Here is a 50,313-nt window from a genome sequence, read left to right on the forward strand (position 1 = left end):
TCGCGCGGGGAGAACGACAGGGCGTTCTCGACCAGCTCGGCGAGCAGGTGGATGACGTCGTTGACGGCCTGCCCGGCCACCGACACCCCGTCGGGCACCTGGAGGACGACGCGCTCGTAGTTCTCCACCTCCGACAGCGAGGCGCGGGCGACGTCGACCAGCTTGACCGGTTTGCTCCAGCGGCGGGGCGGCTCCTGGCCGGCCAGCACCAGCAGGTTCTCGCTGTTACGCCGCATGCGGGTGGCCAGGTGGTCCAGCTTGAACAGGTTCCCGAGCCGCTGCTCGTCCTGCTCACCCTGCTCCAGGCCGTCGATCAGGGTGATCTGCCGCTCGACCAGCGTCTGACTGCGCCGCGACAGGTTCACGAACATCGCGTTCACGTTGCTGCGCAGCCGCGCCTCCTCACCCGCCAGCCGCACGGCCTCGCGGTGCACCTCGTCGAAGGCCCGCGCGACCTCACCGATCTCGTCATGGGAGGCGACACCGATGGGCTCCACGTCGACGACGCCTCCGCCCGTTTCCGCCTGGCGCAACTGGCGGACGGTGTCGGGCAGGCGGCGGCCGGCGATGAAGAGGGCTTCCCTGCGCAGCCGGCGCAGAGGCCTGATGAGCGAGCGCGCCATGATGACGGTGACCAGCAGGACGAGGACGAGCAGGAGGACGATGGCGGCCGCGACGATCACGGCGTTCTGCTGCTCCGCGCCTTCCAGGGTGCGGCTGCGCAGCACGATGGCGTCGGCGGACCGCTTCTCGACCTCGCGCATCCCGTCGATGGTCTCGGAGATGGCGTCGTACCAGGTCTCGCCGTCACGGCTGAGGCCGAGCACCCGGTCCACCAGCGGACGGCGGGCGTCCTCAAGGACCAGGGCTCGGGCGGCGAGGATCTCGGCGCGGTCGACGGCCTGTCCGGAGACGGTGTCGTCGTACAGCTGGCGGAGCCCGAGCGGGACCTGCGCCCTGAAGGTGGACAGTTCGCTGTTCTTCTGGGCCCGCGCGGCGTTGAAGGCGTCGAGCTGGTCCTTGCCGAAGGAGCGGGTGGCCAGCGCGGCGACGAGGAGCGCGCGCTGGGTGGAGACGTACTGCTTGGCCCGGGACAGGGCGGCGAAGCCGGCGACGCTCGCCGACAGCTCCTTGTCGACCGCACCCTCGTCGATCTTGTCGTTCAGCGACAGAAGGTCGGAGATGGTCCGGTCGTAGAGGTCGATGACGGAGTTGACGTCGAGCTGGGACTCGATCGCCGTCTTCCGGGACGTGGCCAACTCGTCGAGGCGGTTCTTGATGGGCAGGGCGTCGGCCGCGTGCGGGCCGTTGCTGGTCGAGAGCGACTCGACCCCGCCCCTGACCTCGGCGACGAGCCTGTCGACGCGCTCGTACTGGGCGTTCACGTCAGTCGGACTGCCGCCTACGCGCCCCTGGGCGACGTACCTGGCGCTGAGGTCACGCTCGGTCTCCACCTCGTGGGCCAGGGACGCCAGCTGGCTCGCCAGCACCGCCACCTGGTTGACCTGTGCGTACTCGTTGGCGGTGACGATGGAGGTGGTGACTCGCAGGCCGCCCAGCGCGAGTGCCGCGAGAGTCGGGATGACGACCAGGACCACCAATTTGGAACGCACCCGCCAGTTGCGCAGGGAGAGGCGTGCCCCTGTTTCTCGCTTGCCGTCCTGGGCGTTGCCCGGCGGTGACGCCGGTGGCGTCTGGGGCGCGTGTCGGGAGGCTCCGTCTCCTAAGCCCTGATCCCCGCCCGCAGAGGGGACAACACTCTTCACTTGCCTCCGCAACCTCTCCTCGGATGGTCTGGTGCACGAAGATCACGTCACACCGGTGGTTGCCGAGTGACGGCGATACACCCTTGGGGCGAGAGCTAATTGGAGCACATCAACAGGAGATCGGCCAATAGCGCAAAGATCCCAGTTCACACAAAACCCGACAATCAGCACAACTCACAACAGGCGTTTCGGGATCCTGAAGTCAAGAGGCAGCAGAGGCGAATAATCAGACAAACACCCTATATTGCTATATATATGGATATATATCGTTATTTTTCATTGCATCAGCTGCGGCGAGGAGCACCGCCTGCGCTAGGGTGCGTGCGTCGCAGAACACTCCCGTTCGCACGCCATCCCCTGGTACATAACTTCACCCCCTTGTTCAAAGGAGACCCGCAATGCGGTTCGGTGCATTAGGGCGCACTGCCTTGGTTGGGCTTGTGGCCACCCTCGTCGTCACGGGGTGTTCGAGTTCGGGCGACCAGTCAACGTCGGCCTCGTCTTCCGACATGAAGACGGACCTGCTGATCGGCCAGTACCCCGGCGCGGACTCCGCCCCTCTGTTCATCGCCATGGAGCGCGGTTTCTTCAAGGAAGAGGGTCTCAACGTCAAGCAGGAGCCGATCCAGGCTCCCCAGGCGGTCCTCGGCAAGCTCTCCAACGGCACCATGGACGTCGTCCTCGGCAGCTACGCCACCATCCTGACGATCCAGGAGGCGGGCACCGAGAAGTTCAAGTACATCGCCGACTCCTACCAGGGCGCGGCCGGCGCCTTCGGCGTCATGGTGAAGAAGGACTCCCCCATCAAGGACATCGCCGGCCTGAAGGGCAAGAAGATCGGCGTGAACGCCCTGGCCGGTCTGGGCACGCTCACGATGAACCCGCACCTCAAGATCGCCGGCCTCGACCCCAAGGCGGACATCCAGTACGTCGAGGTTCCGACCACCAACTGGCTCTCCTCCCTCGACAAGGGGGACGTGGACGCCGTCTGGATGACCGACCCGTACGTCAGCCAGGCGAAGAAGGATCTCGGCGCGACGATGCTCCTGGACACGATGTCCGGCCCCACCGACGGCCTGCCGATCACCGGTTGGGCGGCCACGGAGAAGTGGGTGGCGGAGAACCCCAAGACGCTGGCGGCTTTCCAGCGGGCCATGGCCAAGGCGCAGAACATCGCGGCCACGGACCGCAGTGCGGTGACGAAGGTTCTGCCGACCTTCACCAAGATCCCGGCTGAGACCGCCGCCACGATCAACCTCGGTGCCTACCCGACCACGCTGAGCGCCCAGCGCATCCAGCGGGTCGCCGACCTCATGCTCGACGCGGGCATGCTCAAGCAGAAGATGGATGTCAACTCGATGATTTACTCCAGCGCTCAGGGATGATGGGCACAATCATCGCAGTACGGCGCGCGCGGGATCCGCTAGCCCGCGCGCAGCTGATGAAGCTCGCCCGCCACGCCACCGGCGTGGCGGGCTTTCTGCTCGCGTGGCAGGTCCTCGGGGTGTCCGGACTGGTCAAATGGCTGCCGCCGGCCACGGACACGCTGGTGAGGGCCGTGTCGCTCGCCGTCGACCCGGCCTTCCTCGACGACCTGCGGGGAACGCTCACCGCCGCGGCCATCGGACTGCCGCTCGCCGTCCTGGTCGCGGTGCCGATCGGCCTGCTGCTGGGAACGGTCCCGGTGGTCGAGGAGATGACACGGGTGTTCGTGGAGTTCCTGCGGCCCATCCCCTCGGTGGCGCTGATCCCGCTGGCACTGTTCTTCTTCCAGCCGGAGATCAACGCCAAGGTCGCGCTCATCGTCTTCGCCGCCTCCTGGCCGATACTGATCAACACGCTGTACGGCGTGCAGGACGTGGACCCGGTGGCCAAGGAGACGCTGCGCTCGTTCGGATTCGGGCCCGGCGCGGTCATCTGGCGGGTCTCCCTGCCGAGCGCCGCGCCGTTCATCTCCACGGGCGTGCGGCTCGCCGCCTCGATCACGCTGATCCTGGCGATCAGCGTCGAGTACATCGTGGGCGGTTCGAGCGGCATCGGCAGCTTCCTCATCGAGGCGAGCACGGGCATCGGCGCCGACGCCATGATCGACGTCATCGCGGCCCTCCTGTGGGCCGGCATGATCGGGCTCGTCATCAACACCGTTCTCCTGCGGGCCGAACGACGTCTCTTCAAGTGGCGATCGACATGATCCGTACTCTGGTCAAGCGGCTGTGGCTGGTACCCGTCATCCTTGGCGGCTGGGAACTGCTCGCGCAGTCGCTCGGCAACCCCTACCTCCCACCCCCCACCACCATCATGTCCCGGATGTACGAGATGTGGTTCTCCGGGCCTTACATCCTTACCGAAGAAGCCCTCGACAACTTCGTCCCCAGCCTGGTCAGAGTGACCGGCGCCTGGTGTGCGGCCGTGATCGTGGGCGTGGCACTCGGCATCGCGCTCGGCAGGACCACCTGGCTCGCCGACTACATCTCTCCGCTGGTCGAGTTCGGCCGAGCCGTGCCGCCGCCTGCCATGCTGCCCGTCTTCCTCGTGCTCTTCCAGATGGGCACGCAGGTCCAGATCGCGACCATCGTCTTCGGCATCGTCTGGCCGATCCTGCTCAACTCCATCGACGGCGCTCGGCATCTCGACCCTCTGAAGATCGAGACCGCCACCGTCTTCGGCGTGCCGGCGCATCTGCGGTTCACGCGGATCATCCTGCCCGCGGCCTCGCCCAAGATCTTCGCCGGCCTGCGCCTGAGCGTCTCGCTGGCGCTGATCCTGATGGTCATCTCGGAGCTCAAGGGCAGCACCGAGGGGATCGGCTATCTCCTCAACCTGGCCAGCAACAACGCCGACATGCCGGCCATCTGGGCCGGCGTCCTGCTGCTCGGCGTGCTCGGTTTCGCCTTTAACACGCTGTTTCTCATGGTGGAGCGGCGCGTGCTCGCCTGGCACCGCGACGCCCACCGCATTTCTTAGGAGAACTCACTACCGTGACCGATCTGCTGCTGAAGAACGTGAAGGTCGTCACCCCCGATCAGGACGAGCCCATGGACGCGGACATCGCTATCGAGGATGGTCGAATCGTCCGAATCGAACCTGGGTTGTCCACAGCGGGTGAGGTGATCGACGGGGGCGGCAGGCTCGCCTTCCCCGGCGTGGTGGACGCCCACCAGCACTGGGGCATCTACAACCCCCTGCCGGAGGACACCGGGTCAGAGAGCCGGGCCGGCGCGCAGGGCGGGGTCACCACCGCGCTCACGTACATGAGAACCGGGCAGTACTACCTCAACCGGGGCGGTTCCTATGCCGAGTTCTTCCCCGAGGTGCTCAGCCAGGCCGAGGGCCGGGCCTACATCGACTACGGCTTCCACCTGGCGCCCATGTCGAGCGGGCACATCGGCGAACTGCCCGACCTGGTCGAGCGGTTCGGGGTGCCGTCGTTCAAGATCTTCATGTTCTACGGAGGGCACGGACTGCACGGGCGTTCCGATGACCAGCGGGCGTTCCTCATGCTGCCCGAGGGCGAGCGGTACGACTACGCGCACTTCGAGTTCGTGATGCGCGGAGTGCAGGCGGCCAGGGAACGGCTGCCCGAGCTGGCGGACGAGATCTCGCTGTCGTTGCACTGCGAGACGGCCGAGATCATGACCGCCTACACCAAGCTCGTGGAGGAGGCCGGCGACCTCAGCGGGCTGGCCGCCTACAGCGCCTCGCGGCCTCCGCACTCCGAAGGACTGGCCGTCTTCATCGCCTCCTACCTCGCCCACGAGACGGGGCTGGCCAACGTCAACCTGCTCCACCTGTCCTCCCGCAAGGCCATGGACGCGGCCGTCCGGATGGCAGCGACGTTCCCGCACATCGACTTCCGCCGCGAGGTCACGATCGGGCACCTGCTCGCCGACGTCGACACCGCCAGCGGCATCGGCGGCAAGGTGAATCCGCCGATCAGGCCGCGCGAGGATGTCGAGGCGCTCTGGGAGTACGTGCTCGACGGCACGGTCGACTGGGTGGTCAGCGACCATGCCTGCTGCCGTGACGAGCTCAAGTTCGGCGAGCCGCGCGAGAACGTCTTCCTGGCGAAGTCCGGTTTCGGCGGTGCCGAGTACCTGCTGCCCGGCCTGGTCACGGAAGGCCGCCGCAGGGGCCTGTCGTACGGCCGGATCGCCGCGCTGACCTCCTGGAACCCGGCCAGGCGGTTCGGCCTGCGTTCCAAGGGCACGATCGCGCCCGGTTATGACGCCGACATCTGCCTGGTCGATCCCGCGCACACCTGGACAGTGCGGGCGCAGGACTCGGAGTCGACGCAGGAGTACACGCCGTTCGAGGGGTTCGAGCTGACCGCCAAGGTGACCGACACGTTCGTACGCGGCCACCACGTGCTGGACGCCGGTAAGATCGTCGGCCCTCCCGTGGGCCGGTACCTGCACCGCCCGGCCTGAGCCTCCCCACGCGGTAGCGCGGTGCCGCCGCCCGGCGTCCCCGCGCTACCGCTGTGGAAGACGATCATCGCTCGGGTACGCTCCCCTTCAGTTACGTAGGTCGTTCTCCGGAAGTTTCCCCCTGGTAGGAGATCTTCATGACCCACAGATTGTCTCGCCACGCGCTCGTGCTCGGGCTCGCCGCCGCTCTCGGACTCACCGGATGCGGTGCGGGAGGCGAGACCTCCTCGTCCCCGGCGGCCGGCGGCACCGGTCTCGAGAAGACCACGATCAGGGTCGGAGCTCTCCCCGTGCCCGACCCCGTGGCGCTCTACATCGCCCAGGCCAAGGGCTTCTTCGAGGAAGAGGGCCTGACGGTGGAACCGGTCACGATCACCGGCGGCGCGGCCGCGTTGCCCCAGATCGAGAGCGGCGCCCTGGACGTCTCGCAGACGAACTACGTCTCGACGTTCCTGGCGGTGAGCCAGGGCAAGAAGATCAAGCTGGTCGCCGACATGTACCAGGCGGCGCCGAACGCCTTCACCATCATGGTCCCGAAGGATTCCCCCATCAAGACGGTGGCGGACCTGAAGGGGAGGACCATCCTGGTCAACAACCTCAGGAACATCGCCACGCTGGCGGTGACGTCGCAGCTGAAGGCCGTCGGCCTGACCGAGAACGACGTCAAGTTCGCCGAGAAGCCGTTCCCCGAGATGGGCAACGCCATCAACTCCGGCCAGGCGGACGCCGGCTGGTTCACTGAACCGTTCATCACCGCCAACCAGAAGACGCTCGGCTTCCGTACGGTCGCCGACACGATGACGGGGCCGACGGCGGAGCTGCCCATCGCCGGCTGGATGGCCACCCAGGAGTGGGCCCAGAAGCATCCGAAGACGTTGGCCGCCTTCCAGCGGGCCATCGCCAGGGCCCAGCAGCTCGCGTCGGCCGATCGCAAGGAGATCGAGGCGGCGCTTGCGACGTACACGAAGATCGACGCCGGCACCGCGGCGGCGATCACCCTGGGCACCTACCCGAGCACGCTGGACGCGGCCCGGCTGCAGAAGGTGGCTGACCTCATGCTCGAGTACCAGTACATCTCCGCCCCCATCGACGTGAAGTCGGTCATCGCGAGCGCCGCCGGCTGATGGCCGCTGCGCGACTGCTTCGTGGTGTCGCGGGCGTGGCGGGGTTTCTCGTCGCCGGAGAACTGGTCATCCGCTTCGGGCTGAGCGAGGACCTCGTCTTCCCCGCGCCGTCGGCCGTCCTGCGCGAGGCCGTGTGGCTTCCCTCCGACGCGGTCTTCCTGAGGGGGACGGCCGCCACGCTGACGAACTGGGCGCTCGGTCTCCTGATCGCAACCGCCGTCGCCGTGCCCGCGGGCGTGCTCCTCGGCGCGCTGCCTCCAGTGGAGCGAGCCATCAGGCCGGTGCTGGAGTTCATGCGGCCCATCCCGTCCGTGGCGATCATCCCTCTGGCGATCCTGCTGATTCCGGTGGACGAGCTGATGAAGGTCTCAGTCATCGTGTACGCCTCCCTGTGGCCGATCCTGATCAACACCCTGTACGGCATGCACGACGTGGATCCCATGGCCAAGGACACCCTGCGGGCCTTCGGGTTCGGTCGCTCGGCCGTCCTCGCCAGGGTGAGCCTGCCCAGCGCCGCCCCGTTCATCGCCACCGGCGTCAGGATCGCCGCCGGGGTGGCGCTCGTGCTGGCCGTCAGTGCCGAGCTGGTGGCCGGCGGCACCGCCGGGATCGGCGTCTACGTGACCACGGCGGGCAGCGGGAACAGGACGGACCTCATGCTGGCCGCCACGTTCTGGGCCGGGGTCCTCGGCGTGGCCGCTAACCTGGCCCTGCTGGCCGGCGAGCGTCGCCTCTTCCACTGGCATCGGGTGCGGACGGGAGCCGCGGGATGAAGGCCGTCACCAGGCTCCTGGTGATCCCACTCGTGGTCGTGCTCTGGGAACTCCTCTCGCGCGGGCTGGCGGACACCGACTTCCCGCCGCCCACGACGATCGTCTCCCGCATGCATGAGCTGTGGTTCTCCGGCCCCGTCGGCCGGGCGTTCCTCACCGACGGGGCCGTCGCGAACCTGATGCCCAGCCTCGGCCGGATGTTCGGCGGCTGGATCGTGGCCGCCGTGCTCGGGGTCGCGCTGGGGGTGCTGCTCGGACGTTCCAGGACGGCGATCGACTACGTGGATCCGCTGGTCGAGTTCGGCCGTTCCGTCCCGCCCCCGCTGCTGCTGCCGGTCTTCCTCGTGCTGTTCCAGACGGGGCTGGCCACGCAGCTGGCCACGATCGTGTTCGGTGTGATCTGGCCGGTGTTGCTCAACTCCATCGACGGCGCCAGGTCGGTGGACCGCACCTACACGGAGACGGCCGCGGTGTTCAACCTGTCCCGGGTCCAGCGCCTACGCGTGGTCATCCTCCCCGCGGCCTCGCCCAAGATCTTCGCCGGGCTCCGCCTGAGCCTGTCACTGGCCCTGATCCTCATGGTGATCAGCGAGCTCATCGGCGGCACCGACGGCATCGGTTACCAGTTGCTCCAGGCTCAGCGCGGCTTCGACGGCGCCGGGGTGTGGGCGGCGATCGCGCTGCTCGGCGTCCTCGGCTCTGTCGTGAACGCCCTGTTCGTGCTGGCCGAGCGGCGCCTGCTCGGCTGGCACCGCCAGGCGGCCCGCGGCTGAGGGGTCACCCTTCCGATTCGAGCTCCGCCACCCGGCGGAGCAGCCCGCCGACGTCCTCCGCCTCGTCCAGCCGGGCCACCAGGTCGGTCACGGCGTCGGCTGTGGCGCGGGAGAGCCGGCCCTCCGTGTTGTCGCGGAACTTCAGTGCCAGCTCCGCCGTGGAGAGCGGCCGGGCCGGGCCTCCCAGGTTGGCGAGCACTTCCCGGGTCCACTCGCGGCCGTCGAGGTCGCGAGCGTGCAACACCGCGGGGAACTGGTGCGGGAAGATCTTCGTCGCGCGCTCGTCGGCCACCACGTCCACCTTGGCCATGAGTGCGCGCCGGACGGGGTCACGGGCGAGCTCGTCACTGAAGTCGCCCAGTCCCACACCGAGCCCGCCCCCGCCCAGCAGCCCGGCCACGACCGCGTACGGGCCGCTGAACTGCGCCTGGTACCCGGTCTCTGGAGCGCGTTTCGCCTCGATCGGCTGGCCGATGGTCCGGACGACGGGAGCGGGGACGCCCAGCGTCAGGCGCTCCACCCGTGACGGGTCCAGGCCTTGTGCGCGCAGCGCGATGGCGGCGTCGATCGCCGCATGGGTGAAATGGTTCGCGGGATAGGGTTTGAAGAAGATCGCGGGGACGGACCACTCGGTACCGAGATCCCTCGTGACCTCCTCCGCCGCATAGCGGCCGTGCAGAAACGCCTCGAAGAACCCGAACCGTCCCTCCAGCACGGTCGGCGGCCCGGTGAACCCGCGTCCGACCAGGTCCGCCGCCGTGACCGCCGAGTGTGCCGCCCACCCGCAGTGCAGCCGCTTGACCGTGCCGCCCGTTCGGTTGCCCTCGATGATGCCCGCGGCCATGGAGGCGGCCAGGCCGAGGACGTCGAGCACGCCGTCACGGGACTCGCCCAGCAGCAGGGCGGCCGCGACGGCGCCACCCATGGTGCCGCAGATCGACGTGGCGTGCTGCCCGTGCTCGAAGAAGATCGAGTTACCGGCCTCGGGATCGTAACCCGCCATGCCGAGCCGTACGCAGACCTCCAGGCCGACGGCGATCGCCCGGACCGTGTCCCTTCCCGAGGCGCGCGCCAGCTCCGCGGCGGCGAGCGCGGCCGGGACGACCGACGCGCTGGGATGGAGCACCGAAGGCAGGTGGGTGTCGTCGTAGTCGAGCGAGTGCGCGAGAACGCCGTTGGCGAGGGCCGCCAGCGCGGCGGGCACCGCCGCCGGGCCGCCGCCGACGACATGCGCCTGCGACCGGCCGCCCTGGTCGAGGACGTAGTCCAGGATGGCCCTGCTGGTCGGCAACCGGTGCGCGGCCACGCAGAGGCCGAGCACGTCGAGCACGCGCCGGCGCACGCTGTCGACGACGGCCTCCGGCAGGGTCTCGAACGAGGCGTCCACCGCGAAGTCGGCCAGCCGCCCCGCCAGGGTCGTCTCAGCCACGGGGCACCTCTCGTCCACGGGCCGCCACCAGCGCCAGCGGGCGCACCGGCGAGCCGGTGGCGCCGACGAGCGGCAGCGGGGACAGGACGAAGGTGAACTCGTGAACCCCGTCCCGGGCCAGGGCGTCCAGATCCATCGTCTCGATCAGGTAGATGCCCGACTCCACCAGCAGCACCCGGTGGGCGGGCAGCACGCTGTGCCCCTCGCCGGGAGCCAGGCGTTCGAAGGCGATGGTGTCGGCGCCCACCGCGTGCGGGGCCCTCCCGGCCAGCCAGCGAGCGCCGTCCGCGCCCACGCCGGGAACACCAGACGCGCCGCCGATGTAGGCCTCCCGATCAGGGTCGGCGAAGTGGCGGCCCCAACCGCTGCGGACCAGGATCACGTCGCCGGGCGCGGGCTCGACGCCCTGGCGCCGGACGGCCGCGTCCAGATCGGCCGGGGTGATCTCGTAGCCCGCCTCGCAACACTCCACGCCGAGCACGGCCGGAACGTCGAGGAGCACGCCGCGGCGCACCATCGGGGCGACGGTGTGCACGCCGTGCTCGGGATAGCGGCCCCCCACGCACGCCTCGGCCGCGTCGGCGCCCCCGTGCAGCCTGCCGTTGTGCGACACGTGCGCGAGCGCGTCGATGTGGGTGCCGACGTGGGTGCCCATGGAGATCAGGTCGTTGGCGGCGGATCCGCCGTCCGGACGGGTCCTGTCGCCATGCCGGCGCGGGAGGGTGTGGGTGTATGCGGGGTGGTTGGGCGACTGCGGCATGCCGGCGTAGAGCGGCCTGCCCAGGTCGTAGATCGTCACACCGCCGCGTACCGCGTCGAGCATGGGGTCACGCCCGGCGTCCGGCGGTGGCGTGTCGGCAGTCGTGGTCATGTTCTCGTGTCTCCTACAGCTGGCCGGTGGCGTAGCGCACGGTGCGCTCCAGAACGAACCCGTCCCGGGGCAGGGACGCCTCCAGGGCCTCCCGCGCCTCTGCGCGCAGGGACTCCGGAATGCTTTCCAGCGACGCCCGGCGGGCGGCCGACCAGAGCCAGTCCCACACCTGCTCAGCCCCGATGGCGACGTCGAACGTCACGTCCGCGCAGGCGATCCCGCTCAGGCCGCCTTCCTCGAACAATCTGGTCATCTCCTCGGGCCCGCCCAGCGTGTGCTGGAACGGGGCGCTGCCCGCGCCCGACGTGTACGGCCGCAGGGCCTGCTCCACCAGCCCGAGCAACTCGGCCTCGGCCGGACTCGACCTGACCAGCAGGCTGGCCGCCAGCCGCCCACCCGGCTTGAGCAGGCCCGCCAGGGACCGTACGGCGGCGAGCGGGTCGGGCAGGAAATACAGCATCATTCCCGCCAGCACGATGTCGAACCGCTCGCCCGGCAGCAGTTCCTCGGCCTGCTCCGCGTCACCCAGCAGGACGGTCGCCTGGCTCAGGCCGTGGCGATCGATCTCGGCAGCGGCGGCGGCCACCATCCCCGGTGCGAGGTCCAGTCCCACGACGCGGCCGGTGGGGCCGACCGCCTGCGCCGCCGGCACGAGCGAGGCGCCGGTGCCGCACCCGGCGTCCAGGACGTGGTCCCCGGGCCCCGGTGCAGCCCGCCGCACCAGCTCGGCGGCCACGGGCCCGAAGAACGGCACACCGACGCGCTCGTAGGTGCCGGACGCGCGGTCGAACACGCCGGACATGTACTCCTTGGCGTTCATCAGATTTCCTCCGCAGTCAGCGAGCGACGCCGGGTCGCCAGGGGGTGGAGCGATGATCAAAATGAGCTCCAGGGTGAGCCTGCCACGAAAGGCACGCAACCGGCAAAGGGCACCCGGTACCTCACCCATCACACCTTCGACGGCGCCCGGGCTCCGCGTTACGATCACGGCGCCGGGCAACGTCCGCTCCTCGATCCGCATGCTCGGCGAGGAGAGTTTCTGGTACGCCATGGGCACGCGTGCACGCCAACCCTGGCATGCGGGGCGTCCTGTTCGAGCTCGGCCATGTGGCGGAACGGGCCAGACGGACGCTGGAGGCCGAGGGACTGGCCGGCCGGTCGGAGGTCGTCGCCGGCGACTCTTCGCCGGGGTCCCGGAAGGCCATGACATCGACCTGCGGGTGCCGGCGATCTTCGACGACGGCACCCAGCGGAGCCGCGACCAGTACGCGGCCGTGCTCGACGAGGCAGGGCCGGCGCTCGACGACGTCGTCGAGCTCGGCTCGGGCGCGAGCCTCATCGCGGCGGGCCGCCGCTGACGCTCGGCGGGCGCCGCTTCTGGCCGGCGCGCGGCGCGGCTAGCCGCCCCAGCCGGGGACGGCCATCCGGACGGAGAGCGCGTGCTCCACGAGATTGATCAGCGCGCTCTTCACGGAGTCCTTGGACCTGGCGTCGAGGCGCACCATCGGGATGTGCGGCGCCAGGGTCAGGGCGTCGCGCACCTCGGCGTCGCTGTGGGGGTATTTGCCGTCCCAGCCGTTGATGCCGACGATGAACGGCAGCTGCGCTTCCTCGAAGTAGTCGATGGCCGGGAAGCTGTCGGCCAGGCGGCGCGTGTCGACCAGCACGACCGCGCCGATGGCGCCGCGGACGAGGTCGTCCCACATGAACCAGAACCGGTGCTGTCCCGGTGTGCCGAAGAGATAGAGGATGAGGTCGCGGTCGAGCGAGACCCGGCCGAAGTCCATGGCGACGGTCGTGGTCGACTTCAGCGGCGTCATGCCGAGATCGTCGATGCCGGCGGAGGCGTCCGTCATGACCGCCTCCGTCGTCAACGGCATGATCTCCGACACCGCGCCGACGAACGTCGTCTTGCCCACCCCGAAGCCTCCCGCCACGACGATCTTCGTCGAGGTGAGGCCGGGGCTAGAGCCTGCGAAGTCCACTTAGCACCCTTTCGAGCAGATTGACGTCCGGCCGCCCGGCGTCCAGCTGTGGCTGGTGCACGCGGACCAGACCTTCGGCGGCCATGTCGGCGATCAGCACGCGCACCACACCGAGCGGGATCCGCAGCAGGGCCGACACCTCGGCCACCGACCGCACCTGCCGGCACAGTTGGCTGATCGCCTGGTACTCCGGCGTGATATGCGAGAACTCCCGCTGCTCGGCGGTCGCCGAGGACACGAGGGCCTCCATCGCCAGCTTGACCCGCGGCGCCGTCCGTCCACCTGTCACCGCGTAGGGACGGACGGGCGAGGCGGGGTCGGGCAGCTGCGACTGGGGCTGGGGCGCAGGCTCGGGCTGAGACTGTGGCTGATGCTGGGGCGCCCAACCGCCGCTGTTCCATCTAGGGTCCGTCACCTACATCACCTGGTCTGGCTGGCGCGCAACTCGGCCCGCACAGCCGGAGTCAGCACCTGGCCGGCGCGTTCCACCATCAGCGTCATCTGGTACGCCACCAGCCCCATGTCACAGTCGGGGGCCGCCAGCACCGCCAGGCACGAGCCGTCGCTGATCGACATGATCAGCATCAGCCCGCGCTGCATCTCCACGATCGTCTGGTTGACCGCACCACCCTCGAACACCCTGGCCGCACCCTGCGTCAGGCTCACCAGCCCCGACGCGATCGCGGCCAGCTGATCGGCCCGGTCCGCCGGAAAACCCGCCGACGCCGCCAGCGGCAGCCCGTCCGACGAGACGACCACGGCGTGCGCCACGCCGGGGACCGTGCTGACGAAGTCGGTGATGAGCCAGTCGACACCGCGTGCGGCGTGGCTCAGGTCGTTCATGCGCCCTCCTCTCTGTCACTGTTGTTCGCGGTCACTGTTGTTCAGGCCGGGACGGCTCGGGGGGCCGGAAGAGAACGCCCTGCCCTCGGTGATGTCGTCGCGCGCCGCTCGGAAGCCCTGCTGGAAGCTCGACAGGCGGTTGCGCACCCGGTCCGGCGAGACCGCCGGCATCGGCGTCACGCCCTTGGGGGAGGACGAGGTGTCCGCCGAGCCGGGCACCAGGTTGGCCTTGGGCACCCGTTTGGGCAGGCCCGAGGCCGTCGATCCGTCGCGTACCGGCTCCACTGCCGCCTCCGCAGCGCTCCAGCCCGCGTCCGCCTTGGAGGAGCCCCAGCTCGCGCCGTCGCTGTTGCGCCCGAACCAGGCGGACTCCACGGCGGCGAAGATCGGCAGGTAGTCGTCGCCGGCGGACGCGGGCGGTACCGCCGGTATGGGGCCCGTGGCGCCGGCGTCGGGGTCGGTGAACTCGAACCCCGGCCGCTGCGGCGGCATGGTGTCCTTGCCCCAGCCGCCGGGCGGCGGCTCGGGCACGGGTCGTCTGGGCAGGCCGGAGTCGCCGTTCCACGAAGGTCCGCGAGGCGGCGACCAGACGTCGGCGGGCTCGAACGCGGCGCCGGGCGGCTCGGCCGGCCAGCCGCCGGGGTCCCCGCGCCACGGCGGAGTCCCCCAGCCGCCTCCGTCGGGGTTGGACGGGAACGACGGGTGGCCGGGGCCGATCGTCAGCGGAGGAGGGACGTCCGTGACCGGCGGCGCAGGATGCGGCCCCGAGTACGGCTCGTCCCTGGGCCCGCCGCCCGCCGCCCCGGCGAAGGCCGGCGGCTGACCTGCGTACGGCGCCCCACCGGACGGCCCGCCCGGCATGCCGCCCGACATGCCGCCCGGCATCCCGGACGGCAGCGCGGGAGGCTCGTGCCCGGCGAACGACGGCGGCTGGTTGCCCGAGAACGACGGCATCCCGGTCAGCGGGGAAGCCTGGGAGCCCAGCATGTTCTCCGGGATCAGCACCATCGCGGTCAGCCCACCGGAGCTGTGCGGGCGCAGCTGCACCCGGATGCCGTGCCGATGCGCCAGCCTGGCGACCACGAACAGGCCCATCCGCCGCGACACCGACACGTCCACGTCGGGGGCGTCGGTCAGCCGCTCGTTGGCCTGGGCCAGCTCCTCCTGCGTCATGCCGATGCCGGAGTCGGTGATCGACAGCATCACGCCGCCGCCGTCGATCCGGCTGCCCGAGACGGTCACCCTGGTCTCGCGCGGGGAGAACGACAGGGCGTTCTCGACCAGCTCGGCGAGCAGGTGGATGACGTCGTTGACGGCCTGCCCGGCCACCGACACCCCGTCGGGCACCTGGAGGACGACGCGCTCGTAGTTCTCCACCTCCGACAACGAGGCGCGGGCGACGTCGACCAGCTTGACCGGCTGGCTCCAGCGGCGCGGCGGGTCCTGGCCGGCCAGCACCAGCAGGTTCTCGCTGTTGCGGCGCATGCGGGTGGCCAGGTGGTCCAGCTTGAACAGGTGGCCGAGCCGCTGCTCGTCCTGCTCGCCCTGCTCCAGGCCGTCGATCAGGGTGATCTGCCGCTCGACCAGCGTCTGGCTGCGCCGCGACAGGTTCACGAACATCGCGTTGACGTTGCTGCGCAGGCGCGCCTCCTCGCCCGCCAGCCGTACCGCCTCGCGGTGCACCTCGTCGAAGGCGCGGGCGACCTCGCCGATCTCGTCATGGGTGTCCACGCTGATCGGGATGACGGGGCCGACCTCGCCGTCGCCGCTCTCGCGCAGCTGCCGTACGGTCTCCGGCAGGCGCTTGCCGGCGATGTCGAGGGCCTCGCCGCGCAGCCTGCGCAGCGGCCGGATGAGCGAGCGGGCGATGAGCGAGATGATCGCGGTCACCACGACCAGCAGGAGGAGGATGAGACCGCCGGAGATCATGGCCGAGCGGTTGGCGCCCTCCTCCAGGGCTCGGGCGCGCAGGATGACGGAGGAGGACAGCTCCTTCTCCACGCTGCGCAGCGCGTCGATCTTGCCGGTGCTGACCTCGACCCACGTGGTGACGTCCTGGTCGGGCCGGACGCCGATGCTCAGCTCCTTGCCCTCCTCCGACTGCGCCATGGCCCGCAGCCGGAACAGGTCGGTCTGGTCGACGTCACGGCCGACGACCGTGTTGCGGTAGAGCTCCAGCTGATCGAGGGTGGCGAGGGTGGCGAACAGCGTCTCCTCGCTCTCCTCACGCGACTTGGCGTCGGTGAGGGCGTCGAGCTCGCCGCTGTCGAAGCCGCGTTTGTCCAGCGCGCTGGCGAGAATGCCACGCTGCTTGGACGCCTGTTCCTTGGCGCGGGCGATGGCGGCCACCGCGCTCGCGCTGTCGGCCACCTCGTCGTCCACCGCCACCTGACCGACCTGGTCGTGGAACTGCAGCAGCGCCGCGATGATCTGCGAGTACTTCTGGATCGTCGGCAGCGGCTGGATCTTGCCGTTGACGGCCGTCTCCCGCAGCGTCGGCACCTCCTCCAGGCGGCGCAGCACCGGGCGCACGGCTTCCGCGTGGGTGTCGGAGAGCGCGCGGGCCTGCTGCTGGGCCTCCTCGATGAGGCCGTTGACGCGGCTGTAGGTGGTGCGCAGCTGGGCCTCGCGGTTCTCCGGCCGGCCCTGGGCGATGTAGAGGGCCGTCTCGTCGCGTTCGAAGCCCAGCTCGTGGGTGACGGCGCCGATCTGCTCGCTGAGCTCGGCGACCTCTCTGAGGTTCTGGTACGTGTGGGCGTCGTTGAGCGAGGTGACGACGTTCAGCCCGCCCAGACCGACGGCGACGGCCGTAGGAACGACGATCAGCGCGATGAGGCGCGACCGCACGTGCCAGTTGCCCAGTGCGAACCTGCGCGCGGACGGTTTGGGCGGCCGTCGCTTCTGATGGCCGTGCGGCTCGCGGTCAGCGGAAGCTTCAGCGCTCTGCGTTCTCACTTGCCTTCGCAACCTCTCGCCCCGGAGGGGAATTCTCGGGTGACCGTGCAGGTAAATGCAGGTGGGGCAATATCTCGTTCGAGACAAGCGCCATTTGAGCACACGGGCCGACAAGCACCAACCACTACTAGTGCCACCTTGAGGCTTTTATCCCAGGATGTCCAGAAATTAGGACAGAATCGGTAAACATGCTTCTATCTGGTGAAACAGGCAATAACACAGTGCTCCACGAGGCGAAACGTGTCTCGCGGAACGATCAGGCATCAGGCACGTCAGTAACTCAAGTCCCGCCAGTCACCTCATTCCCCAAATCGGACATACATTACGTCCATCTGCGGTTGTCAAATTTCCACGATATAGCCGTAAACCGGCATTGCAACTACAAGTGTCATTTTCACGATAATGACCGGCAATTTGGTGCTACGGTCGATCTCTGTCGTGCGTCAGGCACACAGTCCCCGGGAGCAGAAGCCACCCGGTCCCCCCTGGCTCCATCCGAAGGGAGTCCCTGACATGAGGCTTGGCCGTTCCGCCAGGGCCGCCATCATCGGGTTCGCTTTGACACTCGGCGTCGCGGCGTGCAGCTCTGCCGGCACCACCACCGCGGCCCCACCCTCCGCGGCCGCCGCCGGAGGACTGGAGAAGACGCAGATCAAGGTCGCCACCCTGCCCGCCATCGACAGTGCCGCCCTTTACGTCGCCATCGACCAAGGGCTCTTTGAGAAGGAAGGTCTGGAGGTCACGCCGCAGGTGGTCCAGGCCGCACCCGAAGCCATCCCCATGCTGGTCAAGGGTGAGATCGACGCGATGTTCGGCAATTACGTGTCGATGTTCGCCGCCCATGACAAGCAGGCGCTGAAGCTGCGCATCCTGGCCGAGGGCTCTCGCGCAGCCCCCGACTCGCTCAGCATCATGGCCCTGCCCGACTCCCCCATCAGGACGCCGAAGGACCTGGAGGGCAAGACGATCAACGTCAACGTGCTGCGCAACTTCCAGGAGCTGGCCCTGGCTCAGGTCCTCAAGGCCAACAACGTCGACCCCGCCAGCATCAAGTACGTCCAGGTGACGTTCCAGAACATCATGCCCTCGTGGAAGGGCGGCCAGATCGACGCCGCCTACCTGGGCGAGCCGCAGGTCACCGCGGCCATCTCCACGATGGGCGCGCGCAAGATCCTCGACCCCGCCTCCGGGCCCGCCGCCGAGTTCCCGATCTCCGGCTACGTCAGCACCCAGGAGTGGTACGACGAGAACCCGAAGGTGGCGGCGGCCTTCCAGCGGGCCATCCACAACGCGGCCAAGCTCATGGAGAACAACCGCGAGGTGGTGGCCAAGGTGCTGCCGAACTTCACGCAGATCGACGCCGCGACCGCGGCCACCGTGACCTTCCCCTACTTCTCCAGCAGCGACAACCCGGTCCGCCTCCAGCGGGTGGCCGACTGGATGCTGGAGGCGAAGTGGCTGTCGAAGGCCATCGACGTCAAGTCGCTCATGTCACCCACCACCTCCGGGTGAACGCTCAGACCCTGACCCCCGCCCGCCCGGCGTCACCGGCCACCCGCTGGTCGCGCCGGGCGGTCGGGGCGGTCGTGTTCGCCGCGCTGATCGAGCTGGTCAGCCGCACGGGGCTGGCCGATCCGGAGTTCCTGCCGCCCGCGACGGAGATCGTCGGGCGGGCGGTGACGCTGGTCGCCGATCCGGCCTTCCGTACACACGCCCTGACGAGCCTGCTCGCCTGGGCGATCGGGCTCGCCATCGCGGCGCTGATCGCGGTGCCGCTCGGACTGCTGCTCGGCAGCGTGCCGCTCATCGACGCCGCCACGCGCTCGGTGGTGGAGTTCCTGCGGCCGATCCCGTCCGTGGCGCTGATCCCGCTGGTGGCGCTGGTCATCGGCACGGGGCTGCAGCACCGCGTCGCGCTGGTGGTCTACGCCTCGCTCTGGCCGATCCTCTACAACACGATGTACGGCCTGCGCGGCGTCGACCCGGTGGCCAAGGAGTCGCTGCGCTCGTACGGCTTCGGGCCGCTCGCGGTGTTGCTGCGCGTGTCGCTGCCGTCGTCGGCGCCGTTCATCGCGACCGGCGTCCGGCTGGCCGCCGGGGTGGCGCTCATCCTGACCGTCAGCACCGAGATCGTGGCCGGACGGGGCGAGGGCATCGGCGTGTTCATCTTCTTCGCCGGCATAGCCGTGCCCGCCCGGATGGCCGACATCCTGGCCGGGGTGTTCTGGGTGGGCCTGTTCGGCGTGCTGGTGAACGCCCTGCTGGTGGCCGCCGAGCGGCGGGCTTTCCACTGGCACCACGCCCAGCGCGGGGAGGCCGGATGAGAGGCATGCGGACGACCGCGTTCCGGATCATCGTGCTGGCCGTGCTCGTCCTGGTCTGGGAGGCGGCCACGTGGCTGGCGGGCAGCGCGTTCTTCCCGCCGCCCAGCACGATCGTGACGCGGATGCACGCGATGTGGCTCTCCGGCCCGTTCACCACGTTGTTCCTGACCGACGCCGCCATCGGCGACATCCTGCCCAGCCTGGGCCGTATGGGGCTGGGCTTCGCGGGGGGCGCGCTGGCCGGGGTCGTGCTCGGGCTGGCGCTGGGGCTGTCGTCGCAGGTGTACGACTACCTCGACGGCGTGCTGCAGTTCCTGCGCGCGATCCCGCCGCCGGCTCTGGTCACCGTCTTCCTGGTGCTGTTCGGGTTCGGGCTGCGGATGCAGCTGGCGTTCATCATGTTCAGCATCGTCTGGCCGGTGCTGCTCAACACCGCCGACGGCGCCCGCTCGGTGGAGCCGCTGCACCTGCAGACCAGCCAGGTCTTCCGGCTCTCGCGCGCCGAGCGGCTGCTGCGGGTGGTGCTGCCGTCGGCGCTGCCCAAGATGTTCGCCGGGCTCCGGCTGGCGCTGTCGTTGTCGCTGATCGTCATGGTCTTCTCGGAGCTGCTGCCCGGCACCACGAACGGCATCGGCTTCCAGCTCACCAGCGCGTACGCGACCTTCGACCTGCCCGCCATGTGGGCCGGGATCGTGTTGCTCGGGGTCCTCGGCTACCTGCTCAACGAGGTGTTCCTGGTCGTCGAGCGGCGCGTGCTCGCGTGGCACCACGCCGCCCAGCACGTCGTGATCTAGAGTCTGGCCGAGCCGACGGGGGCGCTCGTGAGGACGATGGTGGCGGCGGGGGGCTCAGCATCGCGCTGAGCCTGACCGCCGCCAGGCTGGAATGCGAGGTCGCCGCTCTGGTGGCCGAGCGCGCCCGACGGATTCACCGACATCTCCGACGTGCTGTCGCCGGAGGAATCGCACCAGCTAGCCGACACCCAGCGGCTCATTTCCGACGGCGACGTCCGCGCGCTGGACGAACGCGAATCGTGGAACGTATGAGCGCGACGCATGGCAGGCACCCGCGCCCGCCGGTAAGATTGCGCCCAGAATGGGTTTACCTGACTGACATGTCCATCATTTCCCGCTCCGCTAGAGTCATTTCCGACTCCGGAAAGTTGCGGTTTCGCGGTCTCGCCCCCCAAGGACATCCATTGCTCGAGATAGCCAACCTTTCTCACGTGTACGGCGGCGGTACTCCCAACGCGCACCACGCCATCGAAGGGCTCAACCTGAGCGTCGCCGCGGGCGAACTACTGTGCATCGTCGGCCCTTCCGGCTGCGGGAAGTCCACGTTGCTGCGCTCCATCGCCGGCCTGATCAGGCCCACGGGCGGACAGGTCAGGATCGAGGGCCAGGTGGTCCGGCAGACGCCCGACAATCTCGCCGTCGTCTTCCAGGACTACAGCCGCTCCTTGTTCCCGTGGATGTCGGTCGAGGACAACGTGGCGCTGCCGCTGCGTCGCAGGAACATGGACAAGCGCCGGCGCCAGGAGGCCGCGAAGGAGGCGCTGGAGTCGGTGGGTCTGGCGGGCGCCGGCCGTAAATACCCGTTCCAGTTGTCGGGCGGCATGCAGCAGCGGGTCGCGATCGCGCGGGCGCTGGCGTACCGGCCGACGCTGATGCTGATGGACGAGCCGTTCGGCTCGGTGGACGCGCAGACCAGGGAGGACCTGGAGGACCTGGTGCTCAAGGTCCGCGGCCACCACCGGATGACGATCGTGCTCATCACGCACGACATCGACGAGAGCGTGTACGTGGGCGACCGCGTGGTGGTGCTGTCGAAGGCGCCCGCGCACGTGGTGGGCGACCTGAAGGTGCACCTGCCGGGGCCGCGCGACCAGATCTCGACCCGTGAGCACCCCGACTTCGTGCACCTGCGCGCCGAGGTCGGCCGCCTCGTCCGCGGCCACGCCACCGTCTGACGCCACCGTCTGACTTCCCGCTGTCCGGCGGCGTGCGGGGGTGGTTCGGGCGGCCGCGGCGTTACGGCTGCCGGAGGCGGCGCGCATCGCGGCGTGCAGGGTGTGGCCGGCGCGCGCGGAGAGCGCCCAGTAGCCGGCTCGGAACGCGGAAAAACCCGGCACCCTCGTCCGGGTGCCGGGTCGACATTGCTTCACGATCTGACCAGCGGGGCGGCCTACACGGGCGTGTGCATGTGCCTGGTCAGGGCGTGCTCCACCAAGGTGATCAAGGTGGACTTCACCGACTCGCGCTGACGGGCGTCGAGCCGCACGATCGGGATGTGGCCGCCGATCGACAGCGCCTCCCTGATCTCCTCCTCCTGGTGGGCGAACTGGCCGTCCCAGCCGTTGATACCGATGACGAAGGGCAGCTTGGCCTCTTCGAAGTAGTCGATGGCGGGAAAGCTGTCGGCCAGGCGGCGGGTGTCGACCAGGACGACCGCGCCGATGGCGCCGCGTACCAGGTCGTCCCACATGAACCAGAACCGGTGCTGTCCGGGCGTGCCGAACAGATAGAGGATCAGGTCACGGTCGAGCGAGACCCGGCCGAAGTCCATCGCCACGGTCGTGGTCGTCTTGTTCGGCGTGAGGGAGACGTCGTCGACGTGGGCGGAGGCGTCCGTCATGACCGCTTCTGTGGTGAGCGGCAGGATTTCGGAGACCGCTCCCACGAACGTCGTCTTGCCCACGCCGAAGCCCCCGGCCACGACGATCTTCGTCGAGGTGAGGCCGGGGCTAGAGCCTGCGAAGTCCACTGAGCACCCTTTCGAGCAAGTTGAGGTCCGGCTTTCCCGCGTCCAGCGCAGGCTGGTGCACGCGGATCAGGCCCTCCGACGCCATGTCGGCGATCAGCACCCGGACCACGCCAAGAGGTTGGCGTAAAAGGGCGGAGATCTCGGCAACCGACCGGACGTTCCGGGTCAGCTGAATGATCGCCTGATACTCCGGACTTAGTAGGGAAATGTCTTGGTATTCCGACGTCACGGAGGACACCAGTGCCTCCATGGCGAACTTCATCCGCGGCGCGGTGCGCCCCCCGGTCACGGCATAGGGCCGTACCAGGGAGCTCTGCTTCTGCGAACGGGGAGCCGCCGGATGCGGCGGAGTGCTATCACCAGCCCAACCCTGCTGACCTGACACCATCTTCTCCTGTCATCGCCCGCTAGCGGGGGCGGGCCGCTTGCAGCTCGGCGCGTACGGCGGGCGTCAACACCTGCCCGGCTCGCTCGACCAGCAAGGTCATCTGGTAGGCCACCAGACCCATGTCACAGTCGGGCGCGGCGAGGACCGCCAGACAGGAGCCATCGCTGATCGACATGATCATCAGCAGGCCGCGCTGCATCTCGATGACGGTCTGCGTCACCATACCGCCCTCGAAGACCCGGGCGGCGCCCTGGGTCAGGCTGATCACGCCCGACGCCACGGCGGCCAGCTGGTCGGCCCGGTCCTTGGGGAAGCCCTCGGAGTAGGCCAGCGGCAACCCGTCAGACGACACCACGACCGTGTGAGCGACGCCTGGCACGTTGTTCACGAAGTCCGTGATCAGCCAGCTGATACCGCGCGCTCCCTGGCTCATTTCTCTCATTTGTCCTCCTCATACTCTTCTCCCCGGGTGAACGCCCGGCCTTGCCGGACACCCTGCTGGAAGCTGGAGAGCCGGCTGCGCAACCGTTCGGGCGAAATCTGTGGTGCCGGAGACGCGATCGGGGGCTCGGCGAGGCTGGCCGTTCCCGGCACCAGGTTCGCCTTGGGGACGCGGCGCGGCAGGCCGGACGCCGTCGTTCCGGACTGCTGGGGCTGGGCGGCGGCCTGCGCGGCCTGGAAACCGGAGTCCGCGGGCGAGGACCACGACGCTCCCGCACCCGACTGCCCGGGCTTGCGCTGCGGCAGCGACGACTTGCTCGATGTCCCGGCCGACGGTGAAGCGGACGGTGGCGCCGACGGCTCCGCCGGCACGGCCGGGTGGACGGCCGTGATCTCGTGCTCGCCCTCGGACTCCGTGTCGAGACGCTGCCTGAGCACCTCCGGGTCCGGCTTGCGGAACCAGTCGGAGCCGACCGACGAGAAGATCGGCAGGAACTCCTCGCTCTGCTCCTCGATGGGCGAGTTGCGTACCACCGGCAGCGGGCCCGTCATGTCCTGCGAGGAGTAGTTGCCGGGACCGAACGGGTTCTGGGCCGTGCGACCGTTCAGGTCGTACTGGTCCGCGGGCTTGGGTTCGTCCGCGAACAGCGGACCGTAGGACTCGTCAGGCTGTGACTGCGGACGGCCGTCCGGGGCGAACAGCGACCTGCGCGGAAGGGACTCGGAGAACGACGACCACTGCGGCTCGTCCTTGGACGGCGGCTCCGTCGAGAAGGACGGCCAGCGCGGCTCGTCGTCCTGCAGGGGCGGCGGTTGCTCGGCGAACGACGGCCACCGGTTCTCGGCGAACGGCGCCGGCTCGGCCGCGCGCGGCGCCTCTTCGGCGAACGACGGCCAGCGCTGCTCGCCGAACGACGGCGGGGCGGCCGCGGGCGGGGCGTCGTCCGCGAACGACGGCCAGCGCGGCGCGTCCTGAGCGGGCTGCGGCGGCGCGTCGGCGAACGGCGCGGCCTGCGGCTGGGCGTCCGCGAAGGGCGAGGGCTGCTCACCGAACGGCGAAGGCTGGGCGTCGCCGAACAGCGAGGGCTGCGGCTCCCCGAACGACGGCCAGTTGCCCGAGCCCGGCGCGGGCACCGACTCCGGCCACTCCGTGTCGACGGCCGGGTTCGGGCCGTCGAAGGACGGGTGCGAGCCGTTCGGCCCGGCGTGCGTGAGCTGCCTCGGGTCGAACGTGGTGAACGCCTCGTACTGGCCGCCCTGCGGGGCCGTGCCCTGACCACCGCTGATGAGCACGTCGGGCAGCAGCACCATGGCGCTCAGACCGCCGCCGTCGCGCTGGCTGAGCTGCACGCGGATGCCGTGGCGCAGCGCCAGGCGGCCGACCACGAACAGGCCCATGCGCCGGGAGACGGACACGTCCACGACCGGCGGGTTGGCCAGGCGCCAGTTGGCCTCGGCCAGCTCCTCCGGGCTCATGCCGATGCCCAGGTCGTTGATCCCGATCAGCATGCCGCCCTCGGCGGGCGCGCTGGTGACCTGGACCTTGCTCTCGCGCGGCGAGAACGAGATGGCGTTCTCGATCAGCTCGGCGAGCAGGTGGACGGCGTCGGTGACGGCGGGGCCGACGATGAGCGTGCCGGACGGGATCTGGATCTGGACCCGTTCGTAGCCCTCGACCTCCGACAGCGAGGCGCGGGCGATGTCGACCAGCGGCACCGGCTCGCTCCACTTGCGCGCGGCCTCCTGGCCGGCGAGGACCAGCAGGTTCTCGCTGTTGCGGCGCATGCGGGTGGCCAGGTGGTCGAGGCGGAACAGGTTCGCCAGCCGCTCCTCGTCCTCCTCGCCCTGCTCCAGGCCCTCGATGAGCTGCAGCTGCCGTTCGACCAGCGTCTGGCTGCGGCGGGAGAGGTTGACGAACATGGCGTTGACGTTGGCGCGCAGCTTGGCCTCATCGCCGGCCAGCCGGATCGCCTCGCGGTGGACCTCGTCGAACGCCCGCGCCACTTCCCCGATCTCGTCTCGGGTGTTGACGCCGATCGCCGGCACTTCGGGGATCTGCGCGCCTTCACCCGACTCGCGCAGGATGCGGACGGTCTCGGGCAGCCGGGTCGTGGCCACCTGGAGTGCCTCGGCGCGCAGCCGGCGCAGCGGGCGGACCAGCGAACCGGCCACCCGGGTGGTGATGATCAGGACGAGCAGCAGCAGCACGAGGATCAGCGCGCCGGAGATGATGGCGTTGCGCTGCTCGGTGTCGCTCAGCTCGCGGGTGGCGCCCACGATCTCGGTGGCCAGGGCGTCCTCCACCTTGCGGACGGCGTTGCCGGTCTCGGTGGTGGCCTCGTACCAGGAGTTGAGGTCGCGCCCGGAGGCCGTCAGAGGAGTGGTGACGTCGAGGTCCACGATCTTGTCGAACTCGCTCACCTGCGCCAGCGCGCGCTGGCGCATGGCGTCGGCGAGGTCGACCTGCGGGCCCTTGACGTCCTGCCGGTACTCCTCGAGGTCCTCGGCGTCGGCCTCCGACTCGAAGTTCGCGAGCTCGGTCTGCTGGCTGTTCCAGGAGCCGAGGAAGTCGGCCCAGTCGGCGCTGTCGACCCTGCGCTGCGCCAGGGTGACGATGAGGATGATCTGCTGCTTCGACAGCTCCTCCTTCATGCGCTGGAGCGAGCCCAGCGCGGCCACGTCACCCTGCAGGTCGTCGTCGCTCACGCCGTCGCCCAGGTCGCCCTGGACCGAGGAGAACACGTCGATCATCGTGCCGTACGTGCCGATGGCGGCGCGCGGCGGCACGTTGCCGACCATGGACTCGCGCAGGCTGTCGAGACCGTCGAGCCAGCGGCGCATGTTCTCCACGCCGTCCTGCACGCGGACCGAGTGGGTGGCGTCGATGACCGTGGCCGCGTCGAGCGCCTGCTGCTTGGCCCGGTCGGTGGCCTGCCGCTGGGTCTTCAGCTGCACGAAGCGCTGGGCCCTGCGGCGGTCGGCGACGTACCACGCGGTGAGCGTGCGCTCCTTGCCGAGCTCGTGGTTGAGCGCGCCGATGCGCTGGACCAGCTCGGCGACCTGGCTGAGCCGGCGGTATTCGGCACTGGTGCCGATCGCGTCGGCCAGCTGCACGCCCGCGAGCAGCACACCCACGACGGTGGGAATGAGGATCAGCGCGATCAGCCTGGAGCGCACACGCCAGTTCCCCAGCTGGAACCGTCCGCCTGTGTACTCCCCTGACTTCGTGTGCCTGGGGTTTTCCGTCCTCACTGACTCTCGCAACCTCTCGCCGGTACGTGCTCGAAAAAAATCAGACACGCGTGGGGCGCATGGGATTCTGTCCGGCTGGGTAATTGGAACACAACCCGTACCAGATCGGCCAACCGAACATATCCCATCACATGCGTCCAAAGAGGCACTTTGGCCGCATAACGCCGTACACGTTTTCAGGCGGGCCGGAACGAATCCCGCTCGGCCGGTGCCGCGTGCTTCACCATCAGGTGCCGGGTCACCGAATACTCCTGCACCGCTTCCTGGCTCATGTCCTTGCCGAACCCGCTGCCCTTCACGCCGCCGTGCGGTGCCTCGCTGGCGATGGGGAGATGGTCGTTGACCCAGGTGACACCCACGTCGAGCCGGTGCGAGACGCGCATGGCGCGGGCCACGTCACGTGACCACACCGACGAGGCAAGACCGTACCTCGTGTCGTTGGCGAGTCTGACCGCCTCGTCCTCGCCGTCGAACGGCAGGGCCACCAGAACCGGACCGAAAATCTCCCCCTGGACGATCTCGCTGACCTGGGCGGCGTCGGCCACCAGGGTGGGCGGGTAGAAAAAGCCGGGGCCCCCGATTGGGGAGCCGCCCTGCAGCACGCGCCCGGAGGCCCGCGAGACGAAGCCGTGCACCCGGTCGCGGTGCGCCGACGAGATCAGCGGGCCGATGTCGGTCGCCGGGTCCCAGGGGTCGCCGGCGGTTATGTCGGCAAGAGTCGCTCGAAGCGCCTCCACCGCGTCGGCGTAGACCTCGCGGGCGACGTAGACGCGGGTGGCCGCCGTGCAGTCCTGCCCGGTGTTGTACGTCGCCCCCATGGCCACGCCGCGGGCCATCTCCGCCAGGTCGGCGTCCTCGAACACCAGCGCCGGCGCCTTGCCGCCGAGCTCCAGGTGGACCCGCTTGAGGGTGGCGGCGGCGCCGGTCATCACGGCCCGCCCGGTCTCGGTCGAGCCGGTGACGCTGACCATGTCGACGCCCGGATCGGTGACCAGCGCCTGGCCGACCTCCGCGCCGCCGGTGACCACCCGCACGAGCCCGGCCGGCGCGCCCGCCTCGGCGAACAGCTCGGCCAGCCGCAGCGTCGTACGCGGCGTCTGGGGGGCCGGCTTGATCACCACCGCGTTGCCCGCGGCCAGCGCCGGGCCCACCTTCCAGATCGCCATGACGAAGGGGAAGTTCCACGGCGCGATCGACCCCACCACCCCGACGGGGCGGCGCAGCATGACCGAGGTGTAGCCGGCGCTGAACACCCCGGCCCCCGAGCCCTCCAGGGAGCGCGCGGCGCCGGCGAAGAAGCGCAGGTTGTCGGCGGCGAACGGCAGCTCGCCGTCGCGGAACACCGCCGCCGGCTTGCCGGTCTCCTCCACCTCCAGCCTGGTCAGCTCCTCGGCCGCGGCCTCCACGAGGTCGGCGGTCCGCAGCAGCACCCGCGCGCGTTCGCCCGGGGTGGCCTGCGACCACTCCTCGAACGCGGCCCGTGCCTCACGTACAGCGGACGCCACGCCCTCGACCGGCGTGTCCGGAATTTCGGCACACGGGAGCCCGGTGGCGGGGTTGATCAGTTCACGCATCGGAAGACTTCGTCCTTCGGATCTTGCTACTGGCCGAGCTGCTCGATCAGGTCGGCGGCCTTGCGCAGGCCGTCGCGACGCCGGATCTCCTCGCCCGCGGCGGCGAGCCTCTCCCGCAGCTCGGTGTCGCCGAGCAGCCGGTCGAGCGCTCCCTTGAGTTCCTCGTCGGTGAAGGCGTAGGTGGAGAGCCTGACGCCGTAACCGAGCTCATCGACCCTCTGGGCGTTGTCGTACTGGTCCCAGAACAGCGGCAGCAGGATCATCGGCTTGCCGAAGTGCAGCGCCTCGGTGGTCGTGTTGTTGCCGCCATGGGTGATGACCAAGTCACACAGTGGAATGATCTTAGTCTGCGGAAGGAACTCCGCGCCCCACATGTTGTCGGCGAGCTTGATCTCCTCGTGCAGCGGGCCCTTGGAGACGATGTACTGGTGCGGGGTCGTGGCCAGCACGTCGATCACCCGCTGCATCAGCTCCACGTCGGAGGAACCGAGCGAGCCGAGCGAGAAGTAGACCAGCGAGCCCTCATTGCGCTGGAACGGCAGCGTGAACTGCTCGTCGGTCTCACGCACCGAGGAGTCGAGGCGGTGCCACGTCGGGCCCAGCGCGCGGGCGTCGGTGTAGTCGATGATCTCGGGGTAGACGTAGAGGTTCAGGTCGCCCTCGTGGATGAAGTCGAGGTCGGGCAGCGGCGCGGTGCCCTGCTCGACGCACCACTCGTTGAAGGCGGTCCACAGCTCGCGGTGGGTGCGGTCGTACTCCGCGCGGAAGGCGTCCCACTCGGAGCGGTCGCCGGCGGGCAGGCCGGAGAAGACCGGCGGGATGTTCTCGCCGCGCACCTCCAGCGGCTGGCAGGAGACGATGCGGACGAACTTCTTGCCCGCGGTGAGCAGGGCCGGGAACGTCAGGACGTTGTCCTCGACGATCACGTCCGGGTTCACCCGCTCGATGATGGCCTTGAGCTGCGGCTCGCAGTACTTGGCGCCGTCGATCAGCTCGGCCCAGATCGGCTTGGTGACGGTCTCCAGCTGCTCCCGCGTGCTCTTGCGGTACTCGGGCGCGGTCTCGCGGATGAAGTCCTTCCAGAACTGGCCCGCGTCCTGCTCCTCGGCGTCCTCGGCCGGGGGCGCGAGGTCCACGAGGTCCTCCTCGAAGCCCAGCGCCTCGAGCTTGCCCTTCCAGGACGACTCGGCGGCGAAGACGACGCGGTGGCCGCGGCGGCGCAGGATGTCGCCGATGCCGATGCAGTTGTTGGTCGGGCCGTAGGCGCTCTCCGGCATGAACAGGATCGTGAGTGACATGGCAACTCCGGGGGGACTCATCGATTTGAACAGGAATTCAAAAACGGATCTAGCGTGAAGGTCAAGTAACCGGCACTATGGTCACGGCTAACTGAACTGGAACCCAACGAGTGAAGGTGGTGGTGGTGGCTCAGCGCAAAAGCCGTAGCGACCGGCGCATCGACTTGATCGACGCCGCGCGCAGGGCCATCATCCGCCATGGCGTCGACGGCGTGCAGCTGTCGCACGTCGCCGAGGAGGCCGGTCTGACCTCCGGCGCCGTGCTCTACCACTACCCCGACCTGCGGGAGCTGCTCGTCGAGGCGCAGCACGCCGGCATGGAGCGGTTCTACGAGCAGCGGCTGCGCCAGCTCGCCAAGCTCACCGACCCGGTCGAGAAGCTCGTCGTCACGATCCGCTCGGGTCTGCCGACCGGGCCGCTCGACCCCGACGTGCGTCTGCTCAACGAGCTGGGCGGCGCCGCGGGACGCAACCGGGTCTACGGCGTGCTGCTCACCTCGCTCTACGACCGCCAGGTGTCGATGTACCAGGCGATCCTGGACACCGGGGCGGCGCTCGGGGTCTTCCGGCTGAGCGCCGACTCCGTGACGATCTCGCGCAACCTGGTGGCCCTGGAGGACGCCTACGGCTACCGCATCACCGCCAGGCACCCGCTGATCGGCCCCGACGAGGCGGCCGAGCTGATTCTGTCGTACGCGCGGGCGGCCACGGGCAACGACCTGGCTCACTGATCGACCGCCATGACGACCGCGTCGCGCGCCTCCCAGCGCACCTTGACCTTGGTGCCCTGCCGCACCGCGGCGGCGCCCTGCACGGCGACGAGCACCGGCTTGGCGTGGCCGGGGACGTCCACGGAGACGTGCGAGACGCCGCCGTAGAAGCTGACGTCCAGCACGCTGCCGGCCAGGCCCCTGGTGGCGTTCTCGTCGGCCAGCTCGATCTTCTCCGGCCGGACCGCGAGCAGCGCCTGCCGCCCCGCCGTCAGCTCGGTGAGCGGCGTGCCGGGCAGCATGCCGAACTGCTCGCTCCTGATCCCGTCGAGGCCGCTCGCGGTGCCGGAGAAGAGGTTGTTGGCGCCGACGAAGTCCGCCACGAACGGCGAGCGCGGGCGCTCGTACAGGCTGATCGGCTCGTCCACCTGGCGGACGCTGCCGCTGTCGAAGACCGCGATGCGGTCCGCCAGCGACATGGCCTCCTCCTGGTCGTGCGTGACGACCACGAACGTGATGCCGACCTCGCTCTGCAGCCGTTTGAGCTCCAGCTGCATGTCGGCGCGGACCTTCTTGTCCAGGGCCGACAGCGGCTCGTCGAGCAGCAGCAGGCGGGGGCGCTTGACGATGGAGCGGGCGAGCGCGACCCGCTGCCGCTGACCGCCGGAGAGCTGGGCCGGTTTGCGCACGGCGTGCGCCGACAGGCCGACGGTCTCCAGCACCTCGCCGACGCGCTGCTTGATCTCCTGCCGGGGCAGGCGCTCGCGCTCCAGCCCGTACGCGACGTTCTTCGCCACCGTCATGTGCGGGAACAGCGCGTACGACTGGAACATGAGGCTGATCGGCCGGCGGTTCGGCGGGCGGGACAGCAGGTCCTCCCCGTCGAGCGTGACCTTGCCGGCGTCGGGCGTCTCGAACCCGGCGACGATGCGCAGCAGGGTGGTCTTACCGCAGCCGGAGGGCCCGAGCAGGGCGAAGAACTCGCCCTGCCCGATCTCCAGGGAGACGTCGTCGAGCGCGATGACGTCTCCGAACCTGCGGGAGACCCCGTCAATCCTGAGCACGCGGCTCCCTCTCCCCGATCTTGGTCAGGCGCTGACCGGCGATCACCGCCGTGAAGCTCACCAGGAGCAGGATCGCCGCCAGCGCGTTGATCTCCGGGGTGACCCCGAAGCGAACCATGGAGTAGATGACGATCGGCAGCGTCGGATCGTCGTTGCCGATCGTGAAGAACGCGATCACGAACTCGTCCAGCGACAGCGTGAACGCCAGCAGCGCGCCCGCGACGATGCCCGGCGCGAGCTGCGGCAGCGTGATCTTCATGAACGTCGTCACCGGCCCGGCGCCGAGGTCCCGCGAGGCCTCCTCCAGCGAGGTGTCGGACCCGGCCAGCCGGGTGCGGACCACCGCCGCCACGAACGCCATCGCGAACAGGGCGTGCGCCAGCACCACCGAGTACAGGCCGAGCGTCGACTGGACCATGCCGTAGAAGACCAGCAGCCCGATCCCGAGCACCACGTCCGGTAGTACGGCCGGCATCAGCGCGACCGAGTCGAGCAGCTTGGACCTGGTGTGGCGGGCCAGGCCGACGGCCAGCAGCGTGCCGAGCACCGTGGCGATCACCGTCGAGCCGGCGGCCACCATGAGCGTGTTGACCAGGCCGTCCCTGACCCGCTCGTCGCCGGCCAGCTCGCCGTACCACTTGAGGCTGAAGCCCTCGAAGGTGTACGCCGACTCGCCGGCGTTGAAGGACATGACGACCAGCACGGCGATCGGCAGGTACAGGAAGACGTAGGACGCCCAGAACGGGACGTACAGCAACTTCGACCTACGCACGGCGGGCCACCCACGACTGCGCGACGAGCAGGACCACCAGCACCACGATGAGGGCCAGCGCCAGCGTCGCGCCGAACGGCCAGTCGCGCGCCTTGAGGAACTGGTCGCGGATCAGGTTGCCCACCATGATCGACTTGCTGCCTCCGAGCATCTCGGGGATGACGAAGTTGCCGAAGCTGGGCACGAACACGAACAGGCTGCCGGTCAGCACGCCCGGCATGGTGAGCGGCAGCGTGACCTTCCTGAACGTGGTGAACGCGGAGGCCCCGAGGTTGGACGAGGCCTCCCTGAGCTGCGGGTCGAGCCGGTCGATCGCGGCGTACAGCGGCAGCACCATCAGCGGCAGGTACGAGTACAGCAACCCCGTGACGATCGCACCCTCGGTGTAGAGCACCTCCAGCGGCCCCAGCCCGAACACCTTCAGCGCGCTGTTGACCAGCCCGGGGCCGCTCAGCAGCATGATCCAGGCGTAGACCCGGATGAGGAAGTTCGTCCAGAACGGCAGCACGATCGCCACCAGCGCGATGGTCTTCCACTTGCGCGGCAGCCGGGCGATCACGTAGGCCGTCGGATAGCCGATCAGCAGGGCGATCAGCGTCGTGAGGGTCGCGATCTTCAGCGAGTCGACGAGCACGCCCAGGTAGAGCGGGTCGACGAGCCGCTCGAAGTTCTCGGCGGTGAACTCGTAGACCACCCCGCCGAACCGCCCGCGCCGGAACACCGTGGTGCTCAGCAGCAGCGCCAGCGGCACCAGCATGAACACGACGAGGTACGCCAGCCCGGGCGACAGGAACACGAACGCGCCCAGCCGGCGTCCGCGTGAGCGGTTCACCGGCCGGGCCTTGACCTCGGACTTCACTACAACGACAACTACTTCGCCTGGACGTCGGCCGACAGGCGGGTGTACTTGGTGGACGCCTCGCCGAGGTCGATGATCGACTCACCGTTGAGCAGCTCGGCGGGCGAGATGCCGAGCAGCGAGCCCTCGGCGATCTTCACCCGGTCCATGGCGGCCTTGTTGGGCACCTTGTAGTTGATGTTCTCGGCCGCCCAGCTGTGCACCTCGGGGTCGAGGATGTAGTTGATCAGGGCGTGCGCGGCCTCCTTGTTCTTGGAGGACTTCATGATCACCATGGTGTCCACCCAGAGGTCGCTGCCCTCCTTCGGCACCACGAACTTGATGTTGCCCGACTTGTCGGTGGTCGGGCACCAGCCGTCCCACGCCTCGACCATGAGGGCCTCGCCGGACAGCAGGCGGTCGCCGAAGGTGGTGTCGTCGTAGGTGAGCAGGTGGGGCTTCTGCGCCATCAGAAGCTCCTTGACCTTCTCGATCTCGTCGTCCTTGTCGGTGTTGACCGAGTAGCCGAGGGCCTTGATGGCGGGCAGGGCCAGCCAGCGCTCGGTGGTCATCATCGTGACCTTCTTCTCGGCCCAGGCCGGGGGCTTCAAAATATCGTTCCAACTCGTCGGCGGAGTCTTCACGAGGTCGGATCGGTAGCAGATGCCGGTGGTGCCCCAGGTGTAGGGCACGGAGTACTTGTTGCCCTTGTCGTAGGAGAGCTGGGTGGCCTCGGGGTAGAGGTTGGCCAGGTTGGGGATCAGCTCGGGGTGGATCGGCTCCAGCAGACCCTGCTCGTTGAGGGCCTGGGCGTACTGGCCGGACACGAACGCCACGTCGATGCCGCTGTCACCGGAGGCGGTGAGCTTCGCCATCGCGGTCTCGTTGGTCTCGTGCAGCTGGATCTTGATGTCCTGGACCTTGAGCTTCTCCTTGACCCGCTGGGCCAGCTCCTCGGGCAGGTAGCCATCCCACACTGTCACTGCGAGGCTCTGCTTGCTGAGGTCTGCGTTGGGCTTGAGCTGTTCGGCCGCCACCGTCGTTGAGTTGGAGCCTGACGACGACTCACCCCCGCACGCCGCTACGGCGAGCGCGAGGCCGACCACCGCCATGGTGGCCGGGAGACGACGGGTGAACCGGGTACGGGACACGGCCGCTACTCCTTCTGAAATTAGCGATGTAAGAGGGGTCGCGCGACCTTACCGGGCACGGCAGACCAGAGATGGAGTGTTGCAGCAGATATCAACATCGGCAAGACTTTTCCGGACATTGCTACCAGGATGTTTGGTTGTTCAGTTGAATTGGGATTCAATAACCGCACGCTTGATCTCACTGGGTGAGAAGCCCCTCACGGCCCGAGATCGCGGGCTCTCCGCAGCCCTTGTCGGGGCGCTGGCCGACGACCCGCCGCCGCCGTTCGCGGTCCGGCGATTTCTGCCGTTGCCCACTTTCTCGCACACCGGAGATGCTCGCGACACTGGGGTCCCAGGTGAACGGGACTTCGGGCCGCACGTGGACCAGACAAACCATTCGGTTGTCGTGGGCGAGAGCGTGGTCGTGAAGTGGCTGACCCCGCCCGCGCCGCTGCCTCATCCGGCACTGGACATTTTCCCGCATCTCGTCGCGGCGCAATTCCGCGGCACCGCGCCGCCGTACGCGGCGCTGACCGCGGAGCTGGACGGCCGCGAGCACCTGCTGGCCCTGGTGACGGGCTATCTGCCCGAGGCGAGGGACGGCTGGGAGTGGTGCGTGGACGAGGCCGAGGCCGGCCGCACCGCCTTCGCCTCCGACCTCGGCCACCTCACCGCCGATCTGCACCTCGCCCTGTCCACGTTCCCGGAACCCGGCGACGCCGGCCCCATCGACGCCGGCCCCATCGACGCGGGCCCCATCGGCGCGGGCCCGATCGGCGCGGGCGGCCGGGCGGAGGGCGCGCTCGCCGAGGCGCTCGACCTGACCGGCGGGGAGGACGGCGCGTGGCTGGCCTCGCGCGCCGGCGCCCTGCGGCGGGATCTGGCCCCACTGGCCGCCCCCATCGGCACCCCGCTGATCCGGATCCACGGCGACCTGCACGTGGGCCAGATCCTCCGGTGGCGCGACGGTTACGCGGTCATCGACTTCGACGGCAACCCCACGGTCGCCGGCGCGGACCTGCGCCAGCCGGCCGCCAGGGACGTCGCCCAGCTCACCACCAGCCTCGACCACGTGGCCCAGGTGGCGATCAAGCGCAGGTCCGTCCCGCCCGCCCGGGCCACCGCGTGGACGGGCGCGGCACGGGCGGCGCTGCTGACCGCCTACCGCGACCGGCTGGCCGAGCGGGGCGGGCCCGGCCTGCTGGACGAGCGCCTGCTCCGCCCCTTCGAGGTGGAGCAGGAGTGCCGCGAGCTCATCTACGCCGCCCGCCACCTGCCCCGCTGGCGTTACGCCCCCATGGGCGTGCTGCGCACCTGGTACCCAGAGGAGAAGATTTCGTGAATTCCGAGCTCTACCTGTCCGACCTGGAGGCCAAGCCCGAGTCGCTGGCCGCGCTGGCCGGCGTGCTGCGGGCGGAGGATCCGTTCGCGGGGCTCCCCCGGGACGTCCGCCGGGTGTTGTTCCTCGGCATGGGCAGCTCCCGTTACGCCGCCGGCGTGGCCGCCCTGCGCCTGCGGGCCGCCGGGGTGGACGCCCACGCCGAGTACGCCTCGGCCGCCGCGAGTTTCCCGCCCGCCGCCGGCACCCTGGTGATCCCGATCTCGGCGACCGGCACGAGCCGCGAGACGCTGGACGCCACGGCCCGCTACACCGGCGGAGCGGCCATCCTGGCCGCACTCACCAACCGGCCGGGATCGCCGCTGGCCCAGGCGGCCGACCTGGTGGTCCCCATGCACGCGGGCGAGGAGCGCGGCGGCGTCGCCTGCCGGACGTTCCAGCACACCCTCGCCCTGCTGCTGGCCCTGGAGGCCCGCCTCACCGGCCGCGGCCGCGACGTGCCGGCCCTGCTCGACAAGACGGCGCAGGCCACGGCCGACCTGCTCGACCGCAGGGACGAATGGCTGCCGCCGGCCATCGAGCTGCTCGACGGCCCGCACGGCGTCTACACGATCGCGCCGGCCGAGCGCCTGTCCTCGGCGGAGCAGTCGGCGCTGATGTTCCGCGAGGGCCCGCGCCGCCCGGCGGACGCCTGCGAGAGCGGCGACTGGTCGCACGTGGACGTCTACCTCACCAAGACCCTGGACTACCGCGCGCTGCTCTTCCCCGGCTCCCGCTACGACGACCAGGCCATGGACTGGGTACGCGAGCGCGGCTCGACGGTGGTCGCCGTCGGCGCGGCGGTGAAGGACGCCTCGGCGGTGATCCGGTACGCGCACGACGACGACCCGGACGTCGCCCTGCTGACCGAGACGCTGGTGGCCGAGCTCGTCGCCGCGACGTGGTGGGACTGAGCGCTCAGCCGAACCGTACCGACATCGCGTGCTCTACCAGCGTGATCAGGGTGTCCTTGACCGCCTGGCGGGCCCGCGCGTCGGTGCGGACGATCGGCACGTGCGGCGAGAGCGTCAGCGCCTCCCGCACCTCGCTCTCGATGTGCGGGAACTCGCCGTCCCAGCCGTTCAGCCCGACGACGAACGGGATGCCGGTGTCCTCGAAGTAGTCGACCGCGGGGAAGCTGTCGGCCAGCCGCCGCGAGTCGACCAGCACCACGGCGCCGATCGCGCCGCGCACGAGGTCGTCCCACATGAACCAGAAGCGGTGCTGGCCCGGGGTGCCGAACAGGTAGAGGATCAGGTCGTCGTCGATCGAGACCCGGCCGAAGTCCAGCGCCACGGTGGTGGTCGACTTGCCGGGCGTGTGGGCGAGGTCGTCGACTCCCACGGAGGCGTCGGTCATCACCGCCTCGGTGGTCAGCGGCGTGATCTCGGAGACGGAGCCCACGAACGTGGTCTTGCCGACGCCGAACCCGCCCGCCACGACGATCTTCGTGGAGGTGAGCCCGCTAGAGCCTGCGAAGTCCACTGAGCACCCTTTCGAGCAGGCCCCTGCCGGTCGGGCCCGCCTCAAGCTGCGGCTGGTACACCCGGACCAGCCCATCGGCCTCCATGTCGGCGACCAGCGCCCGCGTCACCCCGAGGGGGACGGCGAGGAGCGAAGAGAGCTCCGCCACGGATCGCACCCGCCGGCACAGCTCACTGATGGCGCGGTGTTCGCGGGTGTAGGTCGTGCCGAGCTGCGCCGAGGTCGCCGACGATACCAGGGCTTCCACGGCAAGATCATCCGGCTCCCCGTCCTGCCACGGCCTCATCACCACGGGCGCCTGGCGGACAGCTCCGCGCGCACGGCGGGAGTGAGCACCTGACCTGCGCGTTCGACCAGGATCGTCATCTGGTACGCGACCAGGCCCATGTCGCAGTCGGGCGTGGCCAGCACCGCCAGGCTGGAGCCGTCGCTGATCGACATCACCAGCAGCAGGCCGCGGTGCATCTCCACGATGGTCTGCACGACCGCTCCGCCCTCGAACACGCGGGCCGAGCCATGGGTGAGGCTCACGAGCCCGGCGGCGATGGCGGCGAGTTGGTCGGCCCGGTCTTTCGGGAACCCGCGGGAGAACGCCATGGGCAGGCCGTCCGCGGAGACCACGACGGCGTGCGCCACGCCGGGAACCTCGTCGACGAAGCCGGAGACCAGCCAGTTGAGGTCTCTGGCGGCCTGGCTCAGCTCCTTCATGAGCCCTCCCACAAGCTCGTCTTCTCGGTCACGCGCCCGTATCAGAATTTAGACCAGCAATAGCGGTAATTTCACCCCACTCTTCGAAGCCGCTGATGCGGAAATAAACCTTTAACATGATAAATGTCCACTAATGAGCGTTTGGCACGTTCCAAGACAGATCTCTGAACGATCACGCCGTTGAGAATGTCGCTATTCACGACATATGTTGAGCGCGGCAACGAGGAGGCGGGCGTGGGAGATTCTCCCGACAGCGCGGCGATCACGGTCGAGGGCCTTTGGAAGATCTTCGGACCCAGAGCCCGTGAAGTGCTGGACGGCGACGACCGGCACCTCGATCCCGCCGCGCTGAGGGAGAAGACCGGCTGCACCGCCGCCGTCCGTGACGTGAGTTTCGCCGTACGGCCCGGCGAGGTCTTCGTGGTCATGGGCCTGTCGGGCAGCGGGAAGTCGACGCTCGTCCGCTGCCTGACCCGGCTGATCGAGCCGAGCGCCGGCTCGATCACGATCGGCGGCGAGGACGTCCGCGCCGCCTCCCCCGCCCGGCTGCGCGAGATCCGCCGCCACCGGGTCAGCATGGTCTTCCAGCACTTCGGCCTGCTGCCGCACCGCAGGGTGATCGACAACGTCGCGTACGGGCTGGAGATCCAGGGCGCGACCAGGGCCGAGCGGCACGCGCGGGCGGCGGAGATCCTCTCGCTCGTCGGCCTCGACGGCCACGCCGACGCCTACCCCGACCAGCTCTCCGGCGGGATGCAGCAGCGCGTCGGCCTGGCCCGCGCGCTCGCCGTGGATCCGCAGGTGATGCTGCTGGACGAGCCGTTCAGCGCGCTCGACCCGCTGATCAGGCGCGACATGCAGGCCGAGGTGGTGCGGCTGCACCGCGAGGTCGGCAAGACGATGGTCTTCATCACGCACGACCTGTCCGAGGCGCTCAAGCTGGGCGAACGCATCGCGATCATGCGGGCGGGCGCGATCGTGCAGGTCGGCACGGCCGAGGAGCTGGTGGGCGCGCCCGCCGACGACTACGTGGCCGACTTCGTCCGCGACGTGCCGCGCGCGAACGTGCTGACCCTGCGCTGGATCTGCCGCGATCCCGAGCCGGGCGAGCCGCTGGACGGGCCAGAGTTACCCGCCGGCACGCGGGTCGCGGACGCGATCGGCGTCGCGTCGGCCTCCTCCCGGCCGATCAAGGTCGTGGCCGGCGGCGAGCTGGCCGGCGTGGTCGACCGCGTGGACCTGCTCGCGTTCCTGGCGGGTCAGGACACGCCCGCGCGGGCGACCGCATGAGCAGCACGGCCGTCAGCGCGGCCTCCGGGCTCCGACTGCCGAGATGGGCGGCCCCGGCAGGGGTGGCGGTCGTCCTCGCGGCGGCGTACGTGGTCTTCCGCGGCACGGCGACGCTGCCGCACGACGACGAGGCGCCGCAGTTCCTGGCCGTCACCGAGCTGCGCGAGTGGATCGACGACCACCGCAACGACAACCCGCTCTTCCTGTACTTCCTCAACTACATCCGGCTGTTCGTGGGCGCGCTCCACACCCTCTTCCAGAGCGTGTTGCACGCTCTCGGCTGGCCGGGGATCACCGGTGTCATGGGGGCGCTGGCCTGGCTCGCGGGCGGGTGGCGGGTCGCGCTGGTCGCGGTCGCGGGCGTGAGCGCGTTCGGGGTGCTCGGGTTGTGGGAGTCGAGCGTGGACACGCTGGCCCTGGTCGGGGTGGCGGTGCTGCTGTCGCTGGCGATCGGGGTCCCGGTGGGCGTCTGGGCGGGGCTGTCCGCCCGTGCGCGCCGTGCGGTCACCCCGGTGCTGGACGTCATGCAGATCATGCCGACGTTCGCGTATCTGGCGCCGCTCGCGTTGTTCTTCCACATCGGCGCGCCGGCCGGGGCCATCGCGACGATGATCTACGCGATCCCGCCAGCCATCCGCATCACCGCGCTGGCCGTCTCGGAGGTCTCCCCCACGGCGGTCGAGGCGTCGGCCTCGCTCGGGGCCACCCGCCGGCAGACGTTGGTCAAGGTCTACCTGCCGCTGGCCAGGTCCACGATGGCGCTGGCGGTCAACCAGACGATCATGATGGCGCTGTCCATGGTCGTCATCGCGAGCCTGATCTCCGCGCCCGGCCTGGGCGGCGACATCATCCGCGGCCTGTCCCGCGCCCAGGTCGGCATCATGCTGCCGGCCGGCGTGGCCATCGTCGTCATGGCGGTGGTGCTCGACCGCATGACGATGGCCCTGGTCGACAGAGACCCGCACACCCGCCTCCGGCGGCTCGACCTCCTCGCGGCCGGCGTGCCGGCCGCCGCCGGAGTCGCGCTCATCCCCTTGCTGCCCCGGGTCTGGCCCGAGAGCCTCACGATCAACGTGGTCGCCGAGGTCAACCAGGCCGTGGCGTGGGCGGAGACGAACTGGTACGCGGTGACCACGTTCGCCAAGGACGCGACCACGTACGCCCTGCTCAACCCGCTGGAGTCGCTGCTCACCTCGGCGCCCTGGTGGCTGGTCGCCCTCGCGGTGCTGACCGTCGCCTGGCGGGTCAGCGGCCCGCGGCGCGCCCTGACGGCGCTGGCCTGTCTGCTGGGGATCGCGCTGCTCGGCGTCTGGGAGCACACCATGCAGACGATGACCACGGTCGCCGTCGCGGTGCTGCTGACGCTGACGATCGGGCTGGTGCTCGGGGTGGCCGCGGCCCGCTCGCCGCGGTTCTCGGCCGTGCAGCGTCCGCTGCTGGACGCCGCGCAGACCATGCCCGCGTTCGTGTACCTGCTGCCCGCGCTGGCGCTGTTCGGGACGACGAGGTTCACGGCGATCTTCGCCTCCGTCGTCTACGCGGTGCCGCCGGTGGTGCGCCTGGTCGAGGACGGCATCAGGACCGTGCCCGCCCCCGTCGTCGAGGCCGCCGTCTCCACGGGCTCGACGCCGGGACAGCTGCTGTGGAAGGTGCAGCTGCCCATGGCGCGGCCGGCCATCCTGCTGGCGGCCAACCAGGGCATCGTGATGACGCTGGCCATGGTGGTCATCGGCGGTCTGGTCGGGGCGGGGGCCCTCGGCTACGACGTGGTCAGCGGTTTCTCCCAGCGGACGGACTTCGGCATGGGGTTCGTGGCCGGCGTCGCGACCGTCCTGCTCGGGATCATGCTCGACCGCATCACGCAGGGCGCCGACAGACGTCCGTCCCCCCGAAAGAGGAAAGTGACATGAAGATTCGTCTGCTCGCGGGCCTCGTCGCCCTCGGGCTCGCCGCCACGGGCTGCGGCGGGGCCACGGTCGACGGCACGGCCGGCTCCTCCGCCCCGACCGGCGGGGCCGGCGCCTCCGCCGGTCCGTCCGGCACCGTGAAGATCGCGATCAACCCGTGGGTCGGGTACGAGGCCAGCGCGAACGTGGTGGCGTACCTGCTGGAGAACGAGCTCGGCCACGACGTCGAGCTGCCGGAGATCAAGGAGCAGCTGGCCTGGGAGGGCTTCGAGACCGGCGACGTCGACGTCATCATCGAGAACTGGGGCCACCCCGACCTGAAGAAGCAGTTCATCGAGGAGAAGAAGGTCGCGGTCGAGGCGGGCTCGACCGGCAACAAGGGCGTCATCGGGTGGTACATCCCGAAGTGGATGGCCGACGAGTATCCCGGCATCACCGACTACCGCAACCTCAACAAGTACGCCGAGCTGTTCCGGACCTCCGAGTCGGGCGACCAGGGCCAGCTGCTGTTCGGCGACCCGTCGTACGTCTCCAACGAGGACGCCCTGATCAGGAACCTCAAGCTGGACTACAAGGTCGTCGTGGGAGGCAGCGAGGCGGCCCTGATCAAGAGCGCCCAGCAGGCGCAGGAGCAGCGGCGGCCGTTGCTGTTCTACTTCTGGGACCCGCACTGGTTGTTCAGCGAGACCGAGCTGGTCCGGGTGAATCTGCCGCCGTACACCGAGGGCTGCGACGCCGACCCGAAGAAGGTCGCCTGCGACTACCCGGAGATGGACCTCGACAAGATCGTCAGCAAGCGGTTCGCGGACACCGGGGGCAAGGCGTACGAGCTGGTCAAGAATTTCTCCTGGACGAACGAGCACCAGAACGCCGTCGCCGACGACATGACCAACGGCGGGATGACGGGTGAGGAGGCGGCCAAGAAATGGGTCGAGGCCAATCCCTCGGTATGGCAGGCGTGGATCCCGAAATAATCCGATATTACGGACTGCCGAAATCTCGATAAGTGCCCTTATAGGTTCCGTGCCGGGAAAAACCGGAAATGTTGGAGAGGGCGTTCCGTGATGAATCACAGCACCCCCGGGACGCCCGGGAAATCGCACACAGGTGTTTCTCTGGAGCCGTGGTGACGGTGAAAGGACTGGGTCTCCCGTTGAGGTTCGATTTCGTCATCGTGGGCGGCGGCTCGGCCGGCTGCGCCCTGGCCAACCGGCTCAGCGCCGACCCTTCGACCTCGGTGCTCGTGCTGGAGGCCGGGCGCCCCGACTACCTGTGGGACGTCTTCATCCACATGCCGGCCGCGCTGATGTTCCCGATCGGCAGCCGCTTCTACGACTGGAAGTACGAGTCGGAGCCGGAGCCGTTCATGGGCGGCCGACGGGTCTACCACGCCCGCGGCAAGGTGCTGGGCGGCTCCAGCAGCATCAACGGCATGATCTTCCAGCGCGGCAACCCGCTCGACTACGAGCGCTGGGCCGCCGATCCCGGTATGAAGCAGTGGGACTACGCGCACTGCCTGCCGTACTTCAAGAGGATGGAGAGCTGCCTGGCCGATCCCGGCACGCCGTTCCGCGGCGACGCGGGGCCGCTGAAGCTGGAGCGCGGCCCGGCCCGCGGGCCGCTGTTCGAGGCGTTCTTCGAGGCGGTCCAGCAGGCCGGCCACCCGCTCACCGACGACGTGAACGGCTTCCGCCAGGAGGGTTTCGCCGCCTTCGACCGGACCATCCACCGGGGGCGGCGGCTCAGCGCGGCCCGCGCCTACCTGCATCCGGTACGCCGGCGCCTCAACCTGACCGTGCGGACCCGCGCGTTCGTGGAGAAGATCCTCTTCGAGGGCACGCGGGCGGTGGGCGTGCTCTGCGACGGCGAGCGGATCGAGGCCGGCGAGGTCGTCCTCTGCGGCGGCGCGATCAACAGCCCGCAGCTGCTGCAGGTGTCGGGGGTGGGCCCGAGAGCGCTGCTGGAGCCGTTGGGGATCAAGGTGGTGCACGACCTGCCGGGCGTGGGCGAGAACCTGCAGGACCACCTGGAGGTCTACGTCCAGCACGCCTGCACGCGGCCGGTCTCCCAGCAGCCGTCGCTGGCGTGGTGGCGGCGACCGTTCATCGGCGCGAACTGGCTGTTCCTGCGGCGCGGCCCGGGGGCCACCAACCACTTCGAGGCCGGCGGGTTCATCCGCTCCAACGACGACGTGGCGTACCCGAACCTGATGTTCCACTTCCTGCCGATCGCCGTGCGCTACGACGGCTCGGCCCCGGCCGGCGGGCACGGCTACCAGGTGCACATCGGGCCGATGTACTCGGACGCGCGCGGCTCCGTACGGATCAGGTCGGCCGATCCGCGGCACAAGCCCGCCCTGCGCTTCAACTACCTGTCCACCGAGCAGGACCGCAGCGAGTGGGTGGAGGCGATCCGGCACGCCAGGAAGATCCTCTCCCAGCCCGCCTGGGCCGGCCTGGACGGCGGCGAGATCTCCCCCGGGCCGGAAGTGCGGACCGACGAGGAGATCCTCGCCTGGGTCGCCGAGGACGGCGAGACCGCCCTGCATCCTTCCTGCACCTGCCGGATGGGCACCGACGGGATGTCGGTCCTCGACCCCGACACGCTGCGCGTGCACGGCCTCGACGGCCTGCGCGTCGTGGACGCCTCTGCCATGCCGTACGTCACGAACGGCAACATCTACGCCCCGGTCATGATGCTCGCCGAGAAGTCCGCCGACCTCATCCTCGGCAACACCCCGCTGCCCCCCGAACCCGTGGAGTTCTACCGGCACGGCGCGAGCTAGTGCCGGGTATCGGCGCCCGGCCGGTGACCGGACGCCGATACCTGTCACGTTCAGGCCCGGCCGAGATGCCGGGCGAAGAACCGGACCGCGCTGTCGACCTCGAACCTCGGAAGTTCCAGGTGCTTGCCCGCGTTGGCGTGCAACGTCTTCTCCTTCGAGGCGAAGGCGTCGAACAACGCGAGACCGGACTGGCGCGGGATGTGCTCGTCGTCCCACTGGAGCACGAACTCGATCGGCACGGTGATCCGTCTGGCCGCCTCGGTCAGGGAGTCGGGCCAGAAGAGACCGAAGACCGCGGCGGTGATCCTGGGCTCGGCCGCCGTCAACGGCACCCCGATCGCGGTGCCCATGTTCGGGCCGAAGTAGCCGACCGGCCCGTCGATCTCCGGCAGCTTCTGCAGGGCGTCCAGGGTCGCCTGCCACTCCGGCACGGCACGCTCCGCCAGGTGGGCGTTGTACCGGATGATGATCGGGCCGACGGGCTCGCCCGCCGCCATCGCCTGCCGCAGCGCGGCGGTCTCCCGCTCGTCGGTCGCCGTACGGGGCCGCCCGCCGTGACCGGGCGCGTCGAGGGCGGCGACGTGGAACCCGCAGCCGGCTACGAGGCGGTGCGCCCGCCCCACCATTCCCGGCGCCTTCTTGTGCATGCCGCCACCGTGCCCCAGCAGCACGAGGGGGGCACGATCGACGCCCGACGCGGGAGACCAGAGCACGCCGGGAACCTCGCCCACGGTGAACTCGCGTTCGAGGACACCGCCTGACGATGTCTCCGCAGTGAAACGCATAGGTGTTGCCTCTCAGGAGTGCCTGAGGCGCTCCCGGCGACCCCTACGTCGATCGCCCGACCGTGACGACGAGGGGGAGCACCCACATCGATACAGCGTTCATGGGTCTCACCTCCTCGCGCGATGTCACGATCCCCCGCAAGCTACCACCCGGATCTTCACCCGGGCCAACCCTTTTTCCTTGAACGTTCCGGTCCCCGCACCAGGCTCTCAAGAGCCTCGCCCCCGGTCTGCGAAGGTGCAGATCCGCGGCTCGCAGGGCACCTTTCACGTCTGGTGTTCGCGCCTGGTCACCAGGGTTTCGATGCCGTCGAGGACGCGTCGGAGGCCGAACTCGAAGGCGTGCTCGGGGCTGTAGGCGGCGTTCAGGGCCTCGCCGGCCGACTGGCCGACGCGGGCGGCGACCGGGAAGCGGGCCGGGTCGGCGATACGGCTGAGGAAGGGCGCGTGCGCGGCCCACCACTGCTCGTCGCTCATCCCCGTACGGCTCTCCGCCTGCGCCGCCTCCACCGCGCCCCGGGCCGCGCCGTGCACGAACCCGGTGATCAGCGTGATCACCGAGTCCATCTCCAGGTCCGTCAGGCCGATGCCGTCGACCGCGCGCAGCTCGTAGTCGTATTTCGCGGTGACGTTGGGCCCGAGCACCGGGCGGCTCGCGGCCACCTGCAGCAGCCACGGGTGGCGCAGGTAGAGCGCCCAGTTCTCGCGCGCGATCTGCTCCAGCCGGCCGCGCCAGCCGCCGGGGACGTCCTCGGGCCGCGCGGTCTCGCCGTACACCGTGTCGAGCATGACGTCGAACAGCTCCGGCTTGCCCGGCACGTACGTGTAGAGCGACATCGTCCCCACGCCGAGGCGCTCGGCCACCCGCCGCATGGACAGCGCCTGCAGGCCCTCGGCGTCGGCCACCTCGATGGCGGCCCGCACGATGCGGTCGACGCTCAGCTCGGGCTTGCCCTTGCGGCTGGCCCGCTCGCCGGTGCGCCAGAGGAGGGCGAGGCTGCGCGCGGGGTCGCCCTTTCCTGAGTACTCCACGGTCACCTTCGTACGGTACACCGTACGGTTGCCGTCACGCTTCCGTATGCTGTACGGTACGCTGTACGATACGACAGGGGAGGCGGCATTGATAGTCGCGCGCGGCCTGCGCAAGACGTATGGCGGCACGACGGCGCTGGACGGCATCGACCTCGACGTCGGCCAGGGCACGGTCTGCGGCCTGCTCGGCCCCAACGGCGCCGGCAAGACCACGGCGGTACGCATCCTCACCACGCTTCTGCGTCCCTCCGGCGGCCGGGCGGAGGTGGCCGGCTTCGACGTGGCGACCCACCCGAGGCAGGTACGCCGCAGCATCGGCCTGGTCGGCCAGCACACCGCGGTGGACGAGCTGCTCACCGGCCGGCAGAACCTCGAGCTGTTCGGCCGGCTGTCCCACCTGGGCGCCGCGCAGGCCCGGGCCAGGGCCGGCGAGCTGCTCGAACGCTTCGGCCTGGCACACGCCGGGCCGGTCAAGGAGTACTCCGGCGGCATGCGGCGCCGGCTCGACCTGGCCGCCGGGATGATCCTGGCCCCGCCGGTGCTGTTCCTGGACGAGCCGACGACGGGCCTCGACCCGCGCAGCCGCGCCGAGATCTGGCGCGCGGTGCGCGAGCTGGTCGCCGCCGGCACCACGGTGCTGCTGACCACGCAGTACCTGGAGGAGGCCGACCAGCTCGCCGACCGGATCTCGGTCATCGACGCCGGCCGGGTCGTCGCCGAGGGCTCCCCCGCCGAGCTCAAGGCCAAGCTCGGCGGCGACCGGCTCGACGTGGTGGTCCACGACCCCGCCCGGCTGGCGCAGGCGGCCGAGATCGTCGCCCGGGCGGCCGGCGGCCCGCCCGAGGTCGACCAGGACACCCGGCGGGTGAGCGCGCCGGTCGGCGAGCGGGTCGCGGCCCTCACCGGGGTGCTGGCCGCCTTCGCCGAGGCCGGCGTCGAGGCCGAGGACGTCGCCGTACGCCGCCCGACCCTGGACGAGGTCTTCCTGAGTCTCACCGGAGGTGACGCCCGATGACCGCCATGACCGCGACCGGAGGACGGCTGCGCTGGGCCGTGGCCGACGGCTGGACGGTCGCCCGCCGCGACCTGGTCCACTGGGCCAACCAGCCCATGACGGTGGTCTTCGGGGTGCTCTTCCCCGTGGTGATCACCCTGGCCTTCGGCTACCTGTTCGGCGGCGCGGTGGACGTCCCCGAGGGGGCCGGCTACTTCGCGTTCCTCATGCCCGGCATGTACGGCATGACGATGCTCTTCGGGCTGAGCTCCACCATGATCACCGTCACCACCGACGTCTCCAAGGGCGTCACCGACCGGTTCCGTTCGCTGCCGATGTCCCCGTCGGCCGTGCTGATCGGGCGGGCCATCGCCGACCTGCTCCACTCGGTCGTCGTCCTGGCCGGCATGCTGGCCTGCGGCCTGGCCGTCGGCTGGCGTCCCGCCACGCTCTCCGGCGCGCTCGGCGCGGTGGGCCTGCTGCTGCTCCTGCGCTTCTCGCTGCTGTGGGCGGGCATCTACCTGGGCCTGATCACCAGGGATCCGGGCGCGGTGGTGGCGGTGCAGACGCTGGAGTTCCCCGTCGGGTTCCTGTCGAACGCCTTCGTCGCCCCGGCCACCATGCCGGGCTGGCTCGGGGCGGTCGCGGAGTGGAACCCGCTGTCGTCGACGGTGGCGGCGGCCAGGCAGCTGTTCGGCAACCCCGGCTGGGGCGGCGACTCGTGGGTGGCCCAGCACGCCGTGCCGATGGCGGTGGCCTGGCCGGTGGTGATCACCGTGGTGTTCTTCGTCCTGTCGGTCCGCCGCTACCGGCGGCTCGACCGCTAACGCTCGGTCAGGGCCGCGTCGTAGGCGAGGAGCGTCCGGACGACCACCTGGCGCTCCTCCGGCGTGAGCGGCTCCAGCGCCTGCCGCCACGCGTTGACGCCGTAGCCGAGCCATTCGTGGATGGCCCGCTGGTGCAGGTCGGCGATGCTGACGATCGTGCGGCGGCGGTCGGCGTCGTCCTCGCGCCGGTCCAGCACGCCTTTCCTGCTGAGGTCGCCGACCATCAGGCTGACCGTGGCCGGGGCCACCTCCAGCCGGGCGGCCAGCTCGTTCACCGTCATCGAGCCGTCGAACAGCAGATACGCCAGCAGGGAGAGGTGCCGGGGCGCCAGTGACAACGACTGCAGCTCCTCGGGTACCTTGGCCCGCTTGGCCCGGCCCACCAACCGGGGCATCAGCAGGAGCAATGTCCTGACGCTCTCGTTCAGGCTCGGGTCGGCTGTTGACATCACCAATACCTTGCTGTCTAAATTAGCTTTGCTATCAAAGCAAATCTGTTCACGGCCTCACCCAAGGATAGTGAGATGGCTGACGTCAACCAGCAGGTCATCGAGGAGTTCCGGGCCAACGGCGGCAAGGTGGGCGGCAGGTTCGCGCACGCGCCCCTGGTGCTGCTCACCACCAAAGGAGCGAAGACCGGCAGGCCCCACACCACCCCGGCGGTCTACCTGCGCGACGGCGAACGCGTCCTCGTCTTCGCCACCAACGCCGGAGCCGACACCCATCCGGCCTGGTACCACAACCTCCTGGCCGACCAGGAGGTCACCGTCGAGCTGGGCGAGCAGAGGTTCACCGCGCGGGCCGTGCCGCTGGAGGGCGAGGAACGCGACCGCATGTACGCCCGCCAGGCCGCCCTCGATCCGGCCTTCGCCGCGTACCAGGAGCGGACCGGCCGCGTCATCCCGGTCGTCGCGCTCCACCTGGACGGCGAGCGGCTGCGCGCGTTCGGCGACGAGCTGGTCAAGATCCACGACTACTTCCGCGAGGAGCTGGCCCGGCTGCGCGCCGGCCAGGCCCCCGCCTCCGAGCTGCGGGTGAACTGCCTGGCGTTCTGCGACGGGCTGTCGGCGCACCACGGCGGCGAGGAGCACGTCGCGTTCCCGTGGCTGGAGGAGCGCCATCCCGAGCTGAAGGAGCCGCTCGAACGGCTGCGCCACGAGCACGTGGCCATCGCCGCGCTGATCGAGGAGCTGCGCGGCGCCACCGATCCGGCGACGCTGGAGCGCGTCGCCGGTGAGCTGGAGGCGCATTTCACCTACGAGGAGGAGCAGCTCGTTCCGCTGCTCAACACGCTGACGAGCGTGCCCTGGGCGTGAACCGCGCTAGACGGGCGCCGCACGCAGGCGTACGACGTGCTCGACCAGTGCGATGAGCGTCGCCTTGACCGAATCGCGGTTACGGGCGTCGGTCCGCACGATCGGCACGTGCGGCGACAGCGCGAGCGCCTCCCTGACCTCCTCGTCGGAGTGCATGAACTGCCCGTCCCAGCCGTTGATGCCGACCACGAACGGCAGCTTGGCCTCTTCGAAGTAGTCGATGGCCGGAAAGCTGTCGGCCAGGCGGCGCGTGTCGAGCAGCACCACGGCGCCGATCGCCCCCCGCACCAGGTCGTCCCACATGAACCAGAACCGGTGCTGCCCGGGCGTGCCGAACAGGTAGAGGATCAGATCGCGGTCGAGGGACAGCCGGCCGAAGTCCATGGCCACGGTCGTGGTCTGCTTGTTCGGCGTCATGCCCAGGTCGTCGATGCCCGCGGACGCGTCCGTCATCACCGCTTCCGTGGTGAGCGGCAGGATCTCGGACACCGCCCCCACGAACGTCGTCTTCCCGACGCCGAACCCCCCGGCGACGACGATCTTCGTCGACGTGAGGCCGGGGCTAGAGCCTGCGTAGTCCACTGAGCACCCTTTCGAGCATGTTGAGGTCTGGCTGTCCCTGACTGAGGCGCGGGTGGTGGAGGCGTACGAGTCCTTCGTCGGACATGTCCGCCACGATCACCCGCGCCACGCCCAGCGGGACGCGGAGCAGGGCCGAGATCTCGGCGACCGACCGGAACGTCCGGCACAGTTGCATGATGGCCTCCTGCTCGGGGGTGAGCATGGCCATCTCGTCGTCCGGGATGGACATCGCCGAGATCAGGGTCTCCATCGCGAGGTGGTAACGCGGCTCCGATCGGCCGCCCGTCACCGCGTAAGGACGGAACAGGGGCTCCTCGTCCCCTGTGCCGTCAGTGCCGTACACGGCCCGCTCCCATCAGTTCCATCACATCACCGGCTCCTGGCGGCCTGCAGCTCAGCACGCAACGCGGGCGTCAGAGCCTGTCCCGCCCTGTCTACCAGCAAGGTCATCTGGTACGCCACGAGGCCCATGTCACAATCCGGCCCCGCCAGAACAGTCAGCACCGAGCCGTCGCTGATGGCCATGACCAGCAACAGGCCGCGCTGCATCTCGACGACGGTCTGCGTCACCGCGCCGCCCTCGAACACCCTGGACGCACCCACGGTCAGGCTCAGCAGACCGGCGGAGACCGCGGCGAGCTGGTCGGCCCGGTCCGGAGGGAATCCCTCCGAGGCGGCCAGGCACAGCCCGTCCGCCGAGACGACGACGGCATGAGCGACTCCGGGAGTGTTGCGGACGAAGTCGGTGATCAGCCAGTCGAACCTGTGCGCCTCATGGCTAAGCGTTGTCACGCATCCTCCCCGGCGGGACGCTTATTCACTCTGTTCCTCCTGTCCACGAACTTCTTGGCGGGCCCGTCGCACACCCTGCTGGTAGCTGGCCAGCCGGCTGCGCACCCGGTCTGCGGAGACCGGAAGAGCGGCCGGCGCCGGCCGCTGCGGCTGCGGAGCCTGGGCGGGCTGGCTGGCCGTACCTGGCACCAGGTTGGCTTTGGGGGTGCGCTTGGGCAGCCCGGCGGCGGTCACGCCGCCGAGACTGGGCTCGCTGGCTTTGGCCGCCGCGCGCCATCCGGCGTCCGCGGCCGTCCGCCACGCTTCCTCCCCAGAGGGTACGGCTTGCGCGGACGCGGTCTCTCCTCCGCCGTTCGCCTGAGGCTCGGCCTCGCCCTCCGGCCTGCGGAACCACGCCGACTCGACCGAGGCGAAGATCGGCAGGAACTCCTCCTGCTCCGCCTCCATCGGCGAGACCTCCACCGAGGGGGCCGGGTCGGGCCTGCGCACGTCGTTCGTCGAGTACGACGGCGGGACCGGCGGAGGCGGCGGAGTTTGGAACGCGCCATTACCAGATGGGCCGTCAACGGACGGGAACGAGCCCGTGCCGGGGAACGCGCTCGCATCGAACCCGCCCGGCGGCCTGCGCCGCGGACCGAGATCGGAGCCGTTGCCGGCCGGTCCCGCGCCGAACGACGGCCGTGGCATGCCCGGCGTGCTGTCGAACGTGCGGGGACCCTGACGGGCGGGCCCGCTGTCGAACGCGCCGCTGTTGAAGGGCCCGCCGTTGAGAGAACCGCCGTCGAAGAGACCGCTGGTGGACGGGTCACTGCTCGCGGGGCCATTGCTCGCGGGGCCACTGTTCGGCGGGCCACTGTTCGGCGGGCCACTGTTCGGCGGGCTGTCCAACGGGCCGCTGTCGAACGGGCTCTGGCGGGCGGGCCCTGGGG

At 69.8% G+C, this 50,313-nt stretch carries 50 protein-coding genes; 22 read left to right on the plus strand and 28 right to left on the minus strand.

Annotated features, from left to right (window positions below; genetic code table 11):
• Positions 1–1,613 (minus strand): sensor histidine kinase (locus E1286_RS17400; RefSeq protein WP_187368180.1); only part of this gene is annotated, 1,613 nt, incomplete at its 3' end.
• Between the two features lie 662 nt (positions 1,614–2,275).
• Here E1286_RS17400 and E1286_RS17405 point away from each other — a divergent pair.
• The 7 genes from E1286_RS17405 (at position 2,276) to E1286_RS17435 (ending at position 8,863) form a co-directional block, all read left to right on the plus strand.
• Entirely contained in the window at positions 2,276–3,151 is an 876-nt protein-coding gene (locus tag E1286_RS17405; RefSeq protein WP_165969775.1) for an ABC transporter substrate-binding protein, read from the plus strand.
• A gap of 56 nt (positions 3,152–3,207) precedes the next feature.
• Complete coding sequence (locus E1286_RS17410; protein ID WP_132613815.1) at positions 3,208–3,957, plus strand: ABC transporter permease; 750 nt, start codon at positions 3,208–3,210, stop codon at positions 3,955–3,957.
• Positions 3,954–4,730, plus strand: a complete 777-nt coding sequence (locus tag E1286_RS17415; protein WP_132613747.1) for an ABC transporter permease — start codon at positions 3,954–3,956, stop codon at positions 4,728–4,730. The genes E1286_RS17410 and E1286_RS17415 overlap by 4 nt, the downstream gene beginning before the upstream one ends.
• 14 nt (positions 4,731–4,744) lie before the next feature.
• Positions 4,745–6,193 carry a dihydroorotase gene (locus E1286_RS17420; RefSeq protein ID WP_246074930.1) on the plus strand — a complete coding sequence of 483 codons (1,449 nt, stop codon included), beginning with the start codon at positions 4,745–4,747 and terminating at the stop codon, positions 6,191–6,193.
• 137 nt (positions 6,194–6,330) lie between these two features.
• Positions 6,331–7,317 carry an ABC transporter substrate-binding protein gene (locus E1286_RS17425; RefSeq protein ID WP_132613749.1) on the plus strand — a complete coding sequence of 329 codons (987 nt, stop codon included), beginning with the start codon at positions 6,331–6,333 and terminating at the stop codon, positions 7,315–7,317.
• A 35-nt stretch (positions 7,318–7,352) separates the two neighbouring features.
• Positions 7,353–8,090 carry an ABC transporter permease gene (locus tag E1286_RS17430; protein WP_246074931.1) on the plus strand — a complete coding sequence of 246 codons (738 nt, stop codon included), beginning with the start codon at positions 7,353–7,355 and terminating at the stop codon, positions 8,088–8,090.
• Positions 8,087–8,863, plus strand: coding sequence for an ABC transporter permease (locus E1286_RS17435; protein WP_132613753.1), 777 nt, complete (start codon positions 8,087–8,089; stop codon positions 8,861–8,863). Before E1286_RS17430 ends, E1286_RS17435 begins: the two co-directional genes overlap by 4 nt.
• A gap of 4 nt (positions 8,864–8,867) precedes the next feature.
• On the opposite strand, the gene E1286_RS17440 is transcribed toward E1286_RS17435, so the two are convergent.
• Genes E1286_RS17440 through E1286_RS17450 form a run of 3 tightly spaced genes read right to left on the minus strand, consistent with a single transcriptional unit; the run spans position 8,868 to position 11,983 of the window.
• On the minus strand, positions 8,868–10,292 hold the full coding sequence (locus E1286_RS17440; RefSeq protein WP_132613755.1) for an MmgE/PrpD family protein: 1,425 nt from the start codon (positions 10,290–10,292) through the stop codon (positions 8,868–8,870).
• Positions 10,285–11,163, minus strand: coding sequence for a cyclase family protein (locus E1286_RS17445; protein WP_132613757.1), 879 nt, complete (start codon positions 11,161–11,163; stop codon positions 10,285–10,287). The genes E1286_RS17440 and E1286_RS17445 overlap by 8 nt, the downstream gene beginning before the upstream one ends.
• 13 nt (positions 11,164–11,176) lie before the next feature.
• Complete coding sequence (locus tag E1286_RS17450; RefSeq protein WP_165969776.1) at positions 11,177–11,983, minus strand: class I SAM-dependent methyltransferase; 807 nt, start codon at positions 11,981–11,983, stop codon at positions 11,177–11,179.
• Between the two features lie 400 nt (positions 11,984–12,383).
• Between E1286_RS17450 and E1286_RS47865 the strand changes: the two genes are divergently transcribed.
• The gene (locus E1286_RS47865) at positions 12,384–12,521 is read left to right on the plus strand and encodes a hypothetical protein (RefSeq protein ID WP_165969777.1); all 138 of its coding nucleotides are present in this window, start codon (positions 12,384–12,386) and stop codon (positions 12,519–12,521) included.
• 39 nt (positions 12,522–12,560) lie between these two features.
• On the opposite strand, the gene E1286_RS17455 is transcribed toward E1286_RS47865, so the two are convergent.
• The 4 genes from E1286_RS17455 to E1286_RS17470 form a co-directional block, all read right to left on the minus strand.
• A complete protein-coding gene (locus E1286_RS17455; protein WP_132613761.1) occupies positions 12,561–13,148 on the minus strand; it encodes a GTP-binding protein in 588 nt (195 codons plus the stop codon).
• Complete coding sequence (locus tag E1286_RS17460; RefSeq protein ID WP_132613819.1) at positions 13,129–13,473, minus strand: DUF742 domain-containing protein; 345 nt, start codon at positions 13,471–13,473, stop codon at positions 13,129–13,131. The genes E1286_RS17455 and E1286_RS17460 overlap by 20 nt, the downstream gene beginning before the upstream one ends.
• Positions 13,474–13,568: 95 nt before the next feature.
• Positions 13,569–13,991 (minus strand): roadblock/LC7 domain-containing protein, encoded by a 423-nt coding sequence (locus E1286_RS17465; protein WP_111179471.1) that lies wholly within the window; start codon positions 13,989–13,991, stop codon positions 13,569–13,571.
• A 15-nt stretch (positions 13,992–14,006) separates the two neighbouring features.
• Positions 14,007–16,838, minus strand: a complete 2,832-nt coding sequence (locus E1286_RS17470) for a nitrate- and nitrite sensing domain-containing protein (protein ID WP_165969778.1) — start codon at positions 16,836–16,838, stop codon at positions 14,007–14,009.
• Positions 16,839–17,459: 621 nt separating this feature from the next.
• Between E1286_RS17470 and E1286_RS17475 the strand changes: the two genes are divergently transcribed.
• From E1286_RS17475 to E1286_RS17490, 4 genes are all read left to right on the plus strand, one after another.
• Positions 17,460–18,458 (plus strand): ABC transporter substrate-binding protein, encoded by a 999-nt coding sequence (locus E1286_RS17475; RefSeq protein ID WP_165969779.1) that lies wholly within the window; start codon positions 17,460–17,462, stop codon positions 18,456–18,458.
• Complete coding sequence (locus tag E1286_RS17480) at positions 18,455–19,270, plus strand: ABC transporter permease (RefSeq protein WP_132613767.1); 816 nt, start codon at positions 18,455–18,457, stop codon at positions 19,268–19,270. Before E1286_RS17475 ends, E1286_RS17480 begins: the two co-directional genes overlap by 4 nt.
• Entirely contained in the window at positions 19,267–20,064 is a 798-nt protein-coding gene (locus E1286_RS17485; RefSeq protein WP_132613769.1) for an ABC transporter permease, read from the plus strand. Before E1286_RS17480 ends, E1286_RS17485 begins: the two co-directional genes overlap by 4 nt.
• Before the next feature lie 404 nt (positions 20,065–20,468).
• Entirely contained in the window at positions 20,469–21,239 is a 771-nt protein-coding gene (locus tag E1286_RS17490) for an ABC transporter ATP-binding protein (RefSeq protein WP_223190058.1), read from the plus strand.
• Between the two features lie 215 nt (positions 21,240–21,454).
• On the opposite strand, the gene E1286_RS17495 is transcribed toward E1286_RS17490, so the two are convergent.
• The 6 genes from E1286_RS17495 to E1286_RS17520 form a co-directional block, all read right to left on the minus strand.
• Complete coding sequence (locus E1286_RS17495) at positions 21,455–22,033, minus strand: GTP-binding protein (protein WP_111179477.1); 579 nt, start codon at positions 22,031–22,033, stop codon at positions 21,455–21,457.
• The gene (locus E1286_RS17500; RefSeq protein WP_246074932.1) at positions 22,014–22,421 is read right to left on the minus strand and encodes a DUF742 domain-containing protein; all 408 of its coding nucleotides are present in this window, start codon (positions 22,419–22,421) and stop codon (positions 22,014–22,016) included. The genes E1286_RS17495 and E1286_RS17500 overlap by 20 nt, the downstream gene beginning before the upstream one ends.
• 19 nt (positions 22,422–22,440) lie before the next feature.
• The gene (locus tag E1286_RS17505) at positions 22,441–22,863 is read right to left on the minus strand and encodes a roadblock/LC7 domain-containing protein (protein WP_020546551.1); all 423 of its coding nucleotides are present in this window, start codon (positions 22,861–22,863) and stop codon (positions 22,441–22,443) included.
• Positions 22,860–26,039, minus strand: coding sequence for a sensor histidine kinase (locus tag E1286_RS17510; protein WP_132613771.1), 3,180 nt, complete (start codon positions 26,037–26,039; stop codon positions 22,860–22,862). The genes E1286_RS17505 and E1286_RS17510 overlap by 4 nt, the downstream gene beginning before the upstream one ends.
• A 251-nt stretch (positions 26,040–26,290) precedes the next feature.
• The gene (locus E1286_RS17515) at positions 26,291–27,688 is read right to left on the minus strand and encodes an aminobutyraldehyde dehydrogenase (RefSeq protein WP_132613773.1); all 1,398 of its coding nucleotides are present in this window, start codon (positions 27,686–27,688) and stop codon (positions 26,291–26,293) included.
• 26 nt (positions 27,689–27,714) lie between these two features.
• Complete coding sequence (locus E1286_RS17520) at positions 27,715–28,986, minus strand: glycosyltransferase (protein ID WP_132613775.1); 1,272 nt, start codon at positions 28,984–28,986, stop codon at positions 27,715–27,717.
• Positions 28,987–29,111: 125 nt separating this feature from the next.
• Between E1286_RS17520 and E1286_RS17525 the strand changes: the two genes are divergently transcribed.
• On the plus strand, positions 29,112–29,717 hold the full coding sequence (locus tag E1286_RS17525) for a TetR/AcrR family transcriptional regulator (protein ID WP_165969780.1): 606 nt from the start codon (positions 29,112–29,114) through the stop codon (positions 29,715–29,717).
• On the opposite strand, the gene E1286_RS17530 is transcribed toward E1286_RS17525, so the two are convergent.
• From E1286_RS17530 to E1286_RS17545, 4 genes are read right to left on the minus strand one after another with little or no spacing between them, the layout of a single operon-like run.
• Positions 29,711–30,760: an ABC transporter ATP-binding protein gene (locus E1286_RS17530; RefSeq protein ID WP_132613777.1), complete on the minus strand. Its 1,050-nt coding sequence runs from the start codon at positions 30,758–30,760 to the stop codon at positions 29,711–29,713. The two genes, E1286_RS17525 and E1286_RS17530, sit on opposite strands and share 7 nt — an antisense overlap.
• On the minus strand, positions 30,747–31,532 hold the full coding sequence (locus tag E1286_RS17535; RefSeq protein WP_132613779.1) for an ABC transporter permease: 786 nt from the start codon (positions 31,530–31,532) through the stop codon (positions 30,747–30,749). The genes E1286_RS17530 and E1286_RS17535 overlap by 14 nt, the downstream gene beginning before the upstream one ends.
• Positions 31,525–32,391, minus strand: coding sequence for an ABC transporter permease (locus tag E1286_RS17540; protein WP_246074933.1), 867 nt, complete (start codon positions 32,389–32,391; stop codon positions 31,525–31,527). The genes E1286_RS17535 and E1286_RS17540 overlap by 8 nt, the downstream gene beginning before the upstream one ends.
• Before the next feature lie 11 nt (positions 32,392–32,402).
• Positions 32,403–33,521, minus strand: a complete 1,119-nt coding sequence (locus E1286_RS17545; protein WP_187368181.1) for a polyamine ABC transporter substrate-binding protein — start codon at positions 33,519–33,521, stop codon at positions 32,403–32,405.
• A 388-nt stretch (positions 33,522–33,909) separates the two neighbouring features.
• Here E1286_RS17545 and E1286_RS17550 point away from each other — a divergent pair, with 388 nt between their 5' ends.
• Both E1286_RS17550 and E1286_RS17555 read left to right on the plus strand, forming a co-directional pair.
• On the plus strand, positions 33,910–34,845 hold the full coding sequence (locus E1286_RS17550) for a hypothetical protein (protein ID WP_132613781.1): 936 nt from the start codon (positions 33,910–33,912) through the stop codon (positions 34,843–34,845).
• On the plus strand, positions 34,842–35,795 hold the full coding sequence (locus E1286_RS17555) for an SIS domain-containing protein (protein ID WP_132613783.1): 954 nt from the start codon (positions 34,842–34,844) through the stop codon (positions 35,793–35,795). The genes E1286_RS17550 and E1286_RS17555 overlap by 4 nt, the downstream gene beginning before the upstream one ends.
• Positions 35,796–35,799: 4 nt before the next feature.
• On the opposite strand, the gene E1286_RS17560 is transcribed toward E1286_RS17555, so the two are convergent.
• Genes E1286_RS17560 through E1286_RS17570 form a run of 3 tightly spaced genes read right to left on the minus strand, consistent with a single transcriptional unit; the run spans position 35,800 to position 37,074 of the window.
• On the minus strand, positions 35,800–36,366 hold the full coding sequence (locus tag E1286_RS17560; RefSeq protein ID WP_246074934.1) for a GTP-binding protein: 567 nt from the start codon (positions 36,364–36,366) through the stop codon (positions 35,800–35,802).
• A complete protein-coding gene (locus E1286_RS17565) occupies positions 36,347–36,613 on the minus strand; it encodes a DUF742 domain-containing protein (protein ID WP_246074935.1) in 267 nt (88 codons plus the stop codon). Before E1286_RS17565 ends, E1286_RS17560 begins: the two co-directional genes overlap by 20 nt.
• 38 nt (positions 36,614–36,651) lie before the next feature.
• Entirely contained in the window at positions 36,652–37,074 is a 423-nt protein-coding gene (locus E1286_RS17570) for a roadblock/LC7 domain-containing protein (protein WP_132613789.1), read from the minus strand.
• Between the two features lie 186 nt (positions 37,075–37,260).
• Here E1286_RS17570 and E1286_RS17575 point away from each other — a divergent pair, with 186 nt between their 5' ends.
• The 4 genes from E1286_RS17575 to betA all read left to right on the plus strand — a co-directional run bounded on the left by E1286_RS17575 (position 37,261) and on the right by betA (position 43,056).
• Complete coding sequence (locus tag E1286_RS17575) at positions 37,261–38,364, plus strand: quaternary amine ABC transporter ATP-binding protein (protein ID WP_132613791.1); 1,104 nt, start codon at positions 37,261–37,263, stop codon at positions 38,362–38,364.
• Positions 38,361–40,274, plus strand: a complete 1,914-nt coding sequence (locus E1286_RS17580; protein WP_132613793.1) for an ABC transporter permease — start codon at positions 38,361–38,363, stop codon at positions 40,272–40,274. Before E1286_RS17575 ends, E1286_RS17580 begins: the two co-directional genes overlap by 4 nt.
• A complete protein-coding gene (locus E1286_RS17585) occupies positions 40,271–41,245 on the plus strand; it encodes an ABC transporter substrate-binding protein (protein ID WP_132613795.1) in 975 nt (324 codons plus the stop codon). The genes E1286_RS17580 and E1286_RS17585 overlap by 4 nt, the downstream gene beginning before the upstream one ends.
• A gap of 179 nt (positions 41,246–41,424) precedes the next feature.
• Positions 41,425–43,056: a choline dehydrogenase gene (betA, locus tag E1286_RS17590; protein WP_187368182.1), complete on the plus strand. Its 1,632-nt coding sequence runs from the start codon at positions 41,425–41,427 to the stop codon at positions 43,054–43,056.
• Between the two features lie 50 nt (positions 43,057–43,106).
• Here the strand turns inward: betA and E1286_RS17595 are convergent, their stop codons facing one another.
• Together E1286_RS17595 and E1286_RS17600 are read right to left on the minus strand one after the other, a co-directional pair.
• Entirely contained in the window at positions 43,107–43,841 is a 735-nt protein-coding gene (locus tag E1286_RS17595) for an alpha/beta fold hydrolase (protein WP_132613797.1), read from the minus strand.
• A gap of 267 nt (positions 43,842–44,108) precedes the next feature.
• Positions 44,109–44,879: a TetR/AcrR family transcriptional regulator gene (locus tag E1286_RS17600; RefSeq protein ID WP_132613799.1), complete on the minus strand. Its 771-nt coding sequence runs from the start codon at positions 44,877–44,879 to the stop codon at positions 44,109–44,111.
• Between the two features lie 40 nt (positions 44,880–44,919).
• Between E1286_RS17600 and E1286_RS17605 the strand changes: the two genes are divergently transcribed.
• Together E1286_RS17605 and E1286_RS17610 are read left to right on the plus strand one after the other, a co-directional pair.
• Positions 44,920–45,888, plus strand: coding sequence for an ATP-binding cassette domain-containing protein (locus tag E1286_RS17605; protein WP_132613801.1), 969 nt, complete (start codon positions 44,920–44,922; stop codon positions 45,886–45,888).
• Complete coding sequence (locus tag E1286_RS17610; RefSeq protein WP_132613803.1) at positions 45,885–46,694, plus strand: ABC transporter permease; 810 nt, start codon at positions 45,885–45,887, stop codon at positions 46,692–46,694. The genes E1286_RS17605 and E1286_RS17610 overlap by 4 nt, the downstream gene beginning before the upstream one ends.
• Here the strand turns inward: E1286_RS17610 and E1286_RS17615 are convergent.
• Entirely contained in the window at positions 46,691–47,143 is a 453-nt protein-coding gene (locus E1286_RS17615) for a MarR family winged helix-turn-helix transcriptional regulator (protein WP_132613805.1), read from the minus strand. The genes E1286_RS17610 and E1286_RS17615 overlap by 4 nt on opposite strands.
• Positions 47,144–47,218: 75 nt before the next feature.
• Between E1286_RS17615 and E1286_RS17620 the strand changes: the two genes are divergently transcribed.
• Entirely contained in the window at positions 47,219–48,010 is a 792-nt protein-coding gene (locus tag E1286_RS17620) for a nitroreductase/quinone reductase family protein (protein WP_132613807.1), read from the plus strand.
• 6 nt (positions 48,011–48,016) lie between these two features.
• Here the strand turns inward: E1286_RS17620 and E1286_RS17625 are convergent, their stop codons facing one another.
• The 4 genes from E1286_RS17625 to E1286_RS17640 are packed head-to-tail and all read right to left on the minus strand — an operon-like array spanning position 48,017 to position 50,071.
• A complete protein-coding gene (locus tag E1286_RS17625) occupies positions 48,017–48,592 on the minus strand; it encodes a GTP-binding protein (protein ID WP_132613809.1) in 576 nt (191 codons plus the stop codon).
• On the minus strand, positions 48,573–48,935 hold the full coding sequence (locus E1286_RS17630) for a DUF742 domain-containing protein (protein WP_132613811.1): 363 nt from the start codon (positions 48,933–48,935) through the stop codon (positions 48,573–48,575). The genes E1286_RS17625 and E1286_RS17630 overlap by 20 nt, the downstream gene beginning before the upstream one ends.
• 26 nt (positions 48,936–48,961) lie before the next feature.
• On the minus strand, positions 48,962–49,384 hold the full coding sequence (locus E1286_RS17635) for a roadblock/LC7 domain-containing protein (RefSeq protein ID WP_111179200.1): 423 nt from the start codon (positions 49,382–49,384) through the stop codon (positions 48,962–48,964).
• Between the two features lie 21 nt (positions 49,385–49,405).
• Entirely contained in the window at positions 49,406–50,071 is a 666-nt protein-coding gene (locus tag E1286_RS17640; protein WP_132613813.1) for a hypothetical protein, read from the minus strand.
• Between the last annotated feature and the right edge of the window lie 242 nt (positions 50,072–50,313).

Origin of the sequence: Nonomuraea terrae (assembly GCF_004348995.1) — a bacterium.
In the GTDB taxonomy this organism is placed as follows: domain Bacteria; phylum Actinomycetota; class Actinomycetes; order Streptosporangiales; family Streptosporangiaceae; genus Nonomuraea; species Nonomuraea terrae.

Coding starts and splice junctions, on each gene's coding strand:
- E1286_RS17585 (WP_132613795.1), top strand. CDS start 40,271: ATGAAGATTCGTCTGCTCGCGGGCCTCGTCGCCCTCGGGCTCGCCGCC.
- E1286_RS17425 (WP_132613749.1), top strand. CDS start 6,331: ATGACCCACAGATTGTCTCGCCACGCGCTCGTGCTCGGGCTCGCCGCC.
- E1286_RS17505 (WP_020546551.1), bottom strand. CDS start 22,863: ATGAGAGAAATGAGCCAGGGAGCGCGCGGTATCAGCTGGCTGATCACG.
- E1286_RS17580 (WP_132613793.1), top strand. CDS start 38,361: ATGAGCAGCACGGCCGTCAGCGCGGCCTCCGGGCTCCGACTGCCGAGA.
- E1286_RS17620 (WP_132613807.1), top strand. CDS start 47,219: ATGGCTGACGTCAACCAGCAGGTCATCGAGGAGTTCCGGGCCAACGGC.
- E1286_RS17605 (WP_132613801.1), top strand. CDS start 44,920: ATGCTGTACGGTACGCTGTACGATACGACAGGGGAGGCGGCATTGATA.
- E1286_RS17520 (WP_132613775.1), bottom strand. CDS start 28,986: ATGTCACTCACGATCCTGTTCATGCCGGAGAGCGCCTACGGCCCGACC.
- E1286_RS17410 (WP_132613815.1), top strand. CDS start 3,208: ATGAAGCTCGCCCGCCACGCCACCGGCGTGGCGGGCTTTCTGCTCGCG.
- E1286_RS17500 (WP_246074932.1), bottom strand. CDS start 22,421: ATGGTGTCAGGTCAGCAGGGTTGGGCTGGTGATAGCACTCCGCCGCAT.
- E1286_RS17640 (WP_132613813.1), bottom strand. CDS start 50,071: ATGCCACGGCCGTCGTTCGGCGCGGGACCGGCCGGCAACGGCTCCGAT.
- E1286_RS17570 (WP_132613789.1), bottom strand. CDS start 37,074: ATGAAGGAGCTGAGCCAGGCCGCCAGAGACCTCAACTGGCTGGTCTCC.
- E1286_RS17415 (WP_132613747.1), top strand. CDS start 3,954: ATGATCCGTACTCTGGTCAAGCGGCTGTGGCTGGTACCCGTCATCCTT.
- E1286_RS17485 (WP_132613769.1), top strand. CDS start 19,267: ATGAGAGGCATGCGGACGACCGCGTTCCGGATCATCGTGCTGGCCGTG.
- E1286_RS17450 (WP_165969776.1), bottom strand. CDS start 11,983: ATGAACGCCAAGGAGTACATGTCCGGCGTGTTCGACCGCGCGTCCGGC.
- E1286_RS17465 (WP_111179471.1), bottom strand. CDS start 13,991: ATGAACGACCTGAGCCACGCCGCACGCGGTGTCGACTGGCTCATCACC.
- E1286_RS17595 (WP_132613797.1), bottom strand. CDS start 43,841: ATGCGTTTCACTGCGGAGACATCGTCAGGCGGTGTCCTCGAACGCGAG.
- E1286_RS17515 (WP_132613773.1), bottom strand. CDS start 27,688: ATGCGTGAACTGATCAACCCCGCCACCGGGCTCCCGTGTGCCGAAATT.
- E1286_RS17445 (WP_132613757.1), bottom strand. CDS start 11,163: ATGACCACGACTGCCGACACGCCACCGCCGGACGCCGGGCGTGACCCC.
- E1286_RS17435 (WP_132613753.1), top strand. CDS start 8,087: ATGAAGGCCGTCACCAGGCTCCTGGTGATCCCACTCGTGGTCGTGCTC.
- E1286_RS17610 (WP_132613803.1), top strand. CDS start 45,885: ATGACCGCCATGACCGCGACCGGAGGACGGCTGCGCTGGGCCGTGGCC.
- E1286_RS17615 (WP_132613805.1), bottom strand. CDS start 47,143: ATGTCAACAGCCGACCCGAGCCTGAACGAGAGCGTCAGGACATTGCTC.
- E1286_RS17405 (WP_165969775.1), top strand. CDS start 2,276: ATGAAGACGGACCTGCTGATCGGCCAGTACCCCGGCGCGGACTCCGCC.
- E1286_RS17475 (WP_165969779.1), top strand. CDS start 17,460: ATGAGGCTTGGCCGTTCCGCCAGGGCCGCCATCATCGGGTTCGCTTTG.
- E1286_RS17575 (WP_132613791.1), top strand. CDS start 37,261: ATGTCGCTATTCACGACATATGTTGAGCGCGGCAACGAGGAGGCGGGC.